Origin of the sequence: Corticimicrobacter populi (assembly GCF_003123725.1) — a bacterium.
GTDB lineage: Bacteria > Pseudomonadota > Gammaproteobacteria > Burkholderiales > Burkholderiaceae_B > Corticimicrobacter > Corticimicrobacter populi.
This window is the reverse complement of sequence record NZ_QETA01000006.1, coordinates 1-57671: the sequence shown is the minus strand read 5'-3', so window position 1 is coordinate 57671 and position 57671 is coordinate 1. Positions and strand designations below refer to the sequence as shown.

Here is a 57671-nt window from a genome sequence, read left to right as displayed (position 1 = left end):
AGCCCGTGCCACGCAACAGGATGTCAAACCCTTCCGCCACGCCATGCCGTCCTTGCAGCCCATCGCTGCTGCGCCCTGCCAGCGCGCCCCTCGCATCGATCACGATGTCGGCACCCGATTGCTGGGCATAATGCCGCAGCACATCTGCCAGCGACCCCGCCGGGATGTCGTAGACAATGCTTCCCTCGGCCACCTCGGTATCAGCACGCACCTGGGGGACATTCAGAGCCATCAGACCGATGGCCGCCAAGAGTGGCAGGCGACGCAACATGGCAAAGCGACGGGCACCAGGTACGGTACGGCTTGCCGTCCTGGAACGATATAAAGTGGCCATCTCGGCATTCTCCTGTTTCAAGTGTTCTTTCTTGCTTGACGCACGAAAAACAGGAAATAGAACCGGCCTCGTCAAAAAAATTGCCTTGCGGTGAAACGCCTATCGAGTCAGGGACGAGGCACGCTGTCCACCTGCACCCAATAGGAAGTGAACATGCGCACGCGCAAACCGGGCAGACTGACTTCCAGCAACTGCAACGCCCGATCCGTGTCATCCAGAGGCAGGACAGCCGAAATCCGGATACCCGCCAAGGCACGGGCGTCATACCGGAGCACGCCACGCCGATAACGGCTCAGGATATCCAGCACTTCGGTCAGAGGCTGGTCGTCTACCAGCAGACGCCGCCGCTGCCATGCATCCTCGATGGCCGGCACGTCAAGCGCAACCAACGGCCCGACACCCTGCGCAGTGATGCGCACCTGCCATCCCGCATCGACCCGGCGGGTTGCTTGATCAACCGGCATTGTCACCGTGCCGGATCGCGCCTCGACCTGCGACTCCAACACCCCCAATTGCGTCGCATCAGACTGGCGGCTGACCTGAAAGCGCGTGCCCAGCGCACGCATGCTGCCATCCCGTGTTTCCACGATGAAAGGCCGGGTGGCATCCTTGGCCACGTCCACCAGCATATCGCCCTGGATCAGCTCGACCACGCGCTGCCCTGCGTCGTAGCGCAGGTTGACTGCGCTGGCAGCATTAAGCATGAGCCGCGTGCCATCCGGCAGCGTCTCGCTGGTCCATTGCCCCACGCCCGAGCGAATATCCGCCAGCAGGTAGGCAGGAGAATAGGTACGCAGCACCAGCCAGCCTGGCAGCAAGGCCACGCCAGCCAGTAAAAGTATTGCGAGACCTGCGCGAGTACGACGACGGCCACCGCTGGTCAGCACGGAGGATACGGTTCTTGCCCCCAGCGCCGCCCCGCCGTTGGCACGCAGCGCACCCACCTGGCCCAGCAACCCCTCCATTGCCACAGCAGCCTCGGCATGCCGTGGATCGGCCCGCTTCCAGGCCTCGAATGCAGCGTGTGTGCCAGCTCGCTCATGCTCGTCATCCACCGACAGCAGAACCAGCCAGTGCGCTGCCTGACTGGCAATTTCATCCTGCTCCGGTTTGTTGCGCGCCATGCTGTCGACTCAACGGCTCTGGCTGTGGCAATGCAGCAGCACCTGAACCAGATATTTCTGCACCATCTTGGCGGAGACCCCCAGATGCGTCGCCACGTCGGCATGCGTCCAGCCATCCAGATAATGAAGCAGAAAGGCGGCCCGCGCACGGGCCGAGACACCTTCGAGCACGGCGCAGATATGTGCCAGCGCCTGCACGGCCTCCATGATCTGTTCGGGAGAGGGGTAGCCGGCAACATCCTGGGCCCTGGCATGCAACGCCTCAAGGTAGGCACGTTCGACCTGTTCGCGGCGCGCACGGTCTATCAGCAATCGCCGCGCCGTGGTGGTGAGATAGGCCCGTGGTTCGTCAATCGGAATGCGCTGCCCTTGCAAGGCGTTGCGCGATGCCAGCAGGCGCTCGAAGGTGTCCTGCGCCACATCGGCAGCATTGTGGCGGCAGCCCAGGCGACGGCGCAACCAATCGAACAGCCAGGCATGGTGATCGCGGTACAGTTCGTGCAACTGCTCCCGCACTCCCGATTCTGCCACCAACCTGCCCTCCACGATTGCCCGAAAAACGCAAATGATAATAGTGCTCAATTTTAAAATAAGCGCTTCGCGAGTCAAGCCGCCCAACACAAAAAAACCGGGCTGTACGAAACAGCCCGGTTTTCAGTGTGGCAGATATGTGCAGAATCAGCGCATGGCTTCCGGCAGGAAGGTCACGATCTGCGGGAACATGCTGATGATCACTACCGCCAGCACCAGGATCAGGAAGAACGGGAAGGACATCCTGACCAGCTCGAACAGGTTGCGCCCGGTAATGCTCTGGATCACGAACAGATTGAACCCGACGGGTGGCGTGATCTGTGCCATTTCAACGACCAGGATCAGGAAGATACCGAACCAGATCGGATCGATACCGGCTGCCTGGATGGCCGGCATCAGAACCGCTGTGGTCAGCACCACGATGGAAATGCCATCGAGGAACGCCCCCAGGATGATGAAGAACACCGTGAGCACCGCGATCAACTGGTACTGGCTCAGACCCAACGAGGAGATCCAGGCTGCCAGGTTGGCAGGCAGGCCGGAAAAGCTCATGGCACTGGTCAGGTAGGCGGCACCCAGCATGATGAAGCAGATCATGCAGGAAGTACGAGTCGCGCCCAGCAGGCTCTCAAAGAACGACTTGAGCGTCAGCGACTTGCCCGCAGCCGCGATCAGCAGCGCACCGATCACGCCGACCGTTGCCGACTCGGTGGCTGTCGCCAGGCCCGTATAGATCGCACCGATCACACCGGCGATCAGCAACATCACCGGCAGCAGCAGCTTGAGGCGACCGAACATTTCGCGCAGCGGCACCGCCGGCTCCATGGGGGGAACCTTGTCCGGATTGCGCCACGACCACAGGCCGATGTAGCCCGAGAACAGCACCATCAGCATCAGGCCCGGCACGATGCCTGCGATAAACAGCCTGATGATCGACACCTGTGCCGAGACACCGTAGACAATCATGACAATCGACGGCGGAATCAGCAGGCCCAGCGTACCCGCACCGGCCAGCGAGCCGATACTGATGCCGTCGTTGTAGCCACGCGCCTTGAGTTCCGGCAACGAAATCTTGCCGATCGTCGCAGCCGTCGCGGCCGAAGAACCGCTCACTGCCGCGAAAATGCCGCAGCCCAGCACGTTGACGTGCACCAGCCGACCCGGCAGACGACGTACCCAGGGCGCGAGACCGTTGAACATATCTTCGGCCAGACGGGTGCGATACAGAATCTCGCCCATCCAGATGAACAGTGGCAATGCCGTCAGTGCCCAGTTCGCGGTCGCGTCCCAGCCTTTGGTCGCAAATAGGATCCCGGCAGGCGCGTCAGCAAAATACACCAGCCCGAGCAGGCCGCAGGCAATCAATGCCAGCGCTACCCAGACGCCCCCGGCCAACAGGATCAGAAGCGTGCCAATCAGGACGACAGCCTGAAACATATCACCCATGGCTGGCTCCTTCCACACGTTCGATCTGTTGACCACGAATGCAGGCAATCAGCCGCTTGAGCATGATCGCGGCCAGCAGGGTCATGCCGATCGGCATACAGATCTGCACCGGCCACAAGGGCACATTGAGCATGCCCTGGGCCACTTCGTTATAGACATAGGATTCGTAGACAAACTCGCTGACGCTCCATGCACCCCAGGCCGACAGAGCGAAGCCGATCAGGGTCGCCACCACTTCATACGGTTTGACCGCCCGTTCAGGCAGGAATTGCAACAACAGCGTGACCCGGATGTGATCCCCGCGCAGCAGGGTATAGGGCAACGCCAGAAAGACCGAGGCCGCCATCGACCACGCAGCCAGATCGTCCGCCCCAGGGATCTGATGACCCATGAGGCGGCCGACAATCTGCGCAGCCACAACGATGCCGATCATGGCCAGGAACAGCGCGGCGACAAACCCGCTGAGCGTGGCAAGGCGATCAAGTAGTGGCATAGTGCTCTCGCTTATTGTTGCTGATAGGCGTCCAGCAGCTTCTGGCCGTCTTCGCCGGCCTTGGCTTTCCATTCGCCGACCATGCGCTCGCCGATGGCGCGCAGTTCTTCTGCGAGCTTGGGCGGCAGCGGTGCGACTTCCATGCCATTCTGGGCCATGATGTCGGTCAGCTTCTGGGTCTGTTCGCGGGCATCGGTCCAGCCACGCGTCTCGGCACGAGCAGCCGCATCACGCACGGCCTGCTGGGATTCGGGCGACAGGCGGTCGAAGGCACGCTTGTTGACGATCACGAAGTTCAGGGGAATGAAGGCCTGGGCATCGTAGTAATGCTTGACGTAATCCCATGCCTGGGTGTCCACGCCCGTGGCCGGCGAGGTCAGCATGGCATCGATCACGCCCGTCGAGAAGGCCTGCGGAATTTCGGGTGTCTGCACCGTGGTGGGTGTCGCCCCCATCAGGCTGGCCAGGCGGCTGGTCACCGGGCTGTAACCGCGAAAGCGCACGCCAGCCAGGTCAGCCAGGCTTTCGATGGGCTTCTTGGTATAGATACCCTGAGGAGGCCAGGGGGCCGAGTACAGCAGCACGATGCCCTGCGCATCCAGGCGCTGTTCGAGGAAAGGACGGGTCGCCTTCCACAGCTTCTCGGACTCGTCGAACGACGACGCCAGGAACGGCACACTGTCGACTTCGAACAGAGGATCTTCATTGCCCATGGCGGCAACCAGCACTTCGCCCACCTGGACTACGCCCTGCTGCACACCGCGCTTGACCTCGGGCCGCTTGAGCAGCGTACTGTTGGACTGAACCTTGATCTCCAGTTCGCCTTTGGTGGCTTCCTGGATTTCCTGCGCGAACTGGCGCGCATTCTGGGTCAGGTAGTTGGCATCCGGCTGTTCGGCAGACATATTCCAGGTCGCGGCCTGGACCGTACCGGCGAACAGCGTCGCCAGGGCCATCGTCAATGCTTTTTTCATGTGGCTTCTCCGTGTCAGAGGGGTAATTAGCGCGAGGCCTGCAAATCGCTCGATTGCAAATCCCACAGCAAACTGTAGATATGGGCCTTGTCCTGTGCCAGGGCCAGCTTGTCCGCTGCCAGCTTGACGGCAGCCACCGCAGCCTCAGGCGTCGTGGCGTCGATCAGCAACACCGGCTCCAGCACACGACCAGCAGGATCTTCGGAAGGCAGCGGCGTGGACAGTTCGGGATCCGGGGTCAGCACGCGCACCGTCAGTGCACCATCAACCTGAGCCAGTTCGGCAGCCAGCGCAGCAGCGCGCTCGGCCGTCAGCAAATCGCCCAGTTGCAGCAGACCCAGCGCCGCCCCCGTACCGACACCGGCCAGCGGCGACACGATCATCACACGGCGGCAGGTGTTGCCCATGCGGCCAAAATTGGTCAGCGACCATTCGGTCTGTTGGGTAAACGCCTTGCGATAGGGCTCACTGCCGAATACGCCCATCGATTCCGTGCGATACAGCGCCAGATAGCGGCGGGCAGGCTGGTGCCCGTCCAGATTGGCGGCACGATAGCGACGCGCCCAGCTGAAACCGGGGATACCGGCACGCTCGGCCATGTGCTCGCGGTCATACCACTGGTTGAAGTCCCCTTCGTGGGCCGGGTCGATGTCGGTCCAGATGAACAGCTCGCCCATTGCGGCACGATCCTGGCGGATAACAGAAGTCACTTGGTTTCTCCATGCTCGATGCAGGCAAAATCGCCTAATTGCAGCGATTCTGTCGAATGGAAAAAGGGACGGCAAACTGTTTATTGTCATCCGCAAGAATAAGAAAATCTTATCAGGCCGGCACCAGCACAAATCGGCCCTGCCACCCGCTATCCCCCTGTTTTTCAGCCGGGAAAACCCCTAGGGTGGATTGACCTTCATTTTATGACCTCTCCAAATGCGACGCGGGCCTGGACGAATCGTCCAGGCCCGCTTGTCAGTGACGGCTCAGAAATGAAGTGGCCCCGACAACAGGCCTCCTCGACGTAAACCCCACGCCGTCAGCGCTTGGCATCCAGCCGGTCATACATGCCCTTTTCGTGGTCGAGCCAGTTCTCTCCCTTGTTCTTGAGGAAGAAGATGTAGACCACCAGCGACACCGCCATCACGGCCGTAGCATAGATCACGAACGACGATACCTGATCAGCCTTGAGGGCAGCCTGGTACAGCACCGGAGCGGTCCCACCAAAGGCCGAATTGGCCAGCGCATAGCCCAGTCCCACGCCCAATGCGCGGATATGAGTCGGGAACAGCTCGGCCTTCACCACGGCATTGATCGAGGTATAGCCGGTCAGGATCACGAAACCGACCCCCAGGATCAGGCAGGCGGTCCACGGATCGGTCTGCTGTGGCAGGGCCGTCACCAGATACCAGGTGTAGAACACTCCGCCAAAACCGAAGAACACCAGCAGCGTCTTGCGGCCCACGATATCCGACAACCAGCCACCGACCGGCTGCAAAAGCATCAGGAAGGTCAGCAGTCCCAGGTTGATCAGCGTACCCGTGATGACATCACCACCGGCAAAGGCCGACTGAATCATCTTGGGGCCATTGACCGAATACGTATAGAACGCAACCGTGCCCCCGACCGTGACCAGGAAGCACAGCAGCAGCGGCCGCCATTGATTGACGAACAGTTCCTTCAAGGAGCCGGAGGCACGGGCACGACCACTGCGGGCGGCCTCGATGGACTCTGCGCCCAGCGACTCGTCCATTGTCCGGCGCAGCCAGAACACGACGATCGCGGCAATCCCGCCCAGGCCGAACGCAATACGCCAGCCCCATTCGGAAATCTGCGGAATCTCGAGGAAAGTCAGCATGATCAGCAAGGTCAGTTGCGCCAGCACATGGCCGCCGACCAGCGTCACATAGTGAAAGGAGGACAGGAAACCGCGGCGTCCGGGAATGGCAGCCTCGGACATATAGGTCGCGCTGGTGCCATACTCGCCACCGGTGGCAAACCCTTGCACCAGGCGGGCCAGCAGCAGGATGATGGGAGCCGCAATGCCGATGGCCGCCATGTTGGGCGTGATCGCGATGACGAACGAGCAGGCCGCCATCATCGTGACGGATACCGTCAGTGCCAGCCGACGCCCATAGCGATCGGCAAAACGGCCGAAGTACCAAGCACCGATAGGGCGCATCAGGAAGGTCATGGCAAAAATGCCCCAGACATAGAGCGTCGCATTCTTGTCTTCGGGCGAGAAGAACTGCGACTCGAAGTAGATGGCAAAGACCGAGTAGACGTAAACGTCGTACCACTCGACCAGGTTGCCGGCTGAGCCCTTGAGCGTATTGGAGATCGAGCGACGCAGATTGCCCGGAGTGGTGCCGCCTGCGGTTGCGGACGCGGAATGGGAGGTCATGAAGCAGGGCCTCTGTAAGTGAAAACAATTCTGGAGTATAGATGCAGCCTATTGCAGGCTGTCAATCACATGATTAAATAACCAGCACACCGCTATCGAGCGGCGGCGTCGTATCGTCGGGCCAGGCCGAGGCATAGCGATGCATCTCATCCATGGCCAGCGTCACGACTGCCTCTGACAAAGACGCCACCGGATCAGGACGCCAGGTCGCCACCAGCTTGAGCGCCGGCATCTGCACATCGCACTGCACCACCCTCAGTTTACCCGCAGAAATCTGATCACGGACCGTGGCAATCGGCAGCGTGGCAATGCTCTGATTGGTCCGGATCAATTGCACGCAGGCGAAGATGGATGACACGAAGTGAATCCGCGACGCCTGCACGCCCTGGTGCATCAGCAGGTCCAGCAATTGCAAGTGAGGCTGCGAGTGTCGTGGGAAAGTCACCAGCGGATGCTCGACCAGTTCGGCCAGGGACAGACGCTCCGGAATATCCGCATCGGTGCTGCAGATCCAGCCCTGTTCCAGCGCCCCCAGGTCACGATTGCGGACATCGCGCTCGATCAGCGGATCCGTCTGCAGCAGGACATCCACCACGCCTCTGCGCAACAGGTCATGCAGACGCCGGGTAGATTCCGTCGTCAGCTCGATTTCAAGACCTGGATGGGTTTCCTGCAGGCGCTTGATGAAGGGCGCGAACCAGGTGTGAACCACCGACTCGACAATCCCGATCCGTGCCAGTCCGCGCAGTTCTTCGGGGCCGCGCAGCGTGCGCCGCATATTGCTTTCCAGTTCAAGCATCTGCTCAGCATAGAACAGCAACGCCCGACCGGCTGGCGTCAGAGGCAAATCGCGCATGCCGCGATCAAACAACTGCTGCCCGACCTCTTCCTCCAAGGCGGCAATCCGTCCTGAAATAGCTGCCTGTGTCAGGTTGAGCTTGCCCGCGGTAGCCTTGAAGCTGCGCAAGCGGGCAACCCACAGGAAGGTTTCGAGGAAGCGGATATTCATAACCCCGGATGATACTGTACGCCACAGAAATCGTGCGGAACGGGTGGGCAATCCCCTATATGCAAGCCGGTCATGCAGCAGCACAGCAACGCCTGGACTCGCACGGCACGCAGATAAGAATAATTGATCGACCGGAAAAGGAAATTTGCGTTCGACAAGGTCTGAGGGTTCACGAATAATCAGTGGCGTTTTATCCGTCACCTTTTATCCGACAGATCGCCAGAAAGTGATCGTATGACTATATCTGCTGCCGCATCCGACCTCCCTTCCATCGAACCGCTGGGCGATGCCGCGCTGACGGTCGTGTTCGGACGTCAGGCCTCTCCCGACAACAGCGCGCGGGCGCTGGGCTTTGCCAAGCTGCTGTCCCGCCATCGCGAACACGATGCCATCCTCGGCAGCATTACGGAATGGGCACCTGCCTTCTGCTCCGTCACGGTCTGGTTCGATCCGCTGTCGACAGACCGGCAAGCGCTGATCGCCAGACTGCAAGTGCTGGCAGACCAGGGCACGCGCCTGGAATCGGAAGGCCAGGAATGGCTGATCCCTGTCTGCTTCGACCCGCGACATGCGCCTGATCTCAACTTCCTTGCGCAAAGCTGCGGCCTTGACACACGCGAAGTGGTCGCGCTCATGACTGAAACCACGTTCACCGTCAGGATGCTGGGCTTTTTGCCTGGCTTCCCTTATATGGATGGTCTGTCGCCCGTACTCAGCCAGCCACGCCTGAAAACGCCCCGCAAGACCGTACCGGCACGTTCCATCGCCGTCGCTGGCGAACAATGCGCAGCCTACCCTTGGGAAAGTCCTGGCGGCTGGCACCTGCTGGGACGCACACCCGTCCCCCTGTTCAGCCTCGACCGTCCGGAGCGGCCCGCGCTGCTCGTGCCCGGCGACAGGGTTCGCTGGCGTGCCATTGCAGCAGAGGAATATGAAACGCTGGAAGCGCGCTATGCCCGGCCTGGCTGGTCGCTTCAGGAATTCTTGCCTGACGGACAGACTCCTGGCTCGTCTATATCGACGACCAAACCTGCCCTCCTCTCGGACATCAGCCCGTCCATCCCTGATCGCAGAGCAGCAACCCCTCAGGGCAGCCTGCCGGCCACCACGGCCGCAGCCGGCCTGCTCGAAATCATTGACCCAGCCTGGGCCGCCAGCATTCAGGATCAGGGTCGGGCCGGTTACCGCGCGCTGGGCATTCCGTTGTCTGGCGCACTCGATCCGAGCCGACAGGCCGCTGCCAACGCGTTGGCAGGGAATACACCACAGGCCGCCACACTGGAAATGCTGGGCGGTGGACCGACACTTGCTGTCCGGCAAGGGCCGGTACGCTGTGCCCTGGCGGGTGCCGGCACCCTAGTGCGAACATCAGCCACAGGCCTGACGTGTACGTTGCCCGCCTGGCGTGGCATCGTGCTTCATGCCGGCGACACGTTGCAAGTCCGACTGGACGATAGCCAGCCTGCCTACCTGGCCCTGAGTGGCGGCATCCAGTCAGAACCTGTGCTGGACAGCCGTGCCACCTATGGTCGCGCACGCCTGGGTGGTCTGGCCGGCGAGCCGTTGCGTGCGGGGCATCGCCTGCCCTGCGCTGCACTGACGACAGACGATGCTCGGTCTGACCTGCAGGCACTGCCACTGGCCGCGCCGCCTTCAGAAAAACGGCACGAACATGCACTGTTGACGCTGCGCGTCATCGCCGGCCCCCAGGATCATCATTTCACCGAGCAGGCCCGGACCCGCTTCTGCACCGAAACCTATACCGTCTCCCGTGATGCCGACCGCATGGGGCTGCGCCTGGAAGGCCCCGAAATCAAACATGGTGAGCAAGGAGCCGACATCGTGACTGACGGCATCACGCCCGGTGCCATCCAGGTCCCGGCCAATGGCCAGCCCATCATCCTGCTGGCCGATGCCCAGACTACAGGCGGCTACGCCAAGATCGCCACGGTCATCCAGGCAGATCTGCCCCTGCTGGCACGACTGGCCCCCGGTTCGACGGTCGCATTCCGCTATGTCGATGCCTCCGAAGCGCTAGCGGCACTGCAGGCTTGCACCGCAGCAGCAGCGGGCTGGCAGGCCAGCCTGCGCAAAATGCCCTCCGCCGGCGCACTCCAGACAGACGCCTTGGCCCATATCGATTATTCCTTCAGGTGACATCCGCCATGCAGAACGCGATCAATCTCAATGCCGACCTGGGCGAAAGCTTCGGTGCCTGGAACATGGGCCTGGACGAAGCCCTGCTCCAGGTCATCGATTCCGCCAATATCGCCTGCGGTTTTCATGCAGGCGATCCGGTCGTCATGCGTCGCACAGTGCGAGCCGCCAAGGCAGCCGGAGTCGAAATCGGTGCCCACCCCTCATTTCCGGACCTGCAAGGATTTGGCAGACGCCGCATGCACCTGGCCCCCGACGAACTCGAAGCCGCACTGCTCTATCAGATCGCTGCACTCGATGGCATGGCGCGCACGGAGGAAACCCGCGTCACGCACGTCAAGGTACATGGCGCGCTCAGCAACATGGCCTGCGATGATGCGGCCCTGGCTACCGTCGTTGCCCATGCCATCCGTACCTACGGGCAGGACCTGATCCTGCTGGCGCCGGCATGTTCCCAGCTCTGCCTGGCCGGACGTGCCGCCGGCCTGCGCGTCGTCGAGGAAATCTTTGCCGATCGAGCCTATACCGATGCAGGACAACTGGTACCGCGCAGCCGGCCCGATGCTATGATTCACGGTGCCGCGGCATCACTGGCACATGTCGAAGCCATGCTGCAGGCCGGTGCCCTGATCTCGACCAGTGGCAAGCACATTCCGACGCCCATTGGCAGCATCTGCGTACATGGCGATGGTCCCGATGCCGTCAATACTGCAGCGGCCCTGAAGCAGGCACTGGGCGAGCGTGGTTACCACCTGCGGGGTATGGCAGCATGAGTACGGATCACATGCATCCCCCCCTCGCACCCGATATCCTGCTCGCGGCCTTGTTCGACACCCTGCCGGCGTCTCGTCACTGCAATGGCCTGACGCTGGCCAGCGGCACACTGCTGGGCCACCCGCTGGACTGCTTTGTCCTGCATGGCAGCGATTGCACCAGTACGGATCATGCTGCGCTGCTCGAGTTCCTGACGACAGCGCGCACTGCCGTGCGCCCCCTGATCGGTATCTTTGCCTGCGGTACCGCCGCTGACGAAGACGGCCACCTGCTCGAACGACAGGCATTGCTGCTGCAGCAACTCGCGACTGCACGCAGCCTGGCCCCCTATCTGTCCATCGTGCTGACGCAGCAGACCGGCCCCCTTGCCGCACTGGCTGCACTGGCCGACCTGACGCTGGTTGCCAGGCCAACCGGCAGCCTGGCGCTGCATGGCCCGAATGCCGTGCTGCAGGCCCGCGCTCTGGTATTCGACGCCGATGCCCTGGGGGGTGCTGCCGCACTGCGCCACCAGAGCGGCCTGGCCACACGATCCTGCCGCAGCACATTGGAAGCATTGCGACATGTGCGCCTCGCCCTGCCACTGCTCTCCAGCCCGCAAAGCCTGGGCCCTGCCAGTGCAGCCAAGCCGGCCCAGGCCCTGGCAACGCTGTTGCCGGACACCCGCAACGCCTTTGACTGCCGCGAACTCATCGACACGCTGATTGATGCCGGCAGCCTGCTGGCATGGCACGATGACGACGATCTGGCCGTGGCAACCGGCATTGCCCGTCTGCAGGGCCGCACCGTCGGTATCGTATCGAATCAGCCCCGGCAACACGCCGGCCACCTGGGGCTGGCCGAACTGCGCAGGATCGAGCGGTTTCTGCAACTGTGTCGTATCCGCAAGCTGCCTGTCCTCAGCCTGATCGACACAGGCGGGCTGCTGCCCGCCTTGCCGGACACCGACGCCGACCTGCTGGCGACATGGCTGCGCGTACTCGATGCCTGGCAGACACTGGAAACGCCCCGCATCAGCATCGTGCCACGCCTGGCGCTGGGTACCGGCGCACTGTCCATGGGACTGACACCGGCCACGCCCCGCCATATCCGCATCGAATGGCTGGGTGCCGGTACTCAGGCCAGCGGTACGTTTGCCGATGCACACCCCACTGCGCAGCAGACAGGCCCATACCATCTGCTGACCGCCCCGGCCGACTGCCCCCTGGCCGTACACACCGCCCTCGACTTGCTGCAGGCCTGATATGTTCAAGAAAATCCTGATCGCCAACCGTGGGGAAATCGCCTGCCGCGTGATCCGTACCGCCCGCCGCATGGGCATTGCCACAGTGGCTGTCTATTCCGATGCCGACCGCCGTGCGCTGCATGTCCACATGGCGGACGAAGCCGTCCGCATCGGCCCGCCCCCCTCGCGCGAATCCTACCTGAATATCGACGCCCTTATCGACGCCTGCCGTCAGACTGGTGCCGATGCCGTCCATCCGGGTTATGGCTTTCTGTCGGAGCGTGCCGATTTTGCACGCCGTCTGGAAGAAGCCGGCATTGCCTTCATCGGCCCACGCCCCGAGGCCATTGCCTCGATGGGCGACAAGATCGCCTCCAAGCAACTGGCGCAACGCGCAGGTGTCAGTACCATTCCCGGCCATGACGGACTCGTGGAAAGCCCGGAGCAGGCCGTGGACATCGCACGCGGCATCGGCTACCCCGTCATGATCAAGGCTTCTGCCGGCGGCGGGGGCAAGGGACTGCGGGTTGCTCACGATGACCAGCAGGCCCATGCCGGTTTCCTGGCCTGCCAGAGCGAAGCCATGCGCAGCTTTGGCGATGACCGTATCTTTATCGAGAAATTCATCGAGCAGCCACGCCATATCGAAATTCAGGTACTGGCGGATGAGCACGGCCAGGCCCTCTACCTGTGGGAGCGCGAATGCTCCCTGCAGCGGCGCCACCAGAAACTGATTGAAGAAGCCCCCAGCAGCTTTCTGTCCCCCGACACACGGCGCGCCATGGGCGAGCAGGCTGCGGCCCTGGCTCGAGCAGTCGGCTATCGCACTGCCGGCACCGTGGAGTTCGTGGTGGGCAGCGACCAGTCGTTCTATTTCCTGGAGATGAACACCCGCCTGCAGGTCGAGCACCCTGTCACAGAGGCCATCACCGGCCTGGATCTCGTGGAATGGATGATTCGGACTGCCGCCGGTGAGGCGCTGCCATTCGGTCAGGCAGATATACGCATGGACGGCTGGGCCATCGAATGTCGCATCAATGCCGAAGATCCTTTTCGGAACAACCTGCCCTCGAATGGCCGCATTACACATTACGTACCGCCCGAACAGGTCAACGGAGTACGGGTGGATACCGGTATCGAGCCCGGAGCGGAAATCTCGGTTCACTACGATCCGATGATCGCCAAGCTGATCGTCCATGCTCCAGACAGGAACAGCGCCATTGCACGCATGCTGCAAGCACTGGATGAGTTTGTGATCCGTGGCGTACAGGCCAATATCCCGCTGCAATCTACTTTATTGCAACATCGCGATTTCGTCTCTGGCCAATTCGATACCGGGTTCATGGCGCGCCATTATCCGGATGCCCTGCCTGCAGGCGGAGCCATCGCCGCCGACGAGTCCTTGCTGGCCTGTCTGGCAGCATGGAGCCAGTTCCAGCGAGACTATGCGCTGGCCGCCGATCCAGGGACATTCGGACAAACTGCCGAACACTACTGCATCTGCGCTGCGGAACAGCCTGAACAAATACATCGGATCGCCCTACAGCACAGCGCTGCTGCCGATGGCTGGCAGGTGTCCATCGACTCAGGCCCCGCCCAGGCCTTGAGTGTCATCGTCGAAGCACAGGGACGTCGACTGAAGGGACACCTGGGTGAGCACACCTTCGTGGTTCAGGTCGAAGACGAAGCGGGCGATGCCCTCGGGCCAGTCTGCGCACTCTGGCAGCACGGCAGCGTGCGACGCTTTTTGGCACTGCGCCCTGCCGAGCATGCTCTGTTGCTGGCGCAACCGGCAGACGCAGCCCTGCAGCACGGACTTGCCGTGACAGCCCCCATGGCCGGCACGCTCCTGAAAGTGTCCGTCAGCAGCGGCCAGATCCTGCAAGGCGGCGATACCGTCGCCGTCATCGAAGCAATGAAAATGGAACACAGCCTGACCGTCGACGATGACTGCATCGTCGACAGCCTGCTGGCCGAAGCCGGACAGGCCATGGCTGCAGGACAGACGCTGATGACACTCAAGCCCCTCTGAAACAAGATGCATCGGTATTTTGCGTGAGGTTGAGCAGACGCAAAACCGATGCATGCACAATCGCGACGAGCCATCGCAGGGCTGATAACAATCGGATATATTTCACCGAAACCGATTGTCAGGATCAGGCATGTCTGTTCTAGCACTATTTCACGCACCACGGGCCTGGTTGCCCAAAGTGGCTACCGCACGACCGATGGTCGCGATACGCGAAGGCTTGCTGTGGACGCTGCCCTTTTTACTGATCTCGACACTTTTCCTGCTCCTGTCGCAGATCAGCCGCATGGCGGGTCTGCCCGTCCAATGGAGCAATACCCTTTCGTCCATTTACTGGATGCTGCGCGATATCCTGCCCTGGATCGCAAGCATTTCCATCGGCTATATTCTGGCCACGCTGTATCGCCTGCCACCACTGCCAACTGCATTCCTTTGCCTGTCTTACCTGTTGCCGATCGATAGCCTGCTGGCCGCAACACCACGTCTGGCCCAGACACTGTCGTTCCTGGTCGCGATACTGACCCCCTTGCTCTGCGTGCCATTGATTGCCCGGCTGCATAACATTCGATGGCTCAAGCTGGCACCACGCGGTATCGCCAGCAGTGCTGTACGCGAAACACTCAACCTGATCCTCCCCGGTGCTGTAACCGGACTGATCCTGTTGCTGCTTGTAGCTGCAGCACTGGCACCCTTGCGGATACTGGATCCTGCCGGCCTGCAAAGCTGGCTGGCCGACATGCCCGCCGTTGTGCTTGGCCCTGTTTTGGTGCTCATCAATTCGATTGCCTGGTTTTTCGGTATCCATGGCAATTACCTGCTGCAGCCCATACTGGATATGCTGGATCACTTGCCGGCACTGCACAATGGCCAGCACCACTACCCAATCAGCCGCGCCATGCTGTTCACATTTGTCTACACAGGTGGCAGCGGTGCGACTCTGGGCTTGATTCTTGCCATTCTGCTTTGTTCATCCCAGAAGGCACTGCGCCTGCTGGCGCTGCTCAGCCTGCCCACAGCCTTCATCAACATCAACGAAATCCTGCTCTTCGGCGTTCCGCTCATACTCAATCCCTGGCTGCTGGCTCCTTTTATCCTGGCACCGATGGCAGCCATGGTCTGCACACTGGGGGCGCTCGAAATGGGCTGGTTGACGCTGATGCCCATGCAGCTCCCGTTCAGCACGCCCGTGCTTTTCAATGCCTATGCCCTCAGCGGAAGCAGCTGGTCCGGTGCTGTATTCCAGTGTTTCCTGATCGTGTTGAGCGCAATCTGCTATGCCCCGTTCATCCGCCGCATGGAGCAACGCCGGCATCTGGGACAGTCTGTCCATATCAAATCCATGGATATCACGTTTACACGCCTGCAGGAAGTCTCGCAGTTGCTCACCCGCGAACCCGTCAGCCAGGCAATTTTACGCCAGCAGAACAAAGATGCCGCCATGCGTGACATGCGGGCACTCAGTCATGCCGAGTTCTATCTGGAATTTCAGCCGCAGGTCACATTGCACAGTCGCCTATGCACCGGCTGCGAGGCGTTGCTGCGCATCCGTACGCCTGATGGTAGCATCCTGTCACCGGCTCGCTTTCTGCAATCCCTGCATGAAGCCAGTCAGATGACCGAAGTCGATCTCTGGGTGGCCAGACAAGCCTTGCAGCAGTATCACCAATGGCGCGCTGCAGGATTCACGCTGCCGATCAGCATCAACGTCTCAGGCGCAACCCTTCTCGATCCAGCGGCGCTGGAACACCTCGCCAGCATCCTGTCGCGCGCTGAGGGCATGATATCGGTCGAGTTGACGGAAGAAACGCTGATTGGCGATGAACATGCCCTGCACCATGCCTTCCGTCGCCTGCACGATATTGGCGCCCGGATCTATATTGATGATTTTGGAACAGGCTATGCCGCCCTGAGCCACCTTTATCGTTACGACATCGATGTCGTCAAGCTTGACCGCAGCTTCATCCTGTCCAGCGATACTGACAAAGGCATGCAGGTCCTGTCCGGCATCCTGAACCTCTGCCACGGTCTGCAATTGCAAGTAGTCGTGGAAGGCGTCGAAACCACCGAACAGATACAGGCACTGCGCACAGCCAGTGCACACGACATGGGCATACAAGGCTGGTATTTCAGCAAGTCACTGCCAGGCGATATGCTCAGACAATTCGCACAAAAAAGGCACTTGCCGGAAGCAAGTGCCTTGGAATGATCACCGGGCAGGACGCCTTTCAGAGAAAGGCGAACCTGTCAGTCGCGATCAGATGATGCGCGCAGCCTCGACCAGACGGGTTACCGTCCAGGACTTGGAACGCGAGATCGGACGGCCTTCGGCAATCTCGACCGTATCACCTTCGTTGTACTGGTTGGTTTCGTCATGCGCCTTGTACTTGTTCGAGCGCACCACGATCTTGCCCAGCAGCGGGTGTTTGACGCGACGCTCGACGCGAACGACGACCGTCTTGTCCATCTTGTTGCTGACAACCTGACCAACCAGCGTGCGCTGGCGCTTGGCGGGCTGCTCGGCAACCGGAGTGGTTTGAGTTTGACTCATGTTTAGCTCCCTGCCTTCTGGTTCAGCACGGTGCGGACGCGCGCGATGTCGCGGCGAACCTGCCGAATCTGGCTGGTGTTGGTCAGCTGTTGGGTAGCACGTTGCATACGCAGGCTGAACTGGGCCTTCAGCAGCTCTTCGAGCTCCTTGTTCAGTTCGGCCACGTCTTTGGAACGGAGGTCTTGTGCTTTCATGTCAATATTCCTCTGGTCCGCAATTACACGCCAACCTGGCGGGTAACGAACGTGGTGGCGATGGGCAGCTTGGCTGCAGCCAGACGGAAGGCTTCGCGGGCGAGTTCTTCGCTCACACCTTCCATCTCGTACAGCACCTTGCCCGGCTGGATTTCAGCGACCCAATACTCGGGGTTGCCCTTACCGTTACCCATACGGACTTCGGCAGGCTTTTGCGAGATGGGTTTGTCCGGGAAAACACGGATCCAGATGCGGCCACCGCGCTTGATGCGGCGGTTGATGGCACGACGGGCAGCTTCGATCTGACGAGCGGTCAGGCGGCCACGACCGATGGCCTTCAAACCGAACTCGCCGAACGACACATGCGCGCCACGAGTGGCGACGCCGGTGTTACGGCCCTTCTGCTCTTTACGATACTTTCTGCGTGCTGGTTGCAGCATGCTTATTCTCCTTCAGCAGGCGCGGCAGCAGCCTCGCTCTTGCGCGGTGCACCACGACCGCCGCGGCCGGTACGCTCGCCTGCGGGACGATCACGACGATCGCCACGGGGCGCGCGGCGCGGACGGCGCTCTTCTTCACGCGGTGCGGCTTCGGGCGGCAGTTGGCCGTTGGCCAGGATCTCGCCCTTGTAGATCCAGACCTTGATACCGATAATCCCGTAGGTCGTATGCGCCTCGGACGTCGCGTAATCGATATTGGCGCGCAGGGTGTGCAGGGGCACACGGCCTTCGCGGTACCATTCGGTACGTGCAATTTCGATACCATTGAGACGGCCCGAGCTCATGATCTTGATGCCCTGGGCACCCATGCGCATTGCATTTTGCATGGCGCGCTTCATGGCACGGCGGAACATGATCCGCTTTTCGAGCTGTTGCGAGATCGAATCGGCGACCAGTTGAGCATCGGTCTCAGGCTTGCGGACTTCTTCGATGTTGACGTGCACGGGCACGCCCATCAGAGTCTGCAGATCGGCCTTGAGGGTTTCGATGTCTTCGCCACGCTTGCCGATCACCACGCCCGGACGTGCCGAGAAAATAGTGATGCGTGCATTCTTGGCAGGACGCTCGATGACGACGCGGCTGACCGAAGCATTCTTCAGTTTCTTCTTGAGGTACTCACGGACGCGGATGTCGGCGGCCAGCGTTTCGCTGAACGTCTTGTCATCTGCGAACCAGCGCGAACCCCAATTGCGGGTAACCGCAAGACGGAACCCAATCGGGTGAATTTTCTGTCCCATCGTGGCTCCTTAAGCGCCGACTTTGACCACAATGTGGCAAGTCTGCTTTTCGATACGGTTGCCGCGGCCTTTGGCGCGAGCGGAGAAACGCTTCATCGATTCTGCCTTGTCCACGTAAATGGTGGTCACACGCAGTTCGTCGATATCGGCGCCGTCGTTGTGCTCGGCATTGGCGATGGCCGACTCGACGGCCTTCTTCAGGATGCCAGCGGCTTTCTTGGGCGTGAAGGTGAGGATATTCAGGGCCTGTTCGACCGACTTGCCGCGGATCAGATCCGCAACCAGACGGGCTTTCTGGGCCGAAATATGCACACCACGGATAATGGCTGTGGTTTCCATGGCTTACCTCTTGGCCTTCTTGTCCGCAGCGTGACCCTTGAACGTACGGGTCAGTGCGAACTCACCGAGCTTGTGACCGACCATGTTCTCGTTGATGTAAACGGGAACATGCTGGCGGCCATTGTGCACAGCGATGGTCAGCCCGATGAATTCGGGCAGGATGGTGGAACGGCGCGACCAGGTTTTGATCGGCCTCTTGTCTTTACCCGTGACAGCCGTGTCCACCTTCTTGACCAGGTGGGCATCGACGAACGGGCCTTTCTTGATAGAACGTGACATAGTCTTGGCCTCTTACTTACGCTTGCGCCGTGATTGGACGATCATGTTGTCTGTCCGCTTGTTGCGACGGGTCTTGAAGCCCTTCGCCGGAGTACCCCACGGGCTGACCGGCTCGCGAGCTTCGCCAGTACGACCCTCACCACCACCGTGCGGGTGATCGACCGGGTTCATGGCCACACCACGCACCGTCGGGCGGATACCGCGCCAGCGCACAGCACCGGCCTTGCCGATCTTGCGCAGGCTGTGCTCTTCGTTACCGACTTCACCAATGGTGGCACGGCATTCGATGTGCACACGGCGGACTTCGCCGGAGCGCAGGCGGACTTGAGCGTAGGTACCTTCACGGGCCATCAGCACTGCCGAGGCACCAGCCGAACGGGCCAACTGAGCACCCTTGCCGGGTTGCATCTCGATGCAGTGAATCGTGCTACCAACCGGAATGTTGCGGATCGGCAGCGTGTTGCCTGCACGGATCGGCGCTTCGCTGCCGGACACCAGGGTGGCACCGACTTCGAGGCCACGCGGGGCGATGATGTAGCGACGCTCGCCGTCGGCGTACACCAGCAGGGCCAGGTGCGCAGTACGGTTGGGATCGTATTCGAGACGCTCGACGCGTGCCGGGATACCATCCTTGTTGCGACGGAAGTCGACCAGACGATAGTGCTGGCGGTGACCGCCCCCACGATGGCGAATCGTGATGTGACCGTTGTTGTTACGGCCGGAACCACGCTTCTGCTTTTCGATCAGGGCATCGACCGGGCGTCCTTTGTAGAGGTCCGGGCTCACTACCTTGACCATGCCACGGCGACCTGCCGAGGTAGGCTTGACTTTGACCAGAGCCATTTAGTTCACCTCCGCAAAGTCGATTTCCTGGCCTTCCTTGAGCGTGACGTAAGCCTTGCGCTCATTGCGGCGACGACCCACGAAACGGCCAAAGCGCTTGACTTTGCCCTTGCGATTCAGAACCTGCACGGACTCGACCTGCACCTTGAAGAGCAGTTCGACGGCAGCCTTGATTTCAGGCTTGGCGGCGTCCGATACGACACGGAACGCGACCTGCTGATATTTTTCGGCGACGAACGTGGCCTTTTCGGTCACGATCGGGGCCAGAATGACTTGCCACAGACGATCGTTGCTCATCCCAGGATCTCCTCAAGTTGAGCGATGGCAGCCTTGGTGATCAGCACCTTGGCATAGTGAACCAGCGACAGAGGATCGGCGTAGCGAGGCTCGATCACGGCCACATGGGCCAGGTTGCGCGTCGCCAGATAGACGTTTTCATCGACCGTATCGGTGATGATCAGCACGCCTTCGCGAGGACCGGGCTGCAGACCGAGGCTTTTCAGCTTGTCCTGAGCCAGCTTGGTCTTGGGCGCATCGATCGAGAAGGTTTCGACGACCGAGATACGGTCTTCGCGGGCCAGCTGCGACAGAATCGAGCGGATGCCAGCGCGGAACATCTTCTTGTTGACCTTCTGGCTGAAGTTCTCGTCGGGCGAGTTCGGGAATGCACGACCACCCCCACGCCACAGAGGCGAGGACGTCATACCGGCACGAGCACGACCCGTACCCTTTTGGCGCCAGGGCTTCTTGGTGCTGTGCTTGACCACGGCGCGGCTCAGCTGGGCGCGATCACCGCTGCGTGCGTTGGCCTGATAGGCCACGACGATCTGGTGAACCAGCGCTTCGTTGAATTCGCGACCGAAGATCGTGTCGGGCACGCTGATGGTGCCTGCATTACCCTGATCGTTCAGGAGCTTGATATCCATGGCTTAAGCCCCCTTGCCAACGTGTTTGATTGCCGGGCGGACAACGATGTCGGAACCCACGTGACCGGGGACCGCACCCTTGACCAGCAGCAGACCACGCTCGGCATCGACCCGGACGATGTCCAGATTTTGCGCCGTGCGCGTCACGTCACCCATGTGACCTGCCATGCGCTTGCCGGGGAACACACGACCCGGATCCTGTGCCATACCGGTCGAACCGGGAGCACGGTGGGAACGCGAGTTACCGTGCGAGGCACGTTGCGAGCTGAAGTTGTGACGCTTGATCACGCCAGCGAAGCCCTTACCGATGGTGGTGCCCGTGACGTCGACCTTCTGGCCTTCGGCGAACACGCTTTCAACGGCCAGGACAGCGCCGGGAGCCAGTTCGGCTGCCTTGGCGGGATCGAGGCGGAATTCTTTGAGGATGGAGCCAGCTTCTACGCCAGCTTTGGCGTAATGGCCAGCTTGCGGCTTGGTCACGCGAGTGGCGCGACGCGTACCGTATGCAACCTGCACGGCAGCGTAGCCATCGACTTCGGGCGTTTTGACCTGAGCGACGCGATTGTTGGACACGTCCAGCACCGTCACCGGAACAGATTCACCCTGTTCGGTAAAGATGCGGGTCATGCCAACCTTGCGCCCCAGCAGCCCCAGCCGATGAGCGGCAGGCGTGGACGTCGGTTTCGACATTATTTTCTCCGGGGTTGGACCCTGGGTTGTACCCTTTAATCCCAACTACGATTGGTTGGGGCGAATTACAAGGCAAACCCAAAGGCAGCCTTGATGATTTGAATACTGCAAATACAAAAGCACCTGCCAAAAATGGCAAGTCTCTTATGTTAGCACGGATGGCTTAGAGAAAGCAACAAGCAGGGTGTCCGCGCGCGACAGACCTGTCTTTTTCCAACACCCGCACGCACGTCCGAAAGGTTATCAAAACCTTGGATCGGCTCTAATTCTGAGCCCCGCAGACAGGCATGACCGAAATTTTCCATCGTAACAACGGCTTTGGCAGCCCTCCCGGCAGTCCGCTTTTTGTGTGGAAACACCTCAAACCATGTCGTTACATAAATTCTCAAACCAGCACATTATCTGTCGTGGTGACACGACCAAATCTGTAGCACATGAGTATGAAAAGCATGCCTATCAAAACTTTCGCAAACAAGCTCGGATTAACTTTGGCCAATCATCGCAGGGCAAAAGGACTCACGCAGGAGCAATTGGCCGAACATCTTTCGGTCGAACAGGAAACCATCTCCCGCTTCGAGCGCGGTGCCACCTTGCCGCCGTTGCCACGCCTGTTGCGCCTGGCAGACCTGCTGAATGTTCCACTGGTTGACCTGCTCGGCACCTGTTCCCCTCGCCAGAGCGATCAGATCGCGGATATTGCACGATCGTTGCAAAGCCTTGACGAGGAGAACCGGGAATGGGTTCGCCAACTGGTCGTCGAGCTGTGCAATAGACTCAGTGGCAAGAATATTACGACCATCAATATGCCTGTCAGTTTTCTGTCCCTGCCAAACAACGGCGGCAATGATAGCCTGTCCCATCATTCCGTGGCATCAGAAATGCATACTGAATGAATCCTGCCGGCTGGGAACGGCCATCCATTACCCAATCGGGCAAGAGAACAGGTGGTTTGTACCATTCGTCCCCAGGATTGCACTAAGCAGGCAAGGCACTCACGGTTTCAGCCTCTGACTGTAGTGTGACAATGCGTACGCCTGCCTCGCGCAACTGCTCTGCCGCCTCGGCCGTGACCGAGCCATCCGCAACGGCCTGCGCCTGCATCGCAATCATGGTTTGCATGATGGCCCCCAGAATGGCCTGCGCACCGACATGGTGCGGCAGATCATCGACAAAGTCGCTGCCCAGCTTGACGTAGGCCAGCGCCAGGCTGTCGAGATAGCGCAAGGCATCGAGTTGTTGCGTCAGGCGGCGCAGGCCGAATCTCACACCGGCCTGGGCAAGCCCTGCGCAGAACTGCTGGACATCCACGCCATAGTCACGCTGCCCCTGGGCAGACAGGGCAAAGGCATCCAGCTCGATGAACAGATGCCGGGCCGATCGCTCATGGCGTGCCAGCAACGCCATGGCCCGATCACGGAAATCTACCTGCGCCAGCGATGCAAGCGATACCTTCAGGACCAGTTCGCGGCCGTCGACCTCCAGCCACGACAAAGCCAGCGCCAGTGCCCGCAGATCGCATTCTGCAGACAGGCCCACGCGCACGGCTGCCGGCATGAACATATACGCGGACAACACCTCGTTCTGCTGCGTCAGCAGACCCAACGTCGCTTCGCAGCGCACGACATCCGCTACGGCCCCGCTGGCCGGCTCGTCGCACCACCGCTGCAACGACAGCAGCAACTGGTCACGTGACAGCGCCGTTTCCAGCAATTGCCGCCAATGCCCCTCACCGGTAGAGGCCGCCCCTCCCTGATGCTGCCCTGAGAGATATTCGATTTCGCCATGACCGGCATTTTCTGCTCGCATCAGCGCCTGATCCAGGCGTCCCATGACAGCCGCCACATCTTCACCCTGCACATAGTCAGTGAGCGCCAGCGACCAGCGGCATTGCCTGCCGCTATCGAGCGTCACGCGCAGGCGGGTCAACACCTGCAGCAAACGCTGTGCCTGGCGATTGGCCTCCAGGGCCGAGACGCCCGGCAACAACAGCGCCAGGTCGGAACCATTCAGCCGGGCCAGGATGGCCCCTTTCACGCCGTTTTCACGAACTTGCGCAGCCAGCGCCTGCGCCACCGAGCGCAGCCACTCGTCTGTCTGCACGCGGGTCATCTGCTGGTTGATGGCAGCCAGATCACGCAGCCGGAAGACCAGCGCATGGCCGGTAACGTCCTGCTGCACCGATTCATCTGCAGTGCCACCAAGCTGCAGCAGGCGGCGCAACTCATTGACGAAATAGCGGCGTGTCGCCAAGCCGGTCACGGCATCGGTATGCAGTTCCAGCTGCAGCTGCTCGATCTGGGCATGTTGCTCCTGGGCCGTAGTACGGACCCGCTCACGCATGGCATGGATCGCCTGCGACACCGACGCCAGCTCAGCCATGACAGGCGGTGCCTGCCGCTCTTCAAGCGTATCGTCCATGCCGACCGATTGCACCGGATTCATGACCTCCTTGACCAGCGCCCGCTTGAGCCAGCGAATCATCCAGACCGCAAACAACGCCCATGCCGCCCCGGCCACCAACACCAACACCAGAATGCGCACCGAACTGCGCCACAATGCCTCGCGGGCATAGCCATCATGTGGCGTCAGGCTGACCACGCCGACCTGGGTCCAACCATCGGCCACACCGCGCTGGGCCGCACCTGTCGTCAGCGGCAACAGGCGATTGAACCAGTCAGGTGCCGTCGAGGCCGACTCTCCGTCCTGTCCAAGCTTGCGTTCGAAAATGACCTTGCCATCCGTGTCCGAAAAGCGGACTTCACTGAACTGAGCCGTATCGAACAGCGCCATCATGATCAGTTCTCGCGTCACGGGGTCCTGATTGGTGGACTGCGACAGCACCAGCGCCAGTGTGGCAGCGGCATTCTCGCCCTGCGCACTCAACTGTTCGTTGAGATAGCCGCGCGCCGAACCGATGCTGAAAGCCAGGGTCCCCGCCAGAATGCAGATCATGGCCAGGGTAACGCTGAGAAGCAATTGTCTGAGCAGAGACATGGGTACGCCTTTATTATCAATCGAGCCTTACGGCTGGAATCCTTCCTGTTGCATCCGCGTCAGCAGGTCGCGCCAGCGGCTGATCCGGTCAACCGATGTCGTCTGCCCGCCCGCATAGATGCCCTGCGCGTTGAAACTGAACACAGGCGTGAGATCGCGCCGCTGGCCGGCTGGCAGAATGGTGCCCACCAGATTGTCGAGCACCAGCGGTTCGGCATTGGGTGTCGGGTAATAGCCCAGCACCATGTGCGCAATACTTTCCTGGCTACCAATGCCGCCGATACGAGCACGCACATAGACGAACCGGAGTTTCTCGGGGGCCACGCCAAGCCTGATCAGGGAAAAGTATTTGCCGATAACATAATCCTCGCAATCTCCCGCACGCTTGCCCAGGCTCTCCAGCGGCGTCGCCCAGTAATCCTCCTGGCCCCAGACTGCCTGGTCGGTCGATCCCTGCACCCGCGAATTCCAGAAATCATTGACCATCCTCAGCGTATCCGGCTCGGATGCCGCCGGCCCACGCTCCATCAGATCGAACCACGCCTCGACGGCCTGCACGGCGAGGGCACCATAACGCGACTGCGCAAGCTGCAACACTCTCGCCCGGTCATAGTCGAACGACCAGACCAGTCCCGACAGCACCACCAGCAGCCCGGCACACGCCAGCAGGACATACCCGCGCGCCCGGCCAGGGCGCAGCATCATGGCACGGTTCCTCCCCCTTCGAAGAGGTCCCGATGCTCGACAGCGTACTTGACCAGTTCTGCCTGCCCATCGAGTGCCAGCTTGCGCCGAATATTGCAGCGATGCGTCTCGATGGTCCGCACCGACACATACAGTTTCTGAGCAATCTGCTTGCTGGACAAACCGTCGCCGATCTGGCGCAGCACATCCCGCTCGCGCTGGGTCAGCAGTGCCACAGAAGTCCCGGCCTGGGCCAGGCGCGCCATGATACGGGCACTGAACCAGGTCTGCCCCGACATGACCGCCGTGACTGCTACGGCAATCTCGTGTGCAGGGCCATCCTTGACCAGATAGCCACGCGCCCCGGCCCGCAATGCCTGGGTGATGTATTCGACATGGTCATGCATGGACAGCACCATGCAGGCGATCTGTGGCCATTGCTCGTGCACCTGACCGATGAGCGCAAGCCCATCGGAGCCCAGCATGCTGAGATCGGTCAGGATCAAATCCGGCAGCGGCAACCCCTGGTGCTCGCGTACCCGCAACCATGACAACGCGCTGGCAGTACTCTCGGCCTCGCCCATGATTTCCAGCCCGGGTTCCGCTCCCAGACGCAGCCGCAGCCCATCGCGGACCAGCGCATGGTCATCCACCAGCAGCAAATGTACGACAGCAGTTTCGATCATGCGCTCACCGTACTGGAGAAATCAGGACTGCGGGCCGGTAGGGGCAACCATGCACGCAACAACGCACCATGCGCTTGCGCATCGTCCAGCCGCAATCGGCCTCCCAACATCTCGACACGTTCCCGCATGTTACGCAAGCCAATTCCTCCCTCACTCTCTGACGCCCCACCACAGAAGCCGGTGCCATTGTCCTGGATAACCAGTTCGACGCCATCGGGGGCATAGCGCAGGATCAGCGACGCCCGGGTCGCACGGGCATGGCGAACGATGTTGGTCAGCCCTTCCTGGGCAACGCGAAACAGCGTCGTGGCATAAGCCTCAGGCAACGGCACGGCCTGACCTGATTCTGACACATTTACCTGGAGCGCGGCAGGGTTTTCCCCCTCTGGGGAACACTCTGCCGCCAGGTGACGCAAGGCCGCAGGCAACCCCAGATCATCCAGCAGTGCCGGCCGCAGATTGTGGGACATCCTGCGCAGTTCGGCCAGAGACTGGTGCAACCGTTCCAAGGCGCGTGCCAACGGCTCATCCAGGCTGTGCCCGGGTGCCAGGCAGACCTGCTGATGCCGTGCCAGGCTATCCTGGGCCGTCTCGACCATCAGCTTGACCGACACCAGCATCTGGCTCAGTCCGTCATGCAACTCCCTGGACAGGCGTGCTCGCTCTTCTTCCTGAGAATAGACGACCTTGCGCGCCAGTTGCCGCAACCGCGCATCGGCATGACGGTGGTCACTGATATTGAGCGCCAGCGCGCAACCGGTCACCAGCAGGATCGCCAGACAGGCAATCGCAATGGCCTGTCGCTGCATGGCATGGATGCTGTCCTGAGCTGTGGCATCGACCTGCGCCAGGGCCACCTCGACATCATCGAGATAGATCCCTGTGCCGAACATCCAGCCCCATGCCTCGAGCGACGCCACAAATCCCAGTTTCTCGGCCACCTGGCCGCCAGCCGACGGCTTGGGCCAGAGATAACGCACGGGCTTGCCGTTGCGCCCTCCTTCACGGGCAACTTCAAGCAGCAGCCGAATGGGCTTCTGGCCGCTGTCATCCTGAAAATCGAATAGATTCTGCCCAACCAGCTCCGGCTGGCGAGGATGCATCAGGTTGACACCCTGTTCGTCATAGACGAAGAAATAGCCGTCGGGACCGAAATCCATTCGCGCCAGCAAATCCAGCGCCTGTATCCTGGCCTGCTCATCATCGCGCCGGGCCAGCGGCTCGATCACGCTGTAGGCCAGCCGGACGTAGTGCTGCAGCTCGCTTTCCTTGCTCGACAACCAGGCCTGCTCGACGATGGTCTGCTGTTCGCGGGCCAATGCCATACCCTGCCGTGCCATGCTCCAAGTCGTCGCCGCCAGCGCAACCAGCACAGGCAGAATCGCCAGCAGCAGGATTTTCAGGCGGAGTCTCATGAGAGCACGATGTATGGCCTGTGTATTAATACGTAGAAAAATTGCGTAATAGCACGCTTGTGAGCCCGGGCAGGCAACCGAAATAATAGCCGATAGTCCGCGCACCACGCGGAGGAATCGAGGAGATACACATGCATACCCTGGAAAACAGGGGCTGGTCCAGCCATATCATCTGGCTGGGCATTGCCCTGCTCGGCGCTTTTGCGCTCGGCACCGTCGCGCTCGGACGCGGCGAAACCATCAACGCTCTCTGGATCGTGGTCGCCGCAGTCTGCGTCTACCTGATCGCCTATCGCTATTACAGCCGCTTCATCGCCAACAAGGTCTTCAAGCTCGATCCCACGCGCATGACGCCGGCATGGAAGCACAACGATGGTCTGGACTACGTACCGACCAACAAACACGTGCTGTTTGGTCACCACTTCGCCGCCATTGCCGGAGCCGGCCCCCTGGTCGGCCCGGTACTGGCTGCGCAGATGGGCTACCTGCCCGGCATGCTCTGGCTGCTGGCCGGTGTGGTACTGGCGGGTGCGGTGCAGGATTTCATCGTGCTGTTCATCTCCACACGCCGGGATGGCCGCTCGCTGGGCGACCTGATCAAGGCCGAACTTGGTCAGGTACCAGGCGTGATCGCGCTGTTCGGTGCCTTCATGATCATGGTGATCATCCTGGCAGTACTGGCGATGATCGTGGTCAAGGCGCTGACCCATTCTCCCTGGGGCACCTTCACCGTGGTCGCCACCATCCCCATCGCCATTTTCATGGGCGTATACCTGCGCTACATCCGGCCCGGGCGCATCGGCGAAATCTCCATCCTCGGCATCGTGCTGCTGATGGCCGCCATCGTATTCGGCCAGGATGTCGCAGCACACCCGACCTGGGGCCCGATGTTCGATCTGGATGGCAAGCAACTCACCTGGGCGCTCATCATCTACGGCTTCATTGCTGCCGTACTGCCCGTCTGGCTGCTGCTGGCACCGCGTGACTACCTGTCCACTTTCCTCAAGATCGGCACCATCGTCGGTCTGGCAATCGGTATCCTGTACGTTGCGCCCGAGCTGAAAATGCCGGCGCTGACCAAATTCGTAGACGGTACCGGCCCGGTCTGGTCCGGCAACCTGTTCCCGTTCCTCTTCATTACCATTGCCTGCGGTGCGGTCTCGGGCTTTCATGCTCTAATCTCCTCCGGCACCACGCCCAAGCTGATCGAAAACGAAACCCAGGCCCGCTATATCGGCTACGGCGGCATGCTGATGGAATCCTTCGTCGCCATCATGGCGCTGGTCGCCGCCTGCGTCATTGAGCCGGGTATCTACTACGCCATGAACAGCCCCGCAGCCCTCATCGGCACAACACCCGAGCAGGCAGCCCAGGTTGTTTCAAGCTGGGGCTTCATGGTCACGCCCGATCAACTGACACAGATGGCGCATGACGTGGGCGAAAGCACCATCATCTCCCGTGCCGGTGGTGCCCCGACGCTGGCCGTGGGCATGGCCTACATCCTGCACCAGGTATTCGGCGGCGATGGCATGATGGCCTTCTGGTACCACTTTGCCATCCTGTTCGAGGCACTCTTCATCCTGACGGCCGTTGATGCCGGCACTCGTGCCGGACGCTTCATGCTGCAGGATCTGCTGGGCACCTTTGCGCCTTCGCTGCGCCGTACCGAGTCGCTGCCCGCCAACTTGCTGGCCACGGCACTCTGCGTGGCCGCCTGGGGCTATTTCCTGTATCAAGGCGTGGTCGATCCCCTGGGTGGCATCAATACCCTATGGCCGCTGTTCGGTATCGCCAACCAGATGCTGGCCGCCGTGGCACTGATCCTGGGTACGGTCGTGCTGTTCAAGATGAAGCAGGACCGCTATGCCTGGGTCACCATCGTACCCACCATCTGGCTGCTGATCTGCACACTCACGGCGGGCTGGCAGAAGATGTTCGACGCCAACCCGAAGGTCGGCTTCCTGTCCCGCGCCGAGGTATACGCCAAGTCGGTGGCCGACGGCATCGTCCTGGCTCCCGCCAAGTCACTGGCCGAGATGCAGCGTGTGATCTTCAACGACTACGTCAACGCCACGCTGTGCGGCCTGTTCATTTTCGTGGTGCTGAGTATCCTGGTATTCGGCATCCGTTCGGTGCTGATCGCCCGTCGCGACAGCCAGCCACATACGGCTGAAACCCCCTACGAGCGCCTGCCCGACGAAGCCCTGGCGCCTGCAGGACACTGACCATGACCCGCCGACTGTTTTTCAGCGGCGTGGCAGGCAACGCCCTTGCCGCCACAGGTGGCGCAGGGCGCTACCTGGGCCGCACATTGCGGCTCATGGTAGGCCTCCCTGACTATGAAAACTATGTAGCGCACATGCGCAAGACACATCCCGACCAGGAGCCGATGAGCTACGAAGCTTTTTTTCGGGAGCGACAGGAAGCGCGCTATGGCGGCAAGGGACGCATCGGCTGCTGTTGAACCCGCCATGTAGAAAGTGCTGGATTCCAGAACGGGATCCAGCACTTTTTTCATTCTCTGCGTCCTTCCGGACTGTGCCGTGCCTAAGCGTCCCGACTCTCGGTCACGTCAGCTCGGTTCAGGACCAGCAGGACCCAGCCATCGCCAAATGAAGTTTCCAGCGCACTGAGACAGCCACCATCCACCATATCCACCATGAAATGGCGACAGAACTCACTGCGCCGCATGTGATCAACCACTTGTAACCAGGCATCGATATCCTGCGTACTGCCAAGTGCCGGGCCACACTCGTGATGAAAACAATAGCGCATCATGTCGGCAAAGGTCTTGGTATCGGCCTGTACGCTGAACCACTCGCGGAACAGTGCATTGGACAAGACCAGTCGATCATCAGGATCGAACAGGCCCAGACCACATCCCGACTGTTCGAGCCCCTCGAAAAGCTTTTCCATGAGTTGCGGCTGACGCGCATGCAGCGCCTCAAGGTCTGCTGCCCGGCCTACAGACTCCACCGCAGTTTCGCCCGCGACCGCCATGCAGTCCCGGCCGACCTGGCGAGCCCTGAACAATGCCTGGCTGGCCTGCCTGACCCAATCGGCCAGCGCCAACCACTCGATCCTGTACCCTGCCACGCCAAAACACAGCGTCACACCCAGAGCTTGCAATTGCGGGGTGTCCTGCACCGCCTGCCTGATTCGCAACACGGCCAGCCGCGCCTGGGCTTGGCTGGCACCTGGCAACACCACACCCACCGTCGAATCATCCAACCGTCCGACGATATCACCCTCTCTCAACACACGCTGCAAGCACTCTCCCAACGCGGGAAAAAGCATGTCCCTGGGCTGCAACGCGACATCTTCACCGCTGCCGGCCACCGGATCGAACGCCAGGCAAATCAATGAGGCAGCATCGCCCTGGCGACAACGCGACAAAGCACTCTGTGCCCGACTCTCCCAGTAGCGCCGCACAAACAGCCCGGATTCCGGGTCGTGGCGCAGCCTGCGTTCATGCTCTCTGCGCTGGCGGCGCAACCGAGCAACCACCTTGTCGAGAGAGCGACCGATCAGCAAGGGATGCAACATGATCAGCGGCGCGCACAGCAAAATAGTCAGCAGGCTGCTATGCGGCGACCACATGAAGCCATAGGACAATACGCTCAGCAGTACACCAGATCCCTGAAGCAACAGGCCGCGCGCTGCCAGTTGCCAGCCACCGTGGCGCCATGCGTTCAACCCACCCAGCAGGATTGCCAGCATCGAAGGCAGCATGTCAAAGCGCATAATCGCAACCATGACGCCGCCCATGAACAGGTCTACCAGGACATTACGCCGCTGGGCCGCCTTGGGCGACAGCGCCTGCTCGGCAAGTTCACGGGCCAAATACGGCCAGCCCAAACAAAACAGAACTGGCAGGACCCAGTGCGCCAGCGGTGCCTGCTGATGCCAGAGGACTGATGCCAACGCCAGGAAACCGAACAGCAGGGTAACCTGACGAGCCCGATAGTCGCTTGGAATGCGATATCCGGGCCCCTTGGCCCCCAAGGCATTCAGCACGATCAGTAGTCCGAGGATTTGAGCGTGCCGTCTTCCTTCAGCGAAGCAGCGATATCCTGTGCCATCTTGGCGTCATAATCCACGTTCTGCAGTTCAATCCGCTGATCGACGCCAAACTCCTTGCCCTTGCTGCTGATTTCGATCACGGTCTGCCCCCTGTCACCTTCCAGCACGCTCAGGTAATCCTCTACGTTGCCGTCCTGCAATCCTTCGGACAGCAGACCGCGTACATCGAGCGTATCTGTACCGGACTTGCCGAAATCGGTAATCACATCCACCGAAGGACGCTCATGGGACCCGACATCATTCAACGTCCAGACGAACGTGTCATCACCGTCGCCTCCCGTCAGAATGTCATCGTCGACACTGCCGTAGAGCACATCATCGCCCTCACCGCCGTTGACAGTACGTGCATGTGACACAGCAGTATCCTGCTCGTGATGCGTATCGGCATCCTCATCAGGTGCCCACAATGCCGCAAGAGAGGCATGCTCATCACCCGATTCGGCTGCTGCCATCCTCATCTCGGCAGGAGCCACCAACTGCAGCCCCGTCACGAAAATACTGTCGGCCTGGTTGTAGTTACCGCTCACGCTCCACTCCAGTGTCAGCCTGGCACTGTCATGATCAGGCATGTCGTCGGGCAGGCGAATCAGGATCTGCGTGAAACCATCGGCATTGCCAGGCAGACTTGGATCGACCCACCAGTCATTGGTCAAGGTCTTGACGGCATCCAGCGTACCCTTGCTGACCGCAGCACCATGCAAGGCCTCGATCGTCAACAGTCCCGTGTCATGCGTTCCGGCCGCCTGTGCTGCGCTGCTCAACACGGCATAGTCCACGCCACCGATCTTGATGACCAGCGACACGCCCCCAGCCCCTGCGCCAGCGCGCTGGACATCCACCCAGCCCACATTGATCGCAAGGACAGAGCCACTCTTCACACCCGCAACGTCCTGACTGATGGATGAGACACCCTGGGAGGCATTGACGCCGGAACCCGCGTAGGGCTTGCCAACCGTTTCCCAGGTAAATCCAGAACCCGTACGGCTCCAGTTCGCCCAGCCATCGCCGGCATAGTAGGGATTGCTGTATTCAGCGAAATCGCCATTGCGGACAAGATTGGGCTGATCCTCAGGCGGCGTGATGGGTGTCGGCTCAGGCTGAGGTTGTGGCTCGGACGAACCGGGCTGGCCCGCATCGCTGCCGCCATGATTGCCCGCATCACTACCGGCGGTATCGGAATCATGCCCCGTACTGCCTGCATGATCCGCCCCTCCCGACTGCCCACCGTCACCATCATGACCACCATCCGTGCCCGCTTGCAACGTGGCAGACTTCGTGTCACTTTCAACCTGCTTGCTGGAAGCAGGATCGGCCGCATAGGCCTTGGCATCAATGTGCGTCAGCGGGCTGCTGCCAGCGGGCAGGCGCACCTCCAGCACAGCCTGCAGATTGCCCGGCTGCGGACCTGTAATGATCCAGCTGCCGTCAGCCTGATGCTCGGCCGTCACGCCTGCAGGCGCAATGATCTGTGCACCCGCAGGCAGCCCCTGGATGATGACCGAAGACACTGTGGCTGCATCGCTGCCATGGAGCACTTCGGCATCGAGCCGGATCTCGTAGTCGTGCGTTGCCGGCACCCCACCTTCGGTCTTGCCGTTGCCATAGACAACACCCGCCAGCTGATTGCTGCCACGCACATTGGTACCGGTCAGGTTAATGCTGTCGATATGATTGACCTGGTTGTTCTGTGGATGCGGCACTTCACCCGTGGGCTTGATCTTGCCCTCATATGCACTCGGGATGAAAATCACGTCGGGATGGCTGTCGCCCGCATTACCCGTGACAGCATTCATCTGCTGCCAGTTGTGCTGAGTGCCCTGATTGTCGACCTGCTTGGTTGAATAACTGCTCTCCGGCTGCAGGATGAAGACATCACTCTTGCCCGTCGAACCGTGGACATTGCCTTGCTGATAAGCCTTGAAATTGTCCTGGCTCACGCCTTGCGGGCTGTTCTTGATGATCTGTTCAATTTCCTGCTGCGACAGATCGCGATACTCCTTGTAGTTCGACTGCCCTTCCCGGCCACTCTTGCTGTCCGTGTACCACAGCTGGACATTCTGACCGATGGCATAGATCTTGCCATCCTTGACGTCGAAACCGTCAGGATTCTGGCTACCGCCATTTACATGAGTGATATCGCCACTGCCATCACGGCTTTGCAAGGCAACGTCCAGCTTGACCCCCAACTCAGGCTCATGCTCTGAGTCGGTATCGGAGGTGCTGCTGCTGTCACTGTCCGAACCGCTGTCGGACGTACTGCTGCTGTCGCTATCCGAGCCACTGTCAGACGTGCTGGTGCTGTCGCTATCCGAACCGCTGTCCGACGTACTGGTGCTGTCACTGTCCGAGCCGCTGTCGGACGTGCTGGTGCTGTCGCTGTCCGAGCCACTGTCAGAGGTGCTGGTGCTGTCGCTGTCCGAGCCACTATCCGACGTGCTGGTGCTGTCGCTATCCGAACCGCTGTCGGACGTGCTCGTGCTGTCGCTGTCCGAGCCGCTGTCGGAGGTGCTCGTGCTATCGCTATCCGAGCCACTATCCGACGTGCTCGTGCTGTCGCTGTCCGAGCCGCTGTCCGACGTGCTGCTGCTGTCGCTATCCGAGCCACTGTCAGACGTGCTCGTGCTGTCGCTATCCGAACCGCTGTCCGACGTACTCGTGCTGTCGCTGTCCGAACCGCTGTCCGAGGTGCTCGTACTGTCGCTATCCGAACCGCTGTCAGAGGTGCTCGTACTGTCGCTATCCGAACCACTGTCGGACGTACTCGTACTGTCGCTATCCGAACCGCTGTCGGACGTGCTGGTGCTGTCGCTATCCGAACCGCTGTCAGAGGTGCTCGTGCTGTCGCTATCCGAGCCACTGTCGGACGTACTCGTGCTGTCGCTGTCCGAACCGCTGTCGGACGTGCTCGTGCTGTCGCTGTCCGAGCCACTGTCGGACGTACTCGTGCTGTCGCTGTCCGAACCGCTGTCGGACGTGCTCGTACTGTCGCTATCGGAACCGCTGTCGGAGGTGCTCGTACTGTCGCTATCCGAACCACTGTCGGACGTACTCGTACTGTCGCTATCCGAACCGCTGTCGGACGTGCTCGTGCTGTCACTGTCCGAGCCACTGTCAGACGTGCTGGTGCTGTCGCTATCCGAACCACTGTCCGACGTACTGCTGCTGTCGCTATCCGAACTGCTGTCAGAGGTGCTCGTGCTGTCGCTATCCGAGCCACTATCCGACGTGCTCGTGCTGTCGCTGTCCGAACCGCTGTCAGAGGTGCTCGTACTGTCGCTATCCGAACCACTGTCGGACGTACTCGTGCTGTCGCTGTCCGAGCCACTGTCAGACGTGCTGGTGCTGTCGCTGTCCGAACCGCTGTCAGACGTGCTCGTGCTGTCACTGTCCGAACCGCTGTCGGACGTGCTGCTGCTGTCGCTGTCCGACGTACTCGTGCTGTCGCTATCCGAACCGCTATCCGACGTACTGGTGCTGTCGCTGTCCGAACCGCTGTCAGACGTGCTCGTGCTGTCGCTATCCGAACCGCTGTCCGACGTACTCGTACTGTCGCTGTCCGAGCTGCTTTCGGACGTACTGCTGCTGTCGCTATCCGAGCCACTATCCGATGTGCTCGTGCTGTTGCTATCCGAACCGCTATCCGACGTACTGGTGCTGTCGCTATCCGAACCGCTGTCAGACGTGCTCGTGCTGTCGCTGTCCGAGCCACTGTCAGACGTGCTCGTACTGTCGCTATCCGAACCGCTGTCCGACGTACTCGTGCTATCGCTATCCGAGCCACTATCCGACGTGCTGCTGCTGTCGCTGTCCGAACCTGTATCCGCCGCTACAGCAGCCACCGCCGCATCATCCGCAACACCAGGCACCCAACGCGATACGCTGGCCGCATTCGCCGTCTGGGCATATTCCAGATTGAGTGGATTGATGGCTTCAAGCACACTGGCCAGACGCACAAACGTGCCACCGCCGCCACCGCCTCCACCACCCAGTGTTGCAGCCGTTGCGTCCAGCACATCAAAAGGATCCTGCCCATTGAACGGATCACCGCCTGCCTGCAATACCGCCACCAGGTTGTCGAAGTCCACATTGCCTGGCGGAACGATTGCAGCCTCGGAAGCATCCGGCTGGGTCTGAGCCAGCATATCATCAAGCTGCATGACACGGTCGGCACCCACCGTCACGACCGGCGCATCGCCAATCTGTAATTGTAGTGACGCCCCTTGCCCCGTCACGATCTCGGCATCTGCCGGAATGCGCATGCCCGGACGAATCGGCGTCAGTTGACCGTTGTCATCCCGGATCCACGCAGACCCAGTCAGATTGATTACCAATGCCGTTGCAGCCATGATGCGTTCCTGTACCTAAAACTATATAAATCTATATGAGTCCATCCTAATCCTGCAGCAGACTCATGCACATTGGCGTCAGCGCCAATACGACAGATCAGTTACACACTATTGCAACATCTGCGCCATCAGATCAGACCACTTCTGACATACCTGCATCGACGCAAATCGCGCTGCCGAATCCCTGGCCTGCATCGACATTTTTTGATGCCTTTCCGCATCATTCAGCAATACCACGATCTTGTCAGCCAGCAATTCGATCTGGCCAAATGGCGCAACCAGGCCATTTTCACCATCCCTGAGCATGTCAGGAACACCATACGGCACATCAAACGCAGCCACAGGGCAACCATGCGCCAGGCTTTCGGCCAGCGAGAGGGAAAATGCCTCGCTGGTACTGGTCATCAGAGACAGGCCCGCCTGTTCATAAATCGGCCCGACAGCGCTCACGAACGCGCCGACCGTAACGCTATTTTCCAGCCCCAGTGCCCGAACCTTCTCCTCTATGGCGGTTCGCTGGCTGCCATTGCCATACAGGGCAAGACGCGCAGCCGGAACCTGGCTTACCACCCGTGCAAACACATCCAGAGCGAGATCATGGCGTTTTTCAGGCGCGTAACGCGCCAGGTAGACCAGCAGAAATCTGTCCCGTTGCACGAATTCGGCTCGTGCTTCCGCAGGGTCGGCATCATAACCATGCGGAATCACACGGATATTTCCGGTCCCATAGCGGGTACCGATATCGTGCGCCTGGGGCTCGGTCAGCACGACCATGGCGTCGATAGCCGCCGGCTGCTCCAGAAAGCCCGCATAGTGTCTGTTGGTACGTGACCGGGCCAGATCTGCAGCATCCGAAACGTGTACGGCATGCACAACCGGCACGACTTTGACGCGCTGCCCTCGCTCCTGCTTGAGCGCACATGCCGCATCCAGATACAGCAAGGAACGATCCACGATCAAAATACTGGTTTGCTCGGAATCAGCCGCGACAAGACTGCGCAGCCAGGCCAGCGCCAGATCTTCCTCCCGGGCAAAGCGCTCGATGACACGTCCCTGTGCGTCACACACATCGATATACAGCAAGCGGCGTGCGGGCTGATCAAGGTCGTACCGTTTGATGAGTGCGGTAGAGCCATCGGGACGATAGTAAATTTCGCGAACCACCTGCTCCTGTGCCCCTTCGAGTATCTGCGTCATGGACAGGACACCAGAAGGATGAAAGAAATCGCGTCGTGACTTACGATGAGGCTGGCGCCCATCCATGTGATTGATATAGCTGAGCACGCCCGTGGTCCGGGAATGGAAGACATACATCGCCAGCCGGCCCGCACGATCATAGATCCGCTGGTCGCCCGGTGTGTCCGGTACAGGCTCGATACGCAATGAGGCCCCCGGCTGCCAGGCGACACGCCGTCCAGGACGAGGCGCGCTTTCCATTTCCTGGTACCAGTCGTACATATTGAGAAACCGGACACAGGGTTCCAGCGCACCGCCCGCGATGGCTCCCTGCTGCACATCGGCCGCATCGGACCGGTACTTCATGGTCAGGATCACCGGCGACAAGCCCAGGTGGCACCGAAACAAGCGCTCCCTCAAGAGAGCGGCCACCTCGATCCCGGTCCGCGCCCAACCAAAATCTTCATTCAGGAAAAACACCTGCAATCGGCGTCGCCTGCCCATAGCTGCATTGCCTCAAAAGAAAATCGCCCCGGAACAAAATAACAGCATTTTTGTTCCGGGGCGAATGGCACAAGGCCGGTTCAGCGCTTACGAGTCGAGACCGGACTTGCCCTGATCAACCAGATCGCGAGCAAACTGGCTCTGGGCTTCGGGATCGACGAAGAACGAGGGTTCTGCCGACGCCGGTGCGGCCTGCTTGCCTGCCACGCCGGCATCCTGTGCACCCAGCTCGATACCCTTGAAGTCCTTGCTGATCAGGACTTCGGCCGTCTTGCCATCTGCCCCCGTGGCCTCGTAGACATCGAAGTCCTGGTTGGCAGCCGACTTGTCCGAATTGAGCTTCCAGCCATCCGACTCCAGGAAGGAGACACGGTCACCCTCATTGGCCTTGATCGTCAGGATATGGTCACTATCCGTCATGTCGAGCACGTCCTTGACGCTCAGGTTCAGGAGTTCATGATCGAACCCTTCACGCGTCAGATCCAGTGTCTCGATATTGCGGAACGGCACGGCAGCCTGACCCTGTTCGCCATACTGGCCGAAATCGATATCCTCGCCAAAGCGCAGCCATACCGTATCATCACCACCCTGGCCATCGATCGGGTTGACACCATCGAACAGCAGATGGTCATCGCCTGTCGATGCGGCAGCCTGCTTGGACAATGCCAGACTGAACTCGCCATTCGCCACAGCCGACTTGTCGCCGCCCTGGGATTCCACCGTCCAGGCTTCGAACGTCACCTTGTCAGCAGCGGCATTGGCCGATTGCAACACACCCAGGGAATCAGCCTCCGCCTGGCTCAGGCCATAGACCTGATAGGTGCCGGTCGCGGCGTCGTAGCTGAAGCCCTTGTCCGTACCATTGAAGGCCAGCAGATCATTGCCGACATAGAAGGCAGCATGTTCACCCAGACCGCTGAAGGCCAGCGACAGTGTTTCGACCGACTGATCAGCCACCGTCCCTTCCACCGCCTCGCCGTCCTTGAGCATGACATTCAGGTTCAGGCGCACGATATCGCCCTCACGACCGAACGCAGGCGCAGCATTGATCGAATGGATGCCATCCGCAACCGCCTCGACATGGAGATTGAACGTCGCAGCATCATCACGAATCACTGCATTCGTCTCGCCATTCAGTACAGACAGTTGCAGATTGTCCAGCGTACCGTTCCAGTTTTGCGGCGGCTGGATGGCGATGTAGGCCGGCAGTTTTCCGCCTTCGAGAGGAATCGTCCACAGCGCCGAGCCATCGACTGCCGCACCGGCATTCTCGGCCAGGCCTGCGGAGGCCGCATCGGCCCCCACATAGACCAGGAAGCCGTTGGGCAGGTTCTTGAGCAGTGCCACATAAGCTTGTTCGGAGCCATCGGTATCGAGCAGACCCTTGCCACCGATATCCAGCTCGATCCGGGATTGGCCGTCCTGGTTTTCCTTGCCGCTCTGGACCCAGGTTTCCTTGCCATTGGCGTCGGTCTGTTTCTCACCCACAGTGATGTCGTAGCCATTGCTGACACCCTTGAGGGTTGCGTCACCTGCACCGCTGGCCAGCTTGGGTGCATCGGCACCCTGCTCGGTCTTCTGGACCCAGGCATCGACCTTGACATTGCCACTGGTGTACTGATGGTCGGGGTGCGGCGTGTACTTCAGGTCGACACTGATCGAGCCACTGGCAGGAATCGTGGTACCCGGCTGCACCGGCACGGCATAGTACTGCCCCGCTGGCAAGCCCTCTGGATTCGTCACGACAACCAGTGGCTGGCCATTGGCATCCGTCAACTGACCGGTCTTGCCATCGGAGCCAAAGCCTGCTTCCTTGAGACTGACATAAAGTGTGTCACCCAGCGTCGACGGGCCATCCACGCCATTGCCGATCGTGATCTTCACATCGACCGGGCTGCCTTCTTCAGGCACATCGTTCGTGCCTTCCTTGGTCAGCGCAATGCTGATGCCATCTTCGTCGGTCACCGGCGTAAGCGGCAACGCCTGCCCTTCCAGCACGCCCTGATCCTGGCTGCCACTACCGGGGTGATAAACCGTCAGCGTGGCGTCATAGACAAGCCCACCGAAGTTATCGTTCAGGTTGGCCGGCGGCGTGATCTCGATATCCTTCAGGAACTCCTGCAGCGCAGCGTCGTCACCCTTGCCGGAAATCACCCACAGCTCCGTCGCGCCATCACCGATTTTGGTCGGCGACAGCTCCACGCCGTCGTGCGTGATCTTGGCACCCGCCGGCAACTTGAGCGTCAGCGTGAAATTGGCCGACGTCGCGCCATTACCGAGATCGAGCTTGGCATCAAAGGCCTGATCCAGCGTGAACGGCTGTTCCTCGGTGCCCTTGAAGTCATCCTTCTGGCCCCATTCCAGATCCACCGACGGTGCCGTACCCGCATCGCTGCCATCCAGGTCACTCGTGAGATTCCACTTGACCTGATCCAGCGCCAGCTCAGCTGCACCGGTATCCTGCGTTACGACCGTGATCGTGATCGGCAGATCCGTATGTTGTCCAAGCACGGAACCGGCCTGGAACTGAACCTGGGCATCGATCTTGCCATTGAAGGCCGGATAGTCCTTGGAGGGGATCTCAAGCAGCCACTTGCCGTCGCCAAGATAGCTGACCGAACCCACAGGCTGGCCCGCCACCACAAGGCCCTCCACGACCAGGCCATTGGGCACGCCCTCGACCACGATCTGCGTCAGGTTCTCGCTGCCATCCAGGTCATCCTTGGAGAGTTCGAGCTTCACCCCGAAGTTGCCGGTCGAGGACACGGTAATGCCATCGGCATCCGCCTGGGCCACGCCCGCAGCTGCATCCACGCCCTTGAACTCGGCCGTGACTGCATCCGTTACGGCTTGCACGGTCAGTGTGTACGGCTGCTCATCCATCACCTTGGTGACCGCATCCACCTTGCCATCGGTACTGTGATCGGTGATCTCGTACTTGATACCGAACGAGAACTTGGGCGCACCCTGGTTATGAGCGAACTCGGGCGTATTGGCCTTGGCCGTGACCTGCGTCAGTTGATCTCCCGACAGCTTGTAATAGCCATTGGCATCCTGAGTCAGGACATCCTGCAGCGGCTTGCCCTCCAGGTACAGCGTGAAGCCGTCGGCATTGGCGGCCTTGGCAATATCTGCAGCATTGATATAGACCGCAGTCACCGCTTCGTTGGCATCACCATGGTTGTTGCCCACGCCAAAGCTGATCGCAACTTCCTTGTCTTCGGTCAACGCATCACCACCCTGGCCTGTCGACTCAGGCGATGGCGTCACGACCGCGACGACCTCGACAGGTTTGTTGGTCAGCCAGTCACCATCGTTTTCCGTGGTCACGGGCGTAATCGTGACCTTGACCTCACCACTGTAATGCGGCGGTACAGTGATCTTGACCTGGTCCAGCGCAGCCTTGGCGACATCCTCCACCGTCTGCCCAGCCTGCGGCTTGGGCACAGACACCACCCACACGCGGGCCGCACCCTCGCCACCCAGGAAGGCCGCGCCTTCGAGATTGAACTGTCCATCCAGGCCGGTGATACGGAACGACAGCTTTTCCGAGCCATCGGTATCGTGCTGCGACACACTGCCGATCAGATCGCCCAGCGTAATCTTGCTACCCAGGCCTTCGACATGCGCCTCGGTTACCTCATAGGGCTTGGCGGTCAGGCTGGCCACATCGGCCACCCCCTGGACACGCACCGGCAAGGTCTGTTCGGCCCACTTGCCGCCGGCCGGGTCACCCAGATTGCCCAGCACGTCCACGGTCTGCGCGCTGACCTTCAGGTCGAAATCAACATTGCTGTTGTGTGGCGGACGGATCGTCAGCGGCTTGCTCGTATCGAAATCCTTGATAGTCACCGAGCCATTCGTCACGATCAGCTCCTGACCGTTGTACTTGAGCACGGCACCCTCAGGAATGTTTTCGAGCTTCACGTTGAAGGTTTCCGAGGCATCGGACGTGGAAGGACGAATCACCAGCGCGATATCCGTATCTTCCTTGCCGCGGGCCGGGCTGACAGCCAGCGCATCGAGGTCATCGGCCACGGGGGCGATCTTGATGCCAGTCAGCTCAGCCTTGCCGGAGATTGCCGTTGCTGTGCCACCATCCGGATCATGATCAACCGTCTTGGCCTGGACTTCGATCTTGAACTCGCCCGCCACGTTATGCGCCGGCAGGAACTTGACGGTATGCAGGAACTCGACCGGGATCTCGACCGGCTTACCGGTGAACTCGACCTTGACCTCCTTGCCATCAGCCCCGACGTAGCTGAACCACGAGCCGGTCACACTGTCGATCAGATTGCCCTGCGCATCGCGAGCCCCCTCGACCAGCACCGGCGTCAGCAGTGCATAGGTATCTTCCGATCCGGCCCCCCCCTGCTCCTTGCCATCAGGATTGCTCCAGCCATCCTTGAGGTTGAAGCCATCGGTATTGAGCGCAAACCATTCATCCTCCTGACCCAGCACGCTCTGACCATAGGCATGGCCACCGGTCATGGTCAGATCGTTGTTCAGGTTGCCATCATTTTCGCTGCCGGGACCGCCTACGGTTTCAGCCACGGCCTTGACGACAACCTTGAGATCGCTGGTGTAGTCCTTGGAATCCACCACCGGCTTGCCATCAGCACCCAACACCGGATTGCCGCTGGCATCCAGCTTCACATCGCGCACCGAATACTCGACCTTGAAGGTCGCATCGCGACTATCCTGGGGCGGTGGCGTAATGGTCCAGTCCTTGAAGGCATCCATGCTGGACACGCCAGCCTGGCCTGTCGGCGTCGAGACCAGCTTGTAGCTGCCATCGGCCTCTGCCGACACAACCTGGCCATTCTCATCGCGGACCACCCAGCCGGCCGGCACATCCTTGATGACGAACTGCGTGATGGTTTCGCTGCCATCGCTGTCCTGGAAGCCGATCTTGTCCAAGAAGCGAATCGCAGAATCCTCATCGCCTTCGGCACCCTGAATATTCAGTTCATCGGCTACCGGAGCTACTTCCATATTCAGCGTAACGGAAGCCGATTTTTCCTGAGTGTTGGCCTTCGCACTGTCGCTATCCCGATCCTTGGCATGAAGCGTAACCGTAATGCCATTGAGTGAACCACTGAAGTTCTTGGCACCGCTGATGTTCAAATCGCCAAAACCATCGGTCTTGGTCGACAGGCTGCCCTGGGCAAGCTTGCCAGATGTCGCGCCGTCAGCCAGTTCCTGACCATTGACCAGGATTGTATGACCGGTGTTGTTGGTAATCGTCACCCAGCGCTCTTCACTGCCATCCAGATCCTCGAACTGGGCCTGCAGCAGACTCTTCAGATTGACGGGTACATCTTCCCTGGCATCCGTGATCGACAGCGTGCTGTTGCCGTCCTTCCAGGTCAATGCCACGTCATCCGTCACGGCCTGCACATCAATATTCACCGTTGCCGTCTTGGATGCTGAAATCTCCTTGCCAGCGGCATCCTTCAGAGGCATACCCTCGTCATTGACCTCGTAGCTCGTCACACCAACGGTAATCTTGACGTTCTCGTGGCGATGCTCGGCCGGCTGCAGTTGCATACCCTCATACTGCGCCTGTGTCAGCTTCAACACTGCAGAACCGGCCTTTTCGGCCGCATCGATGGCGGGTTTGGTGTGCGACACGTAGTTGCCATGCTCATCAATGATGACGATCTGGATTTTCTGGCTACTCTTGGTCAGCTCGATATCCCTGGCAGCCTGCGTACCGTCCGCAGGAATCTTCAACACCCCTGGATTGCCCGCAGTGAACGCATTGCTTGTCACGGTCAGCGTGATCAGGCCCAGCAGTTCGGGATTGTCGCCTTCGGCACCAGAACCATTGAGATCGATGCCATCGGTCACCAGGGGCACCTTCAGCCCCAATGACGTCGGGTTTTTCGGATCCGCATCGGCCACTGTCGTGACAGTATCCTCCTGCGTCGTCAGGTCCTTGCCCTTGACATCCGGCGCATCAGCAACCGGCTGGACTTCGAAATTCAGGGTTGACGTCGACTTCAGGCCTGCCTCGCCATTGCCTTCCGGCTCCTGCACCGTATAGGTAATGGTCGGAATCTTGCCGGAGAAATTGGCCGCCGGCTTGAAGTCATAGGAACCATCTGCACGCAAGATCAGTGTCCCCAGCGGCTTGTCTGCTGCAGCGCCCGGAATCTGGATGGAAGTGGTGCCGGGCGCGAATTCCTTGAGCGTGGTGCCATCGGCCTCGAATACACCGGCAATGGTGAAGCCCGTCACCTTGAGCGCGCCTTCGCCCCAGTTATTGTCGTTGGCAATCACATTGCCCTTGACTGCACCACCGGAGATGGCTGTTTCCTTGCCATTGATCCAGGCCTTGCCACCCGAGAGGTCTTCCTTGAGCACCACGCTGTCGGGAGCCGCCACTGGCGCATCGTTGGTGCCATTGACCTTGATCGTGATCTTCGTGTCATCCCAGGCACTGTGCTGGTCCCAGACACGCACATCGAAGACTTCATCGACGACGTCTCCACTCTTCAACGCCTGGGTCGCCGGCTTGCTGTCGTCCAGTGTATAGGTCCACTTGCCCGTTGCCGCATCCAGCGAAATCGAACCGTACTTGCCTTCCAGCGTCAACACACCCTTGTTGGAACTGCCATCCTTGAGCGACCAGGTCAGTTGTGCGCTTTCGTCCTTGTCGGTCGCCACCAGTTGCCCGCTGGCCGAGCTATCGCCATCCACACCATAACCAGACTCGGTCACGGACAGATCCCAGGTCGACTGGTTATCGGTAATGACAGGCTTGTCATTGGTGCCGTTGATCGTGATCGTCAGCGTCGAATAATGGGTTGCGCCCTGGGGATCGACCACCTCGTAGGTGAAGGTATCAAACACCTTGTCGCCCAGATCCAGCTTCTCGACCGCATCGGAGCCATCCTTGAGCTGGTAGGTGTAGCTGCCGTCGGCCTTGATCGTCAGTGTGCCGTACAGCGTATCAATCGTAATGCCCGCATCCGTAACGGCTACGCCGCCGCTGCCCGGCAGCGTGGCATGCTCACCCTCGAAGAGCTGGCGGACACGCAGTTGCTCGGTTTCACCGGCATCAAGGTCACGGTCATTGCTCAGTACGTTGGCCGACACCTCAACCGTACCCGCAAACGCCTCGTTGCCCCCTTCCTTGACACCAGATTCGGTCACGGTGTTCGTATCGGGTGCCGCCACCGGCACATCATTCGTACCAGTGACCTTGATCACCAGCTTGGCGTCAGCGGTACCACCCTCACCGTCGCTGATCTTGTAGCTGAACTCGACAAAGGCTTCCTTGCCGACTGCCAGATAGTCAAAATCCGGGCCGGGATTGAATACGTAGCTGCCGTCGGGCTTGACCGTCAGCGTACCGCCAGTGACACCGCTGCCCTGAATGACACCGGCCAGGTTGACGCCATTGGCCGGCACCGCCTGATAGGTACCCGGCTGGCCATCCGTACCGATCTTGGCAACATGCGTCACGAAGATATCATCGCCATCGGGATCGCTGTCGTTCTTGAGCAGACCGTCTTCCTTGCCCACGGTCAGCACCGTGTTCTCTTCGGTCGTGTTCGCATCATCAACCGCCTCGGGCGGCGGGTTCTCCACCGTCCACTCGAACGGCAGGCTCACGCTCTTGCCGCCCGTGTCCGTCGCCGTCACGATCACGCTGTACTTGCCACCATTGACCTGGCTGGCACTGTTGTCGATCGTCCCGCTGATCACTCCCGTCTTCGGATCGATCACCAGGCCCTCGGGCAGCCCCGTCACGCTGTACGTCAGTTCGTCACCCTGATCCGGATCGCTGAAGTACTGACCCACATCCACGCCGGACACCTTGTCCGCATCCAGGTTGCCCTGGCTCAGATCCACCGTCGGCGGCACTTCCACCACAGGCGTATCGTTCGAACCCGTGATGTTGATCAGGATAGGCTTCTCGTCGTACGTCCCCAGACGCTCCCCCGTCACCGGATTGACGTCATACACCCGCACCTGGATCGTATCCTGCAGCTTGGCTCCTTCCTTGAGCCCATTGACCGTGGCGTTCGTATCGTCCAGGCGATATTCCCACGCGCCTGTCGTCTTGTTCAGCGTCAGCACACCATACTGGCCCTGGGCCTGCACTTCCCACTCATGCGTGTCACGCGTGTCGGCATCCGACTCTTCCAGCTGACCCTTGACCACATCGCCACTGTCTTCCGTCACAGCGCCCGTGCGATCTGCCTCGGACGTCGTGATCTCCGGTGCATCATTGGTGCCCGTGATCGTGATCGTCACCTTCTGCGTCACCGTGCCGCCCTTGCCATCCGACACCGTCACATCGTAGACCTGTGTCAGCGTCTGACCCTCGGCAAGATAGTCCAGCGCACTGTCATTCACATTGAAGTGCCAGCCCACCGTACGCGTACCCTGATCCACCGCATCCAGCGTGAAGTCGCCCAGGTAACCATTGCCCTGCGGTGTCACCGTCGCCTGGTGCTGGTCGCTGCGATCCATGTCCGAGAAGGCAATGCTGCCACCCTGGGTGTGCACCACCGTGTTCTCGCCCGCCAGGCCGTCACCGATTTCCTTGACCGCACCACTGTCGTCGGTGCCACTGCCCACGATCTGCGGACCGTCGTTCGAACCCGTGATTGTGATTACCAGCTTGGCCGTATCCGTACCACCTTCGCCATCACTGATGTCGTAGGTAAATTCGACCTGCGTCGTCTCACCATCAGCCAGATAATCAAAGTCCAGCCCCGGATTGAATACGTAGCTGCCGTCGGCATTGACCGTCAGCGTGCCACCATTGCTGCCCGCCACCGGCGTGCCCGGCGCAACCTTCACACCATTGCCGTTGTCGATGCCCGTCACGAAAATATCGTCGCCATCAGGATCACTGTCGTTCTTGAGCAGACCGTCTTCCTTGCCCACGGTCAGCACCGTGTTCTCTTCGGTCGTGTTCGCGTCATCAACCGCTTCGGGCGGCGGGTTATTCACCGTCCACTCGAACGGCAGGCTCACGCTCTTGCCACCCGTGTCCGTCGCCGTCACGATCACACTGTACTTGCCACCATTGACCTGGCTGGCACTGTTGTCGATCGTCCCGCTGATCACTCCCGTCTTCGGATCGATCACCAGGCCCTCGGGCAGCCCCGTCACGCTGTACGTCAGTTCGTCACCCTGATCCGGATCGCTGAAGTACTGACCCACATCCACGCCGGACACCTTGTCCGCATCCAGGTTGCCCTGGCTCAGATCCACCGTCGGCGGCACTTCCACCACAGGCGTATCGTTCGAACCCGTGATGTTGATCAGGATAGGCTTCTCGTCGTACGTCCCCAGACGCTCCCCCGTCACCGGATTGACGTCATACACCCGCACCTGGATCGTATCCTGCAGCTTGGCTCCTTCCTTGAGCCCATTGACCGTGGCGTTCGTATCGTCCAGGCGATATTCCCACGCGCCTGTCGTCTTGTTCAGCGTCAGCACACCATACTGGCCCTGGGCCTGCACTTCCCACTCATGCGTGTCACGCGTGTCGGCATCCGACTCTTCCAGCTGACCCTTGACCACATCGCCACTGTCTTCCGTCACAGCGCCCGTGCGATCTGCCTCGGACGTCGTGATCTCCGGTGCATCATTGGTGCCCGTGATCGTGATCGTCACCTTCTGCGTCACCGTGCCGCCCTTGCCATCCGACACCGTCACATCGTAGACCTGTGTCAGCGTCTGACCCTCGGCAAGATAGTCCAGCGCACTGTCATTCACATTGAAGTGCCAGCCCACCGTACGCGTACCCTGATCCACCGCATCCAGCGTGAAGTCGCCCAGGTAACCATTGCCCTGCGGTGTCACCGTCGCCTGGTGCTGGTCGCTGCGATCCATGTCCGAGAAGGCAATGCTGCCACCCTGGGTGTGCACCACCGTGTTCTCGCCCGCCAGGCCGTCACCGATTTCCTTGACCGCACCACTGTCGTCGGTGCCACTGCCCACGATCTGCGGACCGTCGTTCGAACCCGTGATTGTGATTACCAGCTTGGCCGTATCCGTACCACCTTCGCCATCACTGATGTCGTAGGTAAATTCGACCTGCGTCGTCTCACCATCAGCCAGATAATCAAAGTCCAGCCCCGGATTGAATACGTAGCTGCCGTCGGCATTGACCGTCAGCGTGCCACCATTGCTGCCCGCCACCGGCGTGCCCGGCGCAACCTTCACACCATTGCCGTTGTCGATGCCCGTCACGAAAATATCGTCGCCATCAGGGTCGCGATCATTCCGCAGCAAGCCATCCTGAGACGACACCGTCAACACGGTATTCTCTTCGGTCGTCCCGGCGTCATCGGTCGCTTCGGGCGGCGGATTGAGAGCTGTCCAGGTAAATGTCAGGCTGGTGCTGGCACCCAACGAGTCGGTTGCCGTAATGACCACCGTATAGACCCCACCATTGCCGCCCTGACTGGCGCTGTTGTCCAGCGTACCGGTAATCAGACCCGTGACAGGATCGATACTCAGGCCTGGAGGCAGGTTGGTCGCACTGAACGTCAGCGCATCACCATCCGGATCATTGAAATACTGTGCGATACCCAGTGGGTCAATCGTATCGCTATCGTCATTGATGCGGGACAGATCAAGCAGTTGGGGGCCGGTAATCGTAACGACGGGAGCGGCGTTGGTATTGCCCGAACCCGGCACCCAACGGATCGTGTCATCGTCACCACCACCCCGGGGATATTCGAGGGCCAGCGGCGTGATATTTTCCACGACGCTCAACAGGCGCACAAAGCTGCTGCCGGCACCACCACCACCGCCCAGCACTGCGGCGGTCGGGTCGAGTTCGGCAAACGGATCCGCATCCGGATCGGCCAACAATGCAGCAATACTCTCGACAGCCTGCTCGGTCGGCTGAGCCACGGCAGCCTCACTGGGGTCCACATCAGACTGTGCCATCGAAGCATCAAGCTGAACGGCGCGATCTGCACCGATCACCACAGAGGGCTGCCCTTCGAAATCGAGCTGGACGGACGCTCCCGCGCTGGTCACGACCTCGGCATTGTCCGGAATCCGCATTCCTTGACGCAGCGGTGTCAGTTGTCCATCTTCACCACGTATCCAGGCCTGCCCCACCAGTTTGCCAACAATTGCCGTTGCCATACGACTCTCCCAGTATAGATTTGATTGGGATCCATCTTAGTCAGGCACTACGGACGCGCATACTGGCGTTGACGACAGTCTGGGAAAGAAGTTGCAGGAAACTTGCTTTTATTGACAATGCCGCAGCTTGACGTACCGCTGCAAACGCGGATCAGGCATGCTGGATGCCATGCACCTTGAGCGCCAGCGCCAACCGGTCGGTCACGCCCAGTTTTTCAAAAATGGCGGAAAGATGCGCGCGCACTGTACGTTCACTGATGCCCAGCTCATCGGCAATGCCCTGGTTGGAAATGCCACCGGCTGCGCGGCGCGCCACATCTATCTCCCGTTCGGTCAGCCCGCTCATCCAGCCCGCCTGTTCCGTCCCGACCTGGCTCACCTGCCGCAACAGGCGCTGCACCAGGGATCGTCCTATCCAGATTTCCCCCAGGGAGACCGTCTGCAGGATATGCGCCAGCGCTGTAGCCGGCACATAGGCATGAAAATAACCCCAGGCACCCATGGCCAGAGCACGGGTTGCCTCGGCATCATCGAGTCGACCGCTGCCGATCAGAATGCGGGTCTTGTCCGCCACGGCTTGCCAGGCAGCATCGTTCCAGGCTGGCAAACGAGGTAAATCGGCATCGATCACGACCAGGCCACGCTGTGCCTCTCCCCAGCGGGCAATATCCTGCAGTGCATGACCCCGTGCGGGCAGCCAGCCCAATGCATCGATCTGGCGCCAATGCTGCCACAAGGCATCATCCTGGGTCACCAACAGTACCGGCACTGCTTGCATTGTCCTCTCCATAAACACTTTGCTACTCGCGCTTACATCCTAACAAAATCAGCATGGCATCGATATTGGCGGTGACGCCATAATCGATGCATATTTCACTAATTAACGTTCTGTCAGCGCATTCTCACGCGCCCGCAGGATAGGTTTCAGCAGATAGTGCAGCAATGTGCGCTTGCCTGTCATGACATGCACCTCGGCCTGCATGCCAGGCAGGATGGGGCGCGCATCGTCCCCGACGTAGGATTGCCCAGTACGCACCTTCACGAGATAGTACGAATTGTCTTTTTCATCCGTGATGCTGTCGGCACCAATCTGTTCGACCTCACCTTCCAACCCACCGAAAATGGCAAAATCGTAGGCAGTGAATTTGACCTCGGCCTTCTGCCCTGGGTGCAGGAAACCAATATCACGTGGATTGATCTTGACCTCAAGCAGCAGCGTATCGTCGGATGGCACGATATCAAGGATATCCTTGCCGGGTTGCACGACGCCACCCACTGTATTGATCATCATGTTGTTGACGACGCCACGCACAGGCGAACGCACTTCGGCCAATTTCACACGATCAGCCAGCGCGACCTGGCTTTCCTTGAGCGTGGCGAGCTTGGCCTGGGTCTCGGACAGCTCACGACGCGCTTCGTTGCGAGCATTGAGTTCCGACTCTTCAACCTTGGTGGTGGCTTCGGAAATTGCCGCTTCGATCCGGCTGATCTGCGCCTCGGCCGCCTTGGCCTCGCCGCAATAACGCGCCACATCCCGCCGCAATCGCAGCAAATCCACTTCGGACACGGCACCGCTCTGCAACAAAGGCTGGGTCACCCGCAGCTCCTGGGACGTCAGGCCGCAGCTTGACGAAGCCTGGTCACGATTGGCGCGGGTTTCGCGCAGCTCCTGCTCGCGCTGGCGCAATTGCTCCTGCGCAATCGTCAGGGTAGCCGCCAATTCGCGGTTACGAGTCTGCCAGACCTGACGCTCGTTTTCAGCCAGGTCAGGCGCATCACGCAACACATCTTCAGGTGCCACGAAATCGGTACCATTGGCCAGCGCCTCCAGACGCGCCGCCTTGGCCAGCAGCGACAGGCGCTCGGCCCGGTTCTCACCCAGCGAAGAGGAAAATCGGGTCGGATCGATGCGCAGCAGAATCTGCCCAGCCTCGACCTGCTCGCCCGGCCTGACCAGAATCTCCTCAACGATACCGCCGTCAAGACTCTGGATAACCTGCACCTGGCGCGACGGCACGACCTTGCCTGTCCCTCGCACCACTTCGTCGATCTTGCCAACGGCCGCCCACACCAGCAACAGCACAACCACCAGTGTCGATACCCACAATAGCTTGCGTGAGCCCCGGGCCTGCTGCTGCTGGATTGTCCATTGCGCATCCGCGATCAGATCCTGCGCCGCATAGCGCTCGGCATAGGGATTGCGGCCATCGACCAATCGATCGAACAATTTCATGACCGGACGCACGAGCCATGAGAACGGCATCCACAACAAGGCAAACAGACGCTTCATGTCCGGCCCCCTGCACGGCTGATGCGACCGGCCTTGAGCGCTTCCATCACCTGCTGTTTTGGACCATCGGCCACGATTCGGCCCTGGTCTACCACGATCAATCTGTCAACCATCTCAAGCAGGGCCGTACGATGGGTCACGAGAAACACGGTTTTGTCCTTGCCTGCATCCAGCAGCCGCGCCTTGAGGTTGGCCTCGCTCTGGTTGTCCATATTGCTGCTCGGCTCGTCGAGCAGCAATATGGGCGGATCATTGATCAATGCACGGGCAATACCAACCGCCTGACGCTGCCCCCCCGAGAGTGAATCACCTCGCTCACCGATCATCATGTCGTAACCCTGGGGATGCTGGCTGACGAATTCGTCCACACCCGCCACACCCGCCACATGCAGCATGTCTGTCGAGGCAGCGAATGGGGCACTCAGGGTCAGATTTTCCTTGAGCGAACCATAGAACAGTGTCGCATCCTGCGAAACATAGCCGATCGAACGCCGCAGATCGATTGGATCAATCTGACCGACATCCACATCATCGATCAACACCGCGCCGGAAGTCGGGGCATACAACCCCAGAATGAGTTTTTCGAGCGTGGACTTGCCGGAACCGATACGCCCGATCACGCCTACCTTCTCGCCAGCCTTGAGCTTGAAGCTGATGCCGGCCAGCGCAGCCTGCTCGGCCCCCGGATAGGTAAAAGTCACATTACGGAATTCGATGCTGCCCTGCAACTTGGGGCGCGGCACGAACTGCCTGCCAGCAGGGTGCTCGATCGGCATTTCCATGGCCTGGTTGACCGATGCCAACGATGTCTTGGCCTGGTGATACTGCATCAGCAAGCCCGCCACCTGCCCCAGGGGAGCCAGACACCGTCCGGCAATCATCGAGGCAGCGATGATGCCCCCCATCGAAATGGCCGATTCGGAAGCCAGATACACACCAATGATGACGACCGCTACCGAGACCAGTTGCTGCACCATCTGGATGAAGCCCACCGTCGATGACGAGATCAGCTTGAGCTTGCCGCCCATGTGTGCCAGGAACTGGGTAGCCCCTTCATATTTGCGCTGGATGCTGCCCTGCGCGTTGAGGGTCTTGATGGTTTCCATGCCGGACAAGGCCTCGATCAGCGTGGCATTACGCTGCGCTGATGCCTGAAAGGTTTCCAGCGTAAGCTGTTCCATGCGTATCTGTGCCGCCGCAGATACGATCAGCACCAGCACGATCGCCACCAGTGGAGGAATCAGCATGTAGGGCGAAATCCAGGCCAGCACCGCCAGGAACAACAGCACGAACGGCAGATCGACCAGCGTTGTCAGGCTGGCCGAGGCTATGAAATCACGCACCGATTCGAAAGCCCGCAGATTGGAGGCAAACGACCCGACCGAGGCCGGCCGGTTTTCCATCTTCAAGTCCAGCACGCGCTCCATGATTTGTGCCGACAGCTTGACGTCGATCTTCTTGCTGGCCGTATCCACCACGTGGGCACGAATCGTGCTCAATACATAGTTGAAAATCAGGACCAGTCCAATGCCACCCGCCAGTACCCAGAGTGTCTCGACGGCATTGTTGGGCACAACGCGGTCATACACGTTCATGGTGAACAGTGGCATGGCCATCGCAAAGACATTGATCAGCAAGGCAGCCAGCAGCGCATCACGATAGAGCCGCCGGTTTTCCATCACCACACTCCAGAACCAGTGTCCGGCACGCGTCTTGGTCTGTGTCTGGTTGCGTTTCTCGAAACGGAAGTTCGGACGGACGAAGCACGCCAGTCCGGTGTAGCGCTCAAGCAGCTCCTGCGTGGCAATCTCTACCGGGCTGTCCGACTCCGGGAACTGCACCAGGCACGTCTGCTCCCGTACTTCCAACAGCACGCAGGCACGTGCGCCATTGAGCATCAGAATGACAGGCAGCAGGCCAGCCGGCAGGTTTGCCAGGTTACGCCGAACCAGCCGCGCCGAACACTGCACGCGTGCAGCCGCCCGTGCCAACAGCGAAGGGACCATGCGATGACCGACCAGCGGCAATCCCTGCGACAGGCCCTGGCCTGTGCAATCCACGCCATGGTGCCGAAGAACGGCAACCAGACAGCTCAACAGGGGATCGTCATGTGTTTCATGGGCCGGCATCTGCCATGCGCGGTCCGGCATTTCATCAGATGGTGCTGTCATCATCCTCGCCAATCAGGTCCAGCGAATTGCGCAGCTTCTGCCGCGCACGCTTGCGTTGATTGAGCTTGTCCTGTGCCTGAGGCGGCAAGTCAGTCAGTCGCAAGACGCCATTGTCGATCAGCGTGTCGATCAGATCTTCGAGCACACGGATGAAACCGACGTCCAGCGCCTGCATTTCCTGGTGAACGGGGCCTTGCTGCGCGCGCCCTTCCAAATGGTTGTCGCTATCGCTCATCATGCCGCTCCTTGCCGCTTCAGATAAGAAAACCAGGACATCGGCACTGCGTCTGTCCTGGTCATCCGGCTTGCTCAACTTATGACAAGAATTCTAACATTGCAGCAAGAAATGACTACCATCCGCCAGCACCTGCACCATTCTGTTGTATGGGCGTCAACACAGGAGGTGCCATGCCGTCGCGATAGGTCACCGCAACAGGTGCCAGGTTGCTGTTGTCGGGCACCGGCGTACGGCACTGCTCCAGCACCTCATCGGGCAACAACAGCTTGGCATCCTCTTCGGGAGCCACCTGGTTGGGGCTCAGGCCCACCATCGGCAGCACCTTGTGCGACAGGGCCAGCCACTGGATTTCTGCCTGACGCAGGTTGAACTGCGCATTGGTCAGAGCACGGCGTGCATCGAACAGCTCGTTCTCTGTATCCAGCAAGTCGAGCAGCGAACGCTGACCAATCTGGAACTGCTGCTGGTAGGCCGTACGCACCTTGGACGTCGCCAGCTCATGCTCGACCAGATAAGGCATCTGGGCACGCAGGCGTTCGACCGTATTCCATGCAATCGACAGTTCCTGCGACACGTTGCGGCAGGTATAGTCGCGGACGTCTTGAGCAGCGTACTGCTGTGCAGAGGTCTGGCGCACACGTGCAGCATCGGCTCCACCCCGATAGAGGTTGTAGCTCATGCGCAGTTGCACACGGGAACTCTGGATGTCGCGTGAGGCCGGTGCGTTGGTTTCACGATCACGACCAGTCGATGCCAGAAACTCGAGCGTGGGCTGGAAATTGCCACGTGCCGATTCCACACCGGCCTCGGCCGCCTGCACCAGGGCCTGCTTGGACAACAGGCTGGGATTGATCCGCACCGAACCGGCAAAGTCCTTGACCTCCGGCGTCGGCAGGAACGTGGCCATGTCGGGCACGGCTGCCAGATGGGTGGCCGGAAATTCGCCAACCACGCGGCGATAACGCTGTGCAACATCATTGAGGTTGCCGCTCTCGGTCATCAGGTTGCTTTGTGCCAGAGCCAGACGACCATTGGCTTGCTCCAGATCCACGCCTCGCCCGACGCCGGACATCGAGCGCTCGCGCAGATGTGCCAGCGTCTGCTCATGGATATTGAAATTGTCCCGGGCCAGCCGCTCCATCTCACGGTAGCGCTGCACATCGAGATAGGCCAGCGACGCTTCGGTCGCCAGATTATCGATTGTCGCCAGCAGCTCGTAATAGCCGGACAGCTTTTCGAAGCCCAGTTGACGAACATTGTTGACCGAACTCCAGCCGTCGTAGATCAACTGGCGCAGTTCGACGCTCCAGCCCGGACGGTTCCAGTTGTAGGAAGATGAGTCGGGCACATGGCTGCGCCACTCCTTGCCTACCCAGCCATTGGCATTGACCTCGGGACGCAGCGCGCCGCGAGCCACGTTCTGGCCTTCCAGGGTCGACAGCATGTCGTTGGCCCGGGCACGGATTTCAGGATGCGTGGTGATTGCTTTATCGATAACAGTCTGGAGCGTATCGGCCGGCGCATTGCCGCCCGCCTGTTGCGCCAGGGCAGACCCTGCATAGGCCATGAGAATCGCGGCGCACAGGGAAGACTTAAGTGAAAAACCGGTGGCAGACATATGTATTTTGTCCCGTTCGGCAAGGCGGAGCTGCAAGCTTCCGGCTTGCATTCTTGAGGCATGACCCTGCGTCGCGACGCTGTGTTTTACAGCGTGCAGGGATTGTACTTACTAAGAATCTGTATATCTACTTTACAGTATCGATAGAACATCAAGAATAATCAAATTCCTTTGTGCCTGTAAAACAGGTCCTGTGATGCTGAATCGCGACACAGGGTCAGCATACATCATTACTACTGCCGCCCCTCTGCAGTAATGCGCGCCAGCAACGATGTATCGCCCAGGGGTTTGGCAAATAAATAACCCTGCAGTTCGTGACACCCTTGCGCCAGCAACCAGTCCCTCTGAGCCCAGGTCTCCACTCCTTCGGCGACGACCTTCAGTCCCATTTTGCGCCCCATCGATATCAGCGCTCCGACCAGTGCAGCATGATGATCATTGTCCGGCAGCATGCTGATGAAGCTGCGGTCGATCTTGAGCCTGCTGACCGGGAACTGCGCCAGATGCGACAGACTCGAATAACCCGTGCCAAAGTCATCCAGCGCAATCGACACTCCACGCTGATTCAAGGCGCTCAGGGCACGCCTCACGCTTTCAACTTCGCTGACCAGCGTGGTTTCGGTAATTTCCAGTTCCAGCGAATGCGGATCGAGGTGATACATGGCCAACAACTCAAACACCCGCTCGCAGAAGCCCGGATTCTGAACCTGATCCGGTGTGATATTGACCGAAATGCGGAAAGGCCGACCAGTCGCCTGCTTGAGAATGGCAAGCTGCTCACAGGCTTTCTGCAGCACCCAGTCGCCAATCAGGATGATTTTGCGGGTTTCTTCTGCTATCGGCACGAACTCTGCCGGAGACAGTCGACCATAGCGCCGATGGTTCCAACGAATCAGGGCTTCTGCCCCGACCAATTGACCGCTGGAGGCACAGACCTGAGGCTGGTACTCAAGGAAAAACTCGTTTTTGTCGAGAGCCTCCTCGATATCCTTGGCAATGGCAATATTCTTGTAGATCTGCTGAGCAGTTTCCTGTGTAAAGAAACGCTGATATTGCAATGTGGCATCCTGTGCCTGATCCAGCATGGTACGGGTATTGAGGGTCAGCACCATCAGGCCGGCCTCGACGACCGTATATTCATTTGCTGTAATGGTCGCACTGATGTCGAGATGATGACGCCCCAGCACGAAAGGCTCGGACAGGCAGGCGATCAACTTGTCGAGTATCTCTATCAATGCCGTCTCTGCCGGGCACTGGATAATGACGACAAACTCATCGCTTTCCAGGCGCGCCAGAAACTCTCCCGTGCTGCAGCACTGCGAAAACCGCCGTGCAGCCGTCAACAACACCTGGTCGCCCACATGATGGCCCAACGTATTGTTGATATGGCGAAAATTATCGATATCGATCAGCAGGTAATAGAGCAGATCGCTGTCATTGTCTGCCCTCAACTGCCTGCGCAACCGTCGCAGATGGGCTTCGGCCATGTGCCGATTCGGCAGATTGGTGAGCAGGTCATAGCCTTTGACATGCTCGGGAAATTGCTCTGTCAGCAACAGCTCTTCGATACAAACCAGGTAATGACTCTCAGGCTGAGCTCGCGCGATATGCATGCGCATGGCAGCTGCGCCGTTCGTTTCTCTCAGCCAATGCCAGGTTTCATCCCTGTTGATATGCCGGGCAGCAAACTCTGCCCAGGGCTGGCTTTTATCCTCATTGACGAATCCGCTGCGTGACAGCAATGCAGCAATGTGGCTACCAGACAGAACATCCAGGGACCGGCCAAACAGGCGAGCGCTTTCGGGATTGGCATACAGGATGCTGCCATGCTCATCCACGACGAACACCGCTACAGGCAGCATATCCATCACCTTGCCATGAATATGCTCGATACACCTGTCCTGTTTTGCCGGTTTGCTGCTCACATCCGCCATTCCAGCACATTGCCGGTCATACGTACCCTGCCTGTGCATACCTCTCTATCCACCAGACCTGCTGCAATGAAGCAATTGTCAACTATCCATCAAACTATGCAGATATCACTGACAGAATCTGACCCAAGCGGTCAGTATAGGAGCAACAGCAAAAATTCAGCCCATAAAAAAAGCCACTAAATAGTGGCTTTTTCCGGGACATGACCCTGATTACTGCAGGGCGATCTCGACGTCGACACCGGCCGGCAGGTCAAGGCGCATCAGCGCATCAACCGTCTTGTCGGTAGGATCAACGATGTCCATCAGACGCTGATGGGTACGGATTTCGAACTGATCACGCGAGGTCTTGTTGACGTGCGGCGAACGCAGCACGTCATAGCGACGGATACGGGTGGGCAGGGGCACGGGGCCGCGGACGACAGCACCGGTGCGCTTGGCCGTATCAACGATCTCGGCAGCCGACTGATCGATCAGGCGATAGTCGAATGCTTTCAGACGGATGCGGATTTTTTGGTTCTTCATGTGGGTTCCTAAAGAGCGAATTGGAGGCGCGAAGGCCGGAAGGCCTTCGCACAAGGCTTATGCCAGCGATCAGGCGATGATCTTGGCGACGACGCCGGCACCGACGGTACGGCCGCCTTCACGGATGGCGAAGCGCAGACCTTCTTCCATGGCGATGGGGGCCAGCAGCTTGACCGTCATCGAGACGTTGTCGCCCGGCAGAACCATTTCCTTGTCGGCCGGCAGATCGATCGTGCCCGTCACGTCCGTCGTGCGGAAGTAGAACTGGGGACGATAGCCATTGAAGAACGGCGTGTGACGGCCACCCTCTTCCTTGGACAGAATGTACACCTC

43 protein-coding genes and 1 pseudogene (1 of these 44 running past the window's edge) are annotated in these 57671 nt (G+C 60.0%); 8 read left to right on the top strand and 36 right to left on the bottom strand.

Annotated elements, in window-relative coordinates; genetic code table 11:
* From DD235_RS13280 to DD235_RS13240, 9 genes are all read right to left on the bottom strand, one after another.
* On the bottom strand, positions 1-334 hold the beginning of the coding sequence (locus DD235_RS13280) for a TonB-dependent siderophore receptor (RefSeq protein ID WP_109062588.1). Its footprint begins 2117 nt before the window's first position; 334 of the gene's 2451 nt are visible here — the first part of the coding sequence; the start codon lies at positions 332-334; its stop codon lies beyond the left edge, outside the window.
* Between the two features lie 107 nt (positions 335-441).
* Entirely contained in the window at positions 442-1458 is a 1017-nt protein-coding gene (locus DD235_RS13275) for a FecR domain-containing protein (protein ID WP_109062587.1), read from the bottom strand.
* Between the two features lie 9 nt (positions 1459-1467).
* On the bottom strand, positions 1468-1989 hold the full coding sequence (locus tag DD235_RS13270) for a sigma-70 family RNA polymerase sigma factor (RefSeq protein ID WP_239990152.1): 522 nt from the start codon (positions 1987-1989) through the stop codon (positions 1468-1470).
* 147 nt (positions 1990-2136) lie between these two features.
* Positions 2137-3435 carry a TRAP transporter large permease gene (locus tag DD235_RS13265; RefSeq protein ID WP_109062586.1) on the bottom strand — a complete coding sequence of 433 codons (1299 nt, stop codon included), beginning with the start codon at positions 3433-3435 and terminating at the stop codon, positions 2137-2139.
* Complete coding sequence (locus tag DD235_RS13260) at positions 3428-3928, bottom strand: TRAP transporter small permease (RefSeq protein WP_109062585.1); 501 nt, start codon at positions 3926-3928, stop codon at positions 3428-3430. Before DD235_RS13260 ends, DD235_RS13265 begins: the two co-directional genes overlap by 8 nt.
* Positions 3929-3939: 11 nt before the next feature.
* On the bottom strand, positions 3940-4902 hold the full coding sequence (locus DD235_RS13255) for a TRAP transporter substrate-binding protein (RefSeq protein ID WP_109062584.1): 963 nt from the start codon (positions 4900-4902) through the stop codon (positions 3940-3942).
* A 26-nt stretch (positions 4903-4928) separates the two neighbouring features.
* The gene (locus tag DD235_RS13250; protein WP_338028422.1) at positions 4929-5579 is read right to left on the bottom strand and encodes a hypothetical protein; all 651 of its coding nucleotides are present in this window, start codon (positions 5577-5579) and stop codon (positions 4929-4931) included.
* A 353-nt stretch (positions 5580-5932) separates the two neighbouring features.
* The gene (locus tag DD235_RS13245; RefSeq protein ID WP_109062582.1) at positions 5933-7297 is read right to left on the bottom strand and encodes an MFS transporter; all 1365 of its coding nucleotides are present in this window, start codon (positions 7295-7297) and stop codon (positions 5933-5935) included.
* A gap of 73 nt (positions 7298-7370) precedes the next feature.
* Entirely contained in the window at positions 7371-8306 is a 936-nt protein-coding gene (locus tag DD235_RS13240; RefSeq protein WP_109062581.1) for a LysR family transcriptional regulator, read from the bottom strand.
* A 234-nt stretch (positions 8307-8540) separates the two neighbouring features.
* Between DD235_RS13240 and DD235_RS13235 the strand changes: the two genes are divergently transcribed.
* The 5 genes from DD235_RS13235 to DD235_RS13215 all read left to right on the top strand — a co-directional run bounded on the left by DD235_RS13235 (position 8541) and on the right by DD235_RS13215 (position 16697).
* Positions 8541-10463 (top strand): 5-oxoprolinase subunit B/C family protein, encoded by a 1923-nt coding sequence (locus DD235_RS13235; protein WP_109062580.1) that lies wholly within the window; start codon positions 8541-8543, stop codon positions 10461-10463.
* Positions 10464-10471: 8 nt separating this feature from the next.
* Entirely contained in the window at positions 10472-11236 is a 765-nt protein-coding gene (locus tag DD235_RS13230) for a 5-oxoprolinase subunit PxpA (protein ID WP_109062579.1), read from the top strand.
* An 11-nt stretch (positions 11237-11247) separates the two neighbouring features.
* Entirely contained in the window at positions 11248-12480 is a 1233-nt protein-coding gene (locus tag DD235_RS13225; RefSeq protein ID WP_162300500.1) for a carboxyl transferase domain-containing protein, read from the top strand.
* A gap of 1 nt (position 12481) precedes the next feature.
* Complete coding sequence (locus DD235_RS13220; protein WP_109062577.1) at positions 12482-14494, top strand: acetyl/propionyl/methylcrotonyl-CoA carboxylase subunit alpha; 2013 nt, start codon at positions 12482-12484, stop codon at positions 14492-14494.
* Positions 14495-14624: 130 nt separating this feature from the next.
* Positions 14625-16697, top strand: coding sequence for an EAL domain-containing protein (locus tag DD235_RS13215; protein WP_109062576.1), 2073 nt, complete (start codon positions 14625-14627; stop codon positions 16695-16697).
* A 48-nt stretch (positions 16698-16745) separates the two neighbouring features.
* Here the strand turns inward: DD235_RS13215 and rpsQ are convergent, their stop codons facing one another.
* Genes rpsQ through rplC form a run of 10 tightly spaced genes read right to left on the bottom strand, consistent with a single transcriptional unit; the run spans position 16746 to position 21547 of the window.
* A complete protein-coding gene (gene rpsQ / locus DD235_RS13210; protein WP_109062575.1) occupies positions 16746-17039 on the bottom strand; it encodes a 30S ribosomal protein S17 in 294 nt (97 codons plus the stop codon).
* Positions 17040-17041: 2 nt separating this feature from the next.
* Entirely contained in the window at positions 17042-17233 is a 192-nt protein-coding gene (rpmC, locus tag DD235_RS13205; protein WP_109062574.1) for a 50S ribosomal protein L29, read from the bottom strand.
* 23 nt (positions 17234-17256) lie between these two features.
* Positions 17257-17673: a 50S ribosomal protein L16 gene (rplP, locus tag DD235_RS13200; RefSeq protein ID WP_109062573.1), complete on the bottom strand. Its 417-nt coding sequence runs from the start codon at positions 17671-17673 to the stop codon at positions 17257-17259.
* 2 nt (positions 17674-17675) lie between these two features.
* Entirely contained in the window at positions 17676-18470 is a 795-nt protein-coding gene (gene rpsC / locus DD235_RS13195; protein ID WP_109062572.1) for a 30S ribosomal protein S3, read from the bottom strand.
* Between the two features lie 9 nt (positions 18471-18479).
* Positions 18480-18809, bottom strand: coding sequence for a 50S ribosomal protein L22 (gene rplV / locus DD235_RS13190; protein WP_109062571.1), 330 nt, complete (start codon positions 18807-18809; stop codon positions 18480-18482).
* Between the two features lie 3 nt (positions 18810-18812).
* Positions 18813-19088 (bottom strand): 30S ribosomal protein S19, encoded by a 276-nt coding sequence (gene rpsS / locus DD235_RS13185; protein WP_109062570.1) that lies wholly within the window; start codon positions 19086-19088, stop codon positions 18813-18815.
* A 12-nt stretch (positions 19089-19100) separates the two neighbouring features.
* The gene (gene rplB / locus DD235_RS13180; protein ID WP_109062569.1) at positions 19101-19931 is read right to left on the bottom strand and encodes a 50S ribosomal protein L2; all 831 of its coding nucleotides are present in this window, start codon (positions 19929-19931) and stop codon (positions 19101-19103) included.
* The gene (gene rplW, locus DD235_RS13175) at positions 19932-20228 is read right to left on the bottom strand and encodes a 50S ribosomal protein L23 (protein WP_109062568.1); all 297 of its coding nucleotides are present in this window, start codon (positions 20226-20228) and stop codon (positions 19932-19934) included.
* Entirely contained in the window at positions 20225-20857 is a 633-nt protein-coding gene (gene rplD, locus DD235_RS13170) for a 50S ribosomal protein L4 (RefSeq protein WP_109062567.1), read from the bottom strand. Before rplD ends, rplW begins: the two co-directional genes overlap by 4 nt.
* A 3-nt stretch (positions 20858-20860) precedes the next feature.
* Complete coding sequence (rplC, locus tag DD235_RS13165; RefSeq protein WP_109062566.1) at positions 20861-21547, bottom strand: 50S ribosomal protein L3; 687 nt, start codon at positions 21545-21547, stop codon at positions 20861-20863.
* Positions 21548-21987: 440 nt separating this feature from the next.
* Here rplC and DD235_RS13160 point away from each other — a divergent pair, with 440 nt between their 5' ends.
* Complete coding sequence (locus tag DD235_RS13160; protein ID WP_239990151.1) at positions 21988-22440, top strand: helix-turn-helix domain-containing protein; 453 nt, start codon at positions 21988-21990, stop codon at positions 22438-22440.
* 82 nt (positions 22441-22522) lie between these two features.
* Here the strand turns inward: DD235_RS13160 and DD235_RS13155 are convergent, their stop codons facing one another.
* Genes DD235_RS13155 through DD235_RS13140 form a run of 4 tightly spaced genes read right to left on the bottom strand, consistent with a single transcriptional unit; the run spans position 22523 to position 27326 of the window.
* Positions 22523-24541, bottom strand: a complete 2019-nt coding sequence (locus tag DD235_RS13155) for a bifunctional diguanylate cyclase/phosphodiesterase (protein ID WP_109062565.1) — start codon at positions 24539-24541, stop codon at positions 22523-22525.
* A 27-nt stretch (positions 24542-24568) separates the two neighbouring features.
* Entirely contained in the window at positions 24569-25243 is a 675-nt protein-coding gene (locus tag DD235_RS13150; RefSeq protein WP_109062747.1) for a transglutaminase-like cysteine peptidase, read from the bottom strand.
* Positions 25243-25911, bottom strand: a complete 669-nt coding sequence (locus tag DD235_RS13145) for a response regulator (RefSeq protein ID WP_109062564.1) — start codon at positions 25909-25911, stop codon at positions 25243-25245. The genes DD235_RS13150 and DD235_RS13145 overlap by 1 nt, the downstream gene beginning before the upstream one ends.
* The gene (locus DD235_RS13140; protein WP_109062563.1) at positions 25908-27326 is read right to left on the bottom strand and encodes a cache domain-containing protein; all 1419 of its coding nucleotides are present in this window, start codon (positions 27324-27326) and stop codon (positions 25908-25910) included. The genes DD235_RS13145 and DD235_RS13140 overlap by 4 nt, the downstream gene beginning before the upstream one ends.
* 131 nt (positions 27327-27457) lie before the next feature.
* Between DD235_RS13140 and DD235_RS13135 the strand changes: the two genes are divergently transcribed.
* The gene (locus tag DD235_RS13135; RefSeq protein ID WP_109062562.1) at positions 27458-29551 is read left to right on the top strand and encodes a carbon starvation CstA family protein; all 2094 of its coding nucleotides are present in this window, start codon (positions 27458-27460) and stop codon (positions 29549-29551) included.
* Positions 29552-29553: 2 nt separating this feature from the next.
* Positions 29554-29790 (top strand): YbdD/YjiX family protein, encoded by a 237-nt coding sequence (locus DD235_RS13130; protein WP_109062561.1) that lies wholly within the window; start codon positions 29554-29556, stop codon positions 29788-29790.
* 83 nt (positions 29791-29873) lie between these two features.
* Here DD235_RS13130 and DD235_RS13125 read toward each other — a convergent pair whose 3' ends face one another.
* The 13 genes and pseudogenes from DD235_RS13125 to DD235_RS13070 all read right to left on the bottom strand — a co-directional run.
* The gene (locus DD235_RS13125; RefSeq protein WP_109062560.1) at positions 29874-31343 is read right to left on the bottom strand and encodes an MASE2 domain-containing protein; all 1470 of its coding nucleotides are present in this window, start codon (positions 31341-31343) and stop codon (positions 29874-29876) included.
* A 2-nt stretch (positions 31344-31345) separates the two neighbouring features.
* On the bottom strand, positions 31346-33595 hold the full coding sequence (locus DD235_RS17090) for a type I secretion C-terminal target domain-containing protein (protein ID WP_239990150.1): 2250 nt from the start codon (positions 33593-33595) through the stop codon (positions 31346-31348).
* Between the two features lie 1773 nt (positions 33596-35368).
* A pseudogene (locus tag DD235_RS17290) lies at positions 35369-35755 on the bottom strand (retention module-containing protein); the annotation flags it as partial.
* A gap of 108 nt (positions 35756-35863) precedes the next feature.
* Positions 35864-37297, bottom strand: a complete 1434-nt coding sequence (locus tag DD235_RS13115) for a glycosyltransferase (RefSeq protein WP_162300499.1) — start codon at positions 37295-37297, stop codon at positions 35864-35866.
* A 225-nt stretch (positions 37298-37522) separates the two neighbouring features.
* Positions 37523-48565, bottom strand: coding sequence for a retention module-containing protein (locus tag DD235_RS13110; protein ID WP_109062558.1), 11043 nt, complete (start codon positions 48563-48565; stop codon positions 37523-37525).
* A 151-nt stretch (positions 48566-48716) separates the two neighbouring features.
* The gene (locus DD235_RS13105; RefSeq protein ID WP_109062557.1) at positions 48717-49343 is read right to left on the bottom strand and encodes a response regulator transcription factor; all 627 of its coding nucleotides are present in this window, start codon (positions 49341-49343) and stop codon (positions 48717-48719) included.
* Between the two features lie 102 nt (positions 49344-49445).
* Positions 49446-50828 carry an HlyD family type I secretion periplasmic adaptor subunit gene (locus DD235_RS13100; RefSeq protein ID WP_420810470.1) on the bottom strand — a complete coding sequence of 461 codons (1383 nt, stop codon included), beginning with the start codon at positions 50826-50828 and terminating at the stop codon, positions 49446-49448.
* Between the two features lie 23 nt (positions 50829-50851).
* Positions 50852-53026 carry a type I secretion system permease/ATPase gene (locus tag DD235_RS13095; RefSeq protein WP_239990148.1) on the bottom strand — a complete coding sequence of 725 codons (2175 nt, stop codon included), beginning with the start codon at positions 53024-53026 and terminating at the stop codon, positions 50852-50854.
* Positions 53010-53201, bottom strand: coding sequence for a hypothetical protein (locus tag DD235_RS13090; protein ID WP_109062746.1), 192 nt, complete (start codon positions 53199-53201; stop codon positions 53010-53012). Before DD235_RS13090 ends, DD235_RS13095 begins: the two co-directional genes overlap by 17 nt.
* A 175-nt stretch (positions 53202-53376) precedes the next feature.
* Positions 53377-54882: a TolC family outer membrane protein gene (locus DD235_RS13085; protein ID WP_109062555.1), complete on the bottom strand. Its 1506-nt coding sequence runs from the start codon at positions 54880-54882 to the stop codon at positions 53377-53379.
* 233 nt (positions 54883-55115) lie between these two features.
* Entirely contained in the window at positions 55116-56807 is a 1692-nt protein-coding gene (locus tag DD235_RS13080) for a putative bifunctional diguanylate cyclase/phosphodiesterase (protein WP_162300498.1), read from the bottom strand.
* 219 nt (positions 56808-57026) lie between these two features.
* Positions 57027-57338: a 30S ribosomal protein S10 gene (rpsJ, locus tag DD235_RS13075; protein ID WP_109062553.1), complete on the bottom strand. Its 312-nt coding sequence runs from the start codon at positions 57336-57338 to the stop codon at positions 57027-57029.
* 69 nt (positions 57339-57407) lie between these two features.
* Positions 57408-57671: EF-Tu C-terminal domain-related protein (locus DD235_RS13070; RefSeq protein WP_476695868.1), on the bottom strand; the 264-nt coding region annotated here is incomplete at its 5' end.

Excerpts from the sequence above, each read along its gene's own strand:
- DD235_RS13115 (WP_162300499.1), bottom strand. The coding sequence starts at position 37,297 with ATGAAGTACCGGTCCGATGCGGCCGATGTGCAGCAGGGAGCCATCGCG.
- DD235_RS13105 (WP_109062557.1), bottom strand. The coding sequence starts at position 49,343 with ATGCAAGCAGTGCCGGTACTGTTGGTGACCCAGGATGATGCCTTGTGG.
- DD235_RS13130 (WP_109062561.1), top strand. The coding sequence starts at position 29,554 with ATGACCCGCCGACTGTTTTTCAGCGGCGTGGCAGGCAACGCCCTTGCC.
- rpsQ (WP_109062575.1), bottom strand. The coding sequence starts at position 17,039 with ATGAGTCAAACTCAAACCACTCCGGTTGCCGAGCAGCCCGCCAAGCGC.
- rplC (WP_109062566.1), bottom strand. The coding sequence starts at position 21,547 with ATGTCGAAACCGACGTCCACGCCTGCCGCTCATCGGCTGGGGCTGCTG.
- DD235_RS13090 (WP_109062746.1), bottom strand. The coding sequence starts at position 53,201 with ATGCAGGCGCTGGACGTCGGTTTCATCCGTGTGCTCGAAGATCTGATC.
- DD235_RS13265 (WP_109062586.1), bottom strand. The coding sequence starts at position 3,435 with ATGGGTGATATGTTTCAGGCTGTCGTCCTGATTGGCACGCTTCTGATC.
- DD235_RS13230 (WP_109062579.1), top strand. The coding sequence starts at position 10,472 with ATGCAGAACGCGATCAATCTCAATGCCGACCTGGGCGAAAGCTTCGGT.
- DD235_RS13255 (WP_109062584.1), bottom strand. The coding sequence starts at position 4,902 with ATGAAAAAAGCATTGACGATGGCCCTGGCGACGCTGTTCGCCGGTACG.
- DD235_RS13220 (WP_109062577.1), top strand. The coding sequence starts at position 12,482 with ATGTTCAAGAAAATCCTGATCGCCAACCGTGGGGAAATCGCCTGCCGC.
- rpmC (WP_109062574.1), bottom strand. The coding sequence starts at position 17,233 with ATGAAAGCACAAGACCTCCGTTCCAAAGACGTGGCCGAACTGAACAAG.
- rpsC (WP_109062572.1), bottom strand. The coding sequence starts at position 18,470 with ATGGGACAGAAAATTCACCCGATTGGGTTCCGTCTTGCGGTTACCCGC.
- DD235_RS13225 (WP_162300500.1), top strand. The coding sequence starts at position 11,248 with ATGCATCCCCCCCTCGCACCCGATATCCTGCTCGCGGCCTTGTTCGAC.
- rplP (WP_109062573.1), bottom strand. The coding sequence starts at position 17,673 with ATGCTGCAACCAGCACGCAGAAAGTATCGTAAAGAGCAGAAGGGCCGT.
- DD235_RS13140 (WP_109062563.1), bottom strand. The coding sequence starts at position 27,326 with ATGAGACTCCGCCTGAAAATCCTGCTGCTGGCGATTCTGCCTGTGCTG.
- DD235_RS13085 (WP_109062555.1), bottom strand. The coding sequence starts at position 54,882 with ATGTCTGCCACCGGTTTTTCACTTAAGTCTTCCCTGTGCGCCGCGATT.
- rplW (WP_109062568.1), bottom strand. The coding sequence starts at position 20,228 with ATGAGCAACGATCGTCTGTGGCAAGTCATTCTGGCCCCGATCGTGACC.
- DD235_RS13145 (WP_109062564.1), bottom strand. The coding sequence starts at position 25,911 with ATGATCGAAACTGCTGTCGTACATTTGCTGCTGGTGGATGACCATGCG.
- rplV (WP_109062571.1), bottom strand. The coding sequence starts at position 18,809 with ATGGAAACCACAGCCATTATCCGTGGTGTGCATATTTCGGCCCAGAAA.
- DD235_RS13235 (WP_109062580.1), top strand. The coding sequence starts at position 8,541 with ATGACTATATCTGCTGCCGCATCCGACCTCCCTTCCATCGAACCGCTG.
- DD235_RS13260 (WP_109062585.1), bottom strand. The coding sequence starts at position 3,928 with ATGCCACTACTTGATCGCCTTGCCACGCTCAGCGGGTTTGTCGCCGCG.
- DD235_RS13095 (WP_239990148.1), bottom strand. The coding sequence starts at position 53,026 with ATGACAGCACCATCTGATGAAATGCCGGACCGCGCATGGCAGATGCCG.
- DD235_RS13240 (WP_109062581.1), bottom strand. The coding sequence starts at position 8,306 with ATGAATATCCGCTTCCTCGAAACCTTCCTGTGGGTTGCCCGCTTGCGC.
- DD235_RS13155 (WP_109062565.1), bottom strand. The coding sequence starts at position 24,541 with ATGTCTCTGCTCAGACAATTGCTTCTCAGCGTTACCCTGGCCATGATC.
- rplD (WP_109062567.1), bottom strand. The coding sequence starts at position 20,857 with ATGGATATCAAGCTCCTGAACGATCAGGGTAATGCAGGCACCATCAGC.
- DD235_RS13135 (WP_109062562.1), top strand. The coding sequence starts at position 27,458 with ATGCATACCCTGGAAAACAGGGGCTGGTCCAGCCATATCATCTGGCTG.
- DD235_RS13215 (WP_109062576.1), top strand. The coding sequence starts at position 14,625 with ATGTCTGTTCTAGCACTATTTCACGCACCACGGGCCTGGTTGCCCAAA.
- rplB (WP_109062569.1), bottom strand. The coding sequence starts at position 19,931 with ATGGCTCTGGTCAAAGTCAAGCCTACCTCGGCAGGTCGCCGTGGCATG.
- DD235_RS13100 (WP_420810470.1), bottom strand. The coding sequence starts at position 50,828 with ATGCCGTTCTCATGGCTCGTGCGTCCGGTCATGAAATTGTTCGATCGA.
- DD235_RS13275 (WP_109062587.1), bottom strand. The coding sequence starts at position 1,458 with ATGGCGCGCAACAAACCGGAGCAGGATGAAATTGCCAGTCAGGCAGCG.
- DD235_RS13110 (WP_109062558.1), bottom strand. The coding sequence starts at position 48,565 with ATGGCAACGGCAATTGTTGGCAAACTGGTGGGGCAGGCCTGGATACGT.
- DD235_RS13160 (WP_239990151.1), top strand. The coding sequence starts at position 21,988 with ATGAAAAGCATGCCTATCAAAACTTTCGCAAACAAGCTCGGATTAACT.
- DD235_RS13250 (WP_338028422.1), bottom strand. The coding sequence starts at position 5,579 with ATGGGCGAGCTGTTCATCTGGACCGACATCGACCCGGCCCACGAAGGG.
- DD235_RS13245 (WP_109062582.1), bottom strand. The coding sequence starts at position 7,297 with ATGACCTCCCATTCCGCGTCCGCAACCGCAGGCGGCACCACTCCGGGC.
- DD235_RS13150 (WP_109062747.1), bottom strand. The coding sequence starts at position 25,243 with ATGCTGCGCCCTGGCCGGGCGCGCGGGTATGTCCTGCTGGCGTGTGCC.
- rpsJ (WP_109062553.1), bottom strand. The coding sequence starts at position 57,338 with ATGAAGAACCAAAAAATCCGCATCCGTCTGAAAGCATTCGACTATCGC.
- rpsS (WP_109062570.1), bottom strand. The coding sequence starts at position 19,088 with ATGTCACGTTCTATCAAGAAAGGCCCGTTCGTCGATGCCCACCTGGTC.